This window comes from Streptomyces sp. NPDC037013, assembly GCF_055607265.1.
Window position 1 is genome coordinate 160,242 of sequence record NZ_JBVJRV010000001.1, and the last position, 56,342, is coordinate 216,583.

48 protein-coding genes and 2 pseudogenes (1 of these 50 only partly in view) are annotated in these 56,342 nt (G+C 72.5%); 20 read left to right on the forward strand and 30 right to left on the reverse strand.

Annotation, left to right across the window (positions count from 1 at the left end; translation table 11 throughout):
• Positions 1-151: 151 nt before the first annotated feature.
• The 18 genes and pseudogenes from ACZ7DY_RS00730 to ACZ7DY_RS00815 all read right to left on the reverse strand — a co-directional run bounded on the left by ACZ7DY_RS00730 (position 152) and on the right by ACZ7DY_RS00815 (position 19,796).
• Entirely contained in the window at positions 152-934 is a 783-nt protein-coding gene (locus tag ACZ7DY_RS00730; RefSeq protein ID WP_471128188.1) for an SDR family oxidoreductase, read from the reverse strand.
• A gap of 69 nt (positions 935-1,003) precedes the next feature.
• The gene (locus ACZ7DY_RS00735; RefSeq protein ID WP_471128191.1) at positions 1,004-2,344 is read right to left on the reverse strand and encodes a cytochrome P450; all 1,341 of its coding nucleotides are present in this window, start codon (positions 2,342-2,344) and stop codon (positions 1,004-1,006) included.
• 40 nt (positions 2,345-2,384) lie between these two features.
• Positions 2,385-3,239, reverse strand: a complete 855-nt coding sequence (locus ACZ7DY_RS00740; protein WP_471128194.1) for a class I SAM-dependent methyltransferase — start codon at positions 3,237-3,239, stop codon at positions 2,385-2,387.
• On the reverse strand, positions 3,233-4,087 hold the full coding sequence (locus ACZ7DY_RS00745) for an alpha/beta fold hydrolase (protein WP_471128197.1): 855 nt from the start codon (positions 4,085-4,087) through the stop codon (positions 3,233-3,235). Before ACZ7DY_RS00745 ends, ACZ7DY_RS00740 begins: the two co-directional genes overlap by 7 nt.
• A complete protein-coding gene (locus ACZ7DY_RS00750; RefSeq protein ID WP_471128200.1) occupies positions 4,084-4,752 on the reverse strand; it encodes a substrate-binding domain-containing protein in 669 nt (222 codons plus the stop codon). The genes ACZ7DY_RS00745 and ACZ7DY_RS00750 overlap by 4 nt, the downstream gene beginning before the upstream one ends.
• Positions 4,745-5,482 (reverse strand): DUF6182 family protein, encoded by a 738-nt coding sequence (locus tag ACZ7DY_RS00755; RefSeq protein ID WP_471128203.1) that lies wholly within the window; start codon positions 5,480-5,482, stop codon positions 4,745-4,747. Before ACZ7DY_RS00755 ends, ACZ7DY_RS00750 begins: the two co-directional genes overlap by 8 nt.
• Positions 5,479-6,636 (reverse strand): hypothetical protein, encoded by a 1,158-nt coding sequence (locus ACZ7DY_RS00760; RefSeq protein WP_471128206.1) that lies wholly within the window; start codon positions 6,634-6,636, stop codon positions 5,479-5,481. Before ACZ7DY_RS00760 ends, ACZ7DY_RS00755 begins: the two co-directional genes overlap by 4 nt.
• Positions 6,633-8,138: an FAD-dependent oxidoreductase gene (locus ACZ7DY_RS00765; RefSeq protein WP_471128209.1), complete on the reverse strand. Its 1,506-nt coding sequence runs from the start codon at positions 8,136-8,138 to the stop codon at positions 6,633-6,635. The genes ACZ7DY_RS00760 and ACZ7DY_RS00765 overlap by 4 nt, the downstream gene beginning before the upstream one ends.
• Before the next feature lies 1 nt (position 8,139).
• Entirely contained in the window at positions 8,140-8,997 is an 858-nt protein-coding gene (locus ACZ7DY_RS00770) for a class I SAM-dependent methyltransferase (protein WP_471128212.1), read from the reverse strand.
• A gap of 70 nt (positions 8,998-9,067) precedes the next feature.
• Positions 9,068-10,753, reverse strand: coding sequence for a GH3 auxin-responsive promoter family protein (locus tag ACZ7DY_RS00775; protein WP_471128215.1), 1,686 nt, complete (start codon positions 10,751-10,753; stop codon positions 9,068-9,070).
• Entirely contained in the window at positions 10,740-11,453 is a 714-nt protein-coding gene (locus tag ACZ7DY_RS00780) for a hypothetical protein (RefSeq protein ID WP_471128217.1), read from the reverse strand. Before ACZ7DY_RS00780 ends, ACZ7DY_RS00775 begins: the two co-directional genes overlap by 14 nt.
• Before the next feature lie 154 nt (positions 11,454-11,607).
• A complete protein-coding gene (locus tag ACZ7DY_RS00785; RefSeq protein ID WP_471128220.1) occupies positions 11,608-12,795 on the reverse strand; it encodes an acyltransferase family protein in 1,188 nt (395 codons plus the stop codon).
• Between the two features lie 170 nt (positions 12,796-12,965).
• Positions 12,966-14,171 (reverse strand): MFS transporter, encoded by a 1,206-nt coding sequence (locus ACZ7DY_RS00790; protein ID WP_471128223.1) that lies wholly within the window; start codon positions 14,169-14,171, stop codon positions 12,966-12,968.
• A 169-nt stretch (positions 14,172-14,340) separates the two neighbouring features.
• Positions 14,341-15,594: an FG-GAP repeat domain-containing protein gene (locus tag ACZ7DY_RS00795; RefSeq protein ID WP_471128226.1), complete on the reverse strand. Its 1,254-nt coding sequence runs from the start codon at positions 15,592-15,594 to the stop codon at positions 14,341-14,343.
• Between the two features lie 19 nt (positions 15,595-15,613).
• The gene (locus ACZ7DY_RS00800; RefSeq protein ID WP_471128229.1) at positions 15,614-16,378 is read right to left on the reverse strand and encodes a hypothetical protein; all 765 of its coding nucleotides are present in this window, start codon (positions 16,376-16,378) and stop codon (positions 15,614-15,616) included.
• A gap of 47 nt (positions 16,379-16,425) precedes the next feature.
• A complete protein-coding gene (gene wecB / locus ACZ7DY_RS00805) occupies positions 16,426-17,628 on the reverse strand; it encodes a non-hydrolyzing UDP-N-acetylglucosamine 2-epimerase (protein ID WP_471128232.1) in 1,203 nt (400 codons plus the stop codon).
• A 483-nt stretch (positions 17,629-18,111) separates the two neighbouring features.
• Positions 18,112-19,005: pseudogene (galU, locus tag ACZ7DY_RS00810) on the reverse strand (UTP--glucose-1-phosphate uridylyltransferase GalU); the annotation flags it as partial.
• Between the two features lie 152 nt (positions 19,006-19,157).
• A complete protein-coding gene (locus tag ACZ7DY_RS00815) occupies positions 19,158-19,796 on the reverse strand; it encodes a TetR family transcriptional regulator (protein ID WP_471128235.1) in 639 nt (212 codons plus the stop codon).
• 422 nt (positions 19,797-20,218) lie between these two features.
• On the opposite strand from ACZ7DY_RS00815, the gene ACZ7DY_RS00820 reads away from it, so the two are divergent.
• The 6 genes and pseudogenes from ACZ7DY_RS00820 (at position 20,219) to ACZ7DY_RS00845 (ending at position 27,364) form a co-directional block, all read left to right on the forward strand.
• Positions 20,219-21,412 carry an IS701 family transposase gene (locus ACZ7DY_RS00820; RefSeq protein ID WP_471128237.1) on the forward strand — a complete coding sequence of 398 codons (1,194 nt, stop codon included), beginning with the start codon at positions 20,219-20,221 and terminating at the stop codon, positions 21,410-21,412.
• Positions 21,413-21,466: 54 nt separating this feature from the next.
• Positions 21,467-22,840, forward strand: a pseudogene (locus ACZ7DY_RS00825) (phosphomannomutase/phosphoglucomutase); the annotation flags it as partial.
• 90 nt (positions 22,841-22,930) lie between these two features.
• The gene (locus ACZ7DY_RS00830; protein ID WP_471130149.1) at positions 22,931-23,860 is read left to right on the forward strand and encodes an FkbO/Hyg5 family chorismatase; all 930 of its coding nucleotides are present in this window, start codon (positions 22,931-22,933) and stop codon (positions 23,858-23,860) included.
• On the forward strand, positions 23,857-24,828 hold the full coding sequence (locus ACZ7DY_RS00835) for an LLM class flavin-dependent oxidoreductase (RefSeq protein ID WP_471128239.1): 972 nt from the start codon (positions 23,857-23,859) through the stop codon (positions 24,826-24,828). Before ACZ7DY_RS00830 ends, ACZ7DY_RS00835 begins: the two co-directional genes overlap by 4 nt.
• Positions 24,829-24,971: 143 nt before the next feature.
• Positions 24,972-26,081, forward strand: a complete 1,110-nt coding sequence (locus ACZ7DY_RS00840; protein ID WP_471128242.1) for an MFS transporter — start codon at positions 24,972-24,974, stop codon at positions 26,079-26,081.
• A gap of 62 nt (positions 26,082-26,143) precedes the next feature.
• The gene (locus tag ACZ7DY_RS00845; protein WP_471128244.1) at positions 26,144-27,364 is read left to right on the forward strand and encodes an MFS transporter; all 1,221 of its coding nucleotides are present in this window, start codon (positions 26,144-26,146) and stop codon (positions 27,362-27,364) included.
• A gap of 11 nt (positions 27,365-27,375) precedes the next feature.
• Here ACZ7DY_RS00845 and ACZ7DY_RS00850 read toward each other — a convergent pair whose 3' ends face one another.
• On the reverse strand, positions 27,376-29,160 hold the full coding sequence (locus tag ACZ7DY_RS00850; RefSeq protein WP_471128246.1) for a thiamine pyrophosphate-requiring protein: 1,785 nt from the start codon (positions 29,158-29,160) through the stop codon (positions 27,376-27,378).
• Between the two features lie 248 nt (positions 29,161-29,408).
• Between ACZ7DY_RS00850 and ACZ7DY_RS00855 the strand changes: the two genes are divergently transcribed.
• Positions 29,409-30,275, forward strand: coding sequence for an RNA polymerase sigma factor SigF (locus ACZ7DY_RS00855; protein ID WP_471128249.1), 867 nt, complete (start codon positions 29,409-29,411; stop codon positions 30,273-30,275).
• 34 nt (positions 30,276-30,309) lie between these two features.
• Here ACZ7DY_RS00855 and ACZ7DY_RS00860 read toward each other — a convergent pair whose 3' ends face one another.
• On the reverse strand, positions 30,310-31,443 hold the full coding sequence (locus ACZ7DY_RS00860; RefSeq protein WP_471128252.1) for a PAS domain-containing protein: 1,134 nt from the start codon (positions 31,441-31,443) through the stop codon (positions 30,310-30,312).
• Positions 31,444-31,600: 157 nt separating this feature from the next.
• Between ACZ7DY_RS00860 and ACZ7DY_RS00865 the strand changes: the two genes are divergently transcribed.
• The 3 genes from ACZ7DY_RS00865 (at position 31,601) to ACZ7DY_RS00875 (ending at position 34,785) form a co-directional block, all read left to right on the forward strand.
• A complete protein-coding gene (locus ACZ7DY_RS00865) occupies positions 31,601-32,224 on the forward strand; it encodes an ANTAR domain-containing response regulator (protein ID WP_471128254.1) in 624 nt (207 codons plus the stop codon).
• 270 nt (positions 32,225-32,494) lie between these two features.
• Positions 32,495-33,742, forward strand: a complete 1,248-nt coding sequence (locus ACZ7DY_RS00870; RefSeq protein ID WP_471128256.1) for an aminotransferase class I/II-fold pyridoxal phosphate-dependent enzyme — start codon at positions 32,495-32,497, stop codon at positions 33,740-33,742.
• Complete coding sequence (locus ACZ7DY_RS00875; protein WP_471128258.1) at positions 33,739-34,785, forward strand: MBL fold metallo-hydrolase; 1,047 nt, start codon at positions 33,739-33,741, stop codon at positions 34,783-34,785. The genes ACZ7DY_RS00870 and ACZ7DY_RS00875 overlap by 4 nt, the downstream gene beginning before the upstream one ends.
• 17 nt (positions 34,786-34,802) lie before the next feature.
• Here the strand turns inward: ACZ7DY_RS00875 and ACZ7DY_RS00880 are convergent, their stop codons facing one another.
• On the reverse strand, positions 34,803-35,420 hold the full coding sequence (locus ACZ7DY_RS00880; RefSeq protein WP_471128261.1) for a DedA family protein: 618 nt from the start codon (positions 35,418-35,420) through the stop codon (positions 34,803-34,805).
• A complete protein-coding gene (locus ACZ7DY_RS00885) occupies positions 35,417-36,193 on the reverse strand; it encodes an MBL fold metallo-hydrolase (RefSeq protein ID WP_471128263.1) in 777 nt (258 codons plus the stop codon). Before ACZ7DY_RS00885 ends, ACZ7DY_RS00880 begins: the two co-directional genes overlap by 4 nt.
• A 126-nt stretch (positions 36,194-36,319) precedes the next feature.
• Here ACZ7DY_RS00885 and ACZ7DY_RS00890 point away from each other — a divergent pair, with 126 nt between their 5' ends.
• A complete protein-coding gene (locus ACZ7DY_RS00890; protein ID WP_471128265.1) occupies positions 36,320-36,739 on the forward strand; it encodes a hypothetical protein in 420 nt (139 codons plus the stop codon).
• Between the two features lie 35 nt (positions 36,740-36,774).
• On the opposite strand, the gene ACZ7DY_RS00895 is transcribed toward ACZ7DY_RS00890, so the two are convergent.
• Positions 36,775-37,023 (reverse strand): hypothetical protein, encoded by a 249-nt coding sequence (locus ACZ7DY_RS00895; RefSeq protein WP_471128268.1) that lies wholly within the window; start codon positions 37,021-37,023, stop codon positions 36,775-36,777.
• 191 nt (positions 37,024-37,214) lie between these two features.
• Here ACZ7DY_RS00895 and ACZ7DY_RS00900 point away from each other — a divergent pair, with 191 nt between their 5' ends.
• Both ACZ7DY_RS00900 and ACZ7DY_RS00905 read left to right on the forward strand, forming a co-directional pair.
• Positions 37,215-39,359, forward strand: a complete 2,145-nt coding sequence (locus tag ACZ7DY_RS00900; RefSeq protein ID WP_471128270.1) for a phage holin family protein — start codon at positions 37,215-37,217, stop codon at positions 39,357-39,359.
• 84 nt (positions 39,360-39,443) lie between these two features.
• On the forward strand, positions 39,444-40,835 hold the full coding sequence (locus ACZ7DY_RS00905) for an amino acid permease (protein ID WP_471128272.1): 1,392 nt from the start codon (positions 39,444-39,446) through the stop codon (positions 40,833-40,835).
• A gap of 33 nt (positions 40,836-40,868) precedes the next feature.
• Here ACZ7DY_RS00905 and ACZ7DY_RS00910 read toward each other — a convergent pair whose 3' ends face one another.
• Positions 40,869-42,503 (reverse strand): DUF6345 domain-containing protein, encoded by a 1,635-nt coding sequence (locus ACZ7DY_RS00910; protein WP_471128274.1) that lies wholly within the window; start codon positions 42,501-42,503, stop codon positions 40,869-40,871.
• A gap of 302 nt (positions 42,504-42,805) precedes the next feature.
• Between ACZ7DY_RS00910 and ACZ7DY_RS00915 the strand changes: the two genes are divergently transcribed.
• Complete coding sequence (locus ACZ7DY_RS00915) at positions 42,806-43,033, forward strand: hypothetical protein (RefSeq protein ID WP_471128277.1); 228 nt, start codon at positions 42,806-42,808, stop codon at positions 43,031-43,033.
• 24 nt (positions 43,034-43,057) lie between these two features.
• Here the strand turns inward: ACZ7DY_RS00915 and ACZ7DY_RS00920 are convergent, their stop codons facing one another.
• Positions 43,058-43,333 (reverse strand): DUF4190 domain-containing protein, encoded by a 276-nt coding sequence (locus tag ACZ7DY_RS00920; RefSeq protein ID WP_471128280.1) that lies wholly within the window; start codon positions 43,331-43,333, stop codon positions 43,058-43,060.
• 170 nt (positions 43,334-43,503) lie between these two features.
• On the opposite strand from ACZ7DY_RS00920, the gene ACZ7DY_RS00925 reads away from it, so the two are divergent.
• Together ACZ7DY_RS00925 and dnaK are read left to right on the forward strand one after the other, a co-directional pair.
• Positions 43,504-43,929, forward strand: a complete 426-nt coding sequence (locus ACZ7DY_RS00925) for an OsmC family protein (protein WP_471128282.1) — start codon at positions 43,504-43,506, stop codon at positions 43,927-43,929.
• Between the two features lie 149 nt (positions 43,930-44,078).
• On the forward strand, positions 44,079-45,938 hold the full coding sequence (gene dnaK, locus ACZ7DY_RS00930; protein ID WP_471128284.1) for a molecular chaperone DnaK: 1,860 nt from the start codon (positions 44,079-44,081) through the stop codon (positions 45,936-45,938).
• A 21-nt stretch (positions 45,939-45,959) separates the two neighbouring features.
• On the opposite strand, the gene narI is transcribed toward dnaK, so the two are convergent.
• Genes narI through ACZ7DY_RS00950 form a run of 4 tightly spaced genes read right to left on the reverse strand, consistent with a single transcriptional unit; the run spans position 45,960 to position 52,601 of the window.
• Complete coding sequence (gene narI, locus ACZ7DY_RS00935) at positions 45,960-46,685, reverse strand: respiratory nitrate reductase subunit gamma (protein WP_471128287.1); 726 nt, start codon at positions 46,683-46,685, stop codon at positions 45,960-45,962.
• Complete coding sequence (gene narJ / locus ACZ7DY_RS00940) at positions 46,682-47,260, reverse strand: nitrate reductase molybdenum cofactor assembly chaperone (protein WP_471128290.1); 579 nt, start codon at positions 47,258-47,260, stop codon at positions 46,682-46,684. The genes narI and narJ overlap by 4 nt, the downstream gene beginning before the upstream one ends.
• The gene (gene narH / locus ACZ7DY_RS00945; protein ID WP_471128293.1) at positions 47,257-48,918 is read right to left on the reverse strand and encodes a nitrate reductase subunit beta; all 1,662 of its coding nucleotides are present in this window, start codon (positions 48,916-48,918) and stop codon (positions 47,257-47,259) included. The genes narJ and narH overlap by 4 nt, the downstream gene beginning before the upstream one ends.
• Positions 48,918-52,601, reverse strand: a complete 3,684-nt coding sequence (locus tag ACZ7DY_RS00950) for a nitrate reductase subunit alpha (RefSeq protein WP_471128295.1) — start codon at positions 52,599-52,601, stop codon at positions 48,918-48,920. The genes narH and ACZ7DY_RS00950 overlap by 1 nt, the downstream gene beginning before the upstream one ends.
• 224 nt (positions 52,602-52,825) lie before the next feature.
• On the opposite strand from ACZ7DY_RS00950, the gene ACZ7DY_RS00955 reads away from it, so the two are divergent.
• On the forward strand, positions 52,826-53,248 hold the full coding sequence (locus ACZ7DY_RS00955) for a hypothetical protein (protein ID WP_471128298.1): 423 nt from the start codon (positions 52,826-52,828) through the stop codon (positions 53,246-53,248).
• Between the two features lie 58 nt (positions 53,249-53,306).
• On the opposite strand, the gene ACZ7DY_RS00960 is transcribed toward ACZ7DY_RS00955, so the two are convergent.
• On the reverse strand, positions 53,307-54,158 hold the full coding sequence (locus tag ACZ7DY_RS00960; protein WP_471128300.1) for a helix-turn-helix domain-containing protein: 852 nt from the start codon (positions 54,156-54,158) through the stop codon (positions 53,307-53,309).
• A 141-nt stretch (positions 54,159-54,299) separates the two neighbouring features.
• Between ACZ7DY_RS00960 and ACZ7DY_RS00965 the strand changes: the two genes are divergently transcribed.
• From ACZ7DY_RS00965 to ACZ7DY_RS00975, 3 genes are all read left to right on the forward strand, one after another.
• Complete coding sequence (locus ACZ7DY_RS00965; RefSeq protein ID WP_471128303.1) at positions 54,300-54,605, forward strand: 4a-hydroxytetrahydrobiopterin dehydratase; 306 nt, start codon at positions 54,300-54,302, stop codon at positions 54,603-54,605.
• 7 nt (positions 54,606-54,612) lie between these two features.
• Positions 54,613-55,353 carry a class I SAM-dependent methyltransferase gene (locus tag ACZ7DY_RS00970; RefSeq protein ID WP_471128306.1) on the forward strand — a complete coding sequence of 247 codons (741 nt, stop codon included), beginning with the start codon at positions 54,613-54,615 and terminating at the stop codon, positions 55,351-55,353.
• Positions 55,354-55,506: 153 nt separating this feature from the next.
• Positions 55,507-56,342, forward strand: partial view of a class I SAM-dependent methyltransferase gene (locus ACZ7DY_RS00975; RefSeq protein ID WP_471128308.1) — the 5' portion only. 112 nt of this gene lie beyond the right edge of the window; 836 of the gene's 948 nt are visible here — the first part of the coding sequence; its start codon is at positions 55,507-55,509; the stop codon falls past the right edge of the window.

Consider the following 56,342-nt stretch of genomic DNA (forward strand, 5'->3'; position numbering starts at 1 on the left):
TCCGAGGGGGGGAGGACGAACCAGAAATCCACCCCCTCTTTTGTGGGGGGGGGTGTGGCGGTCTGTCCTGTTGTGCCCCTTTTGTCTTTTTCCTCCCCCCCCCCCTTCCCCCCCTCCCCCCCCCGCCGCCGGTTGTCGGTGTGTCAGCCGGTCACAGCGCCTTGATCGCACCGCCGTCGATCACATGGTCGACACCGGTGACGCTGCCCGCGACGTCGGAGAGCAGGAACACGATCAACGCCGCGACCTCGTCGGCCTCGATGATGCGGCCGGTGGTGAGGCCGAAGGTCTCCGGTATGCCCTGGACGAACGAGGCGAGCTCGTCGCCCGCCTCGGCCGCCACCTGCTGCCCGTAGCCGTCGGGCGCCTCCCAGATGGCGGTGCGGACCACGCCCGGCGAGACGGTGTTGATCCGCACGCCCAGCGGACCGAACTCCTCGGCCATGGCCTTCCCCGTCGCGGTGAGCGCCGCCTTCGCGGCGCTGTAGGCGACCGGGCTGCCACCGGGCTGCCGGGCGGAGACGGACGAGACGTTGACCACCGCGCCGCGGCGCTCGATCAGGCTGGGCAGCGCGGCCCGGCTGGCCCGCACGGTGCTGAGCAGGTTGATGTCCATGTTGCGCAGCCACTGCGCGTCGTCGGTCTCGAGGAAACCGGCGGCGCGCAGCTCGTCACCGGCCCCGACGTTGTTCACCAGCAGGTCGATGCCGCCCAGTTCCGCGAGGGCGGCGGCCATGAGCGAGGAGACGCCTTCGGCGGTGCTCAGGTCGGCCGAGACGGTGAACGCGCCGGTCTCCGTCAGCTCGGACGTGATGGTGCGGGCGGCGCCCACGACGCGGACGCCCTCCGCGACGAGCCTGCGGACGGTGGCGAGGCCGATGCCCCGGCCGGCGCCGGTGACGACGGCCGTCTTGGCGGTGAGGTTGAGGTCCATGGTGCTCCGGTTCTCGAACGGTGGGGAGGGTGGGGGTAGGTGGGGACGAGGGCGTTGGCCGGTGGGCCGTCAGGTGCGCGCCGTCACCACCAGGGGGAGGCTGCTCGGGTGCGGCAGGGAGCTGTTGGACTCCGTGATCCTTCGGGTGCCCGGTGCGATCGCCAGCCGCCAGCGGCCGACCAGGGTGGCCAGGGTCACCGTCATCGTGGTCTCGGCGAGGTGCTCCCCGACGCACCGGTGGGGCCCGGTGCCCCACGGGAAATAGGCGCCACGCGGCCGGTCCCGGCCGGCCGCCGGCTCACCGCGCTCCGGGTCGAAGAGCCGGGGGCGGTCGTACGCGGCCGGATCGCGGTGCATGGCACGCGGGCTGTAGCCGATCTCGGCGCCCGCGGGGACGAGGACCCCGCCGAGCTCCACGTCGTGCCGGGCCCGTCGGGTGAACAGCATCGGCGCGTGCAGCCGCAGCGTCTCGTCGACGACCTTGCGGGTGTACGAGAGGTCCTTGAGGTGGTCGTAGTCGAGCGGCCCGTCCGCCCGCACCGCCGAGACCTCCTCGTACATCCGCTGCTGCACCTCGGGGCGGACGGTCGTCTCGAACACCGCCCAGGTCAGTGAGGTGCCGGTGGTCTCAAGGGCGGCGAAGAGCAGCATGAGGAACTCGCTGCGGACCTCCTCGTCGGTGTAGGGCAGTCCGGTCAGCGGGTGGGTCGCCGTCAGCAGTGCGTCCAGGAGGTCGGGGGCGGCCGCGGGGTGGGCGCGGCGGTCCTGGATCAGTGCGTCCACCGTGGCGTGGAAGCGCCGCACGGCCGCGTCGAACCGGCGGTTGCCCGGCGTCGGCAGGGACATCAGGAAGCCGGGGAAGACCGTCATCGGGATCAGTCTGCGGGCGATCAGGAAGAGGGTCTGCCGGATGTCGCGCACGACGTCGTGCGGCAGGTCGGCGCTGAACAGGGCGCGCAGCACGACGGCCGCCACGAGGTCGGACAGGGCTTCGTCCGCGGCGACGGGCGTGCCGGGACGCCAGGAGAGGAAGAGCCGGTCGGCCTGTTCGGCGATGTCCCGGGTGTGGGAGCGGACGCCGCGCCGGCTGAAGGCGGGCGTGACGATCCGGCGCTGGTGGCTGTGGGGCGCCCCGTCGGACGCGATCATTGGATTGCCGAAGTGGCCGGCCAGGCCCTCGAAGAAACGGCCGCGTTCGAAGGCCCCGGTGTCCACCTGGATGCGGTGGACCAGGTCCGGGTGGTTGGCCAGGTACAGGTGGAAGGGGCCGAAGCCCACGCGGACCAGCGGGTCGGCGGTGCGGGCGGACTCGAAGAAGGAGAGCGGTCTGCGCAGCAGGGCGGGCGCGTGTCCGAGCAGGGGAACCCGGCCCGGCGCGGGCGGGCAGGGTGCGGTGGCGGTCGCCGGCATGGGTGGTCTCGGTTCCTCGTGGGGCGGTCGGGGAGGGGCGTCAGGGGCGTCCGGCGGGCACGGTGCCGACGGCGAGCGCGTTGCCCTCGCTGATGTATCCGTCGGGGGAGTCGAGCGGGTGGCCGGGCGCGGCGGGGTCGGTGAAGTGCCGCCACTCCTCGCTCAGGCCGAGCGCCAGAGCCTGCGCGGCGAGCTGGGCGCAGGCCGCGGTGTAGAAGTCCCGCGCGGCGGGGGACAGGGGCGTGTGGTGCTCGATCAGGACGGTCCGCTGGCGCACTTCGGTGAGACCGGCCCGCCTGAGGTGGCGGTACAGCTCGCGGGTGCGCAGAAGCTGACGGGCGTAGCCGGGCGATGCGGCCGCGGTACGGAAGAAGTCGCCGAACAGGTAGGGGTCGGCGGGCCGTGCGGTGATCAGGTGGGCGTCGAGCTCCTTGACGGCCACGGTGCCTCCCGGACGTACGACGCGGCGGAACTCTGCGAGTGCGGCGGCGAGTTCGTCGTCGTCGAGGTACTGCACGGTGTTGGCACACCACACGGTGTCGAACGAGTCGTCGGGGAAGGGCAGTTCGAGCAGGTTCGCGCGGTGCACCTCGACGGGGCAGGGCAGTCGCCACTCCGCGGCGCGGCCCGTGGCGAGCGTGACGTTCTCCTCGGCGAGGTCGACGGCGGTGACGCGGCCGCCCGCGCCCACCAGGGCGCCGAGGTGCGGCAGGAAGTCGCCCGGGCCGCACCCGGCGTCGAGCACGTGCTGTCCCGGTGTGATGCCCGCCCCGTGGAGGAGGTCGAGGTAGGGCTGCTCGCAGGCGCGGAAGTGGGTGTCGACGACCGAGTGGTGGGTGAAGCCGAGGCCCGTGGAGGTGGTGTAGCCCCAGTCCTTGTGGTCTTCGGTCAGCATGCGGGACCTCTGTCTCCGGCGTCGGCGCCGAGGGGTGCGGGGCGGTGGTTCTCCGTGCGGGCGGCCCGGCCGGGGCCGGGGGCCGCGGCGATGTCGTCGAGGAGCCGGGTCAGGGCCGCCGTGACCGGGCCGGGTGCTTCCAGGGGTTGCAGATGACCGGCCCCGGCCACCGTGACCAGTCGCGCGAGCGGCAGGGCGTCGGCCGTGTGCCGGGACTCGTCCGCGGTCACCAGCTCGTCCTCGGCCCCGGCGATCACCACGGCGGGCACCCGGGCGGCGCGCAGTACGCCGGTGGAGTCGGACCGCGCCGCGATGGCGCGCTGTGCCCAGGCGAGGGCGGCGGGGTCGGCCGCGCGGGCGTCGGCGAGGACACGGGCGAGGAGTCCGGGGTCGCGCTGCCGCGCCGTGGCGCCGAGCAGTGCGGGCGTGACGCGCTCGACCAGGGCCCGCCCGGCCTCCTCGTCCTGGACGGCATCGGCGAACAGGAGGCGCTGGGCGGCGGCTTCGGGAGTGTCGGCGGTGGCCCGCGCGGACATCAGGGCGAGCCCCGCGACCCGGTGGGGGTGGCGGCGCAGGAACGCCATCGCCACGTATCCACCCATGGACGATCCGGCCAGGGCGGCCCGTTCGATGCCGTGTTCGTCGAGGGTGCGGGCCAGGTCGTCGGCGACGGTGTCGAGACTGGGCGGCCCGTCGCCGAGCGGGGTGGCGCCGAAGCCGCGCTGGTCGGGGGTGAGGACCCGGTGGCCGAGCGCGCGCAACGCCTCCGCCTGGGCGTCCCACATCGTGGCGTGGAGCGACAGGGCGTGCAGGAGTACGACGGGTATGGGGGGCGTGGCAGTGGTCATCGGGACGCCGCCGCTTCCGCCGTGGTGATGAACGTCCTTACGTGTTCCGGGAGTTCACGGCCGCGGCGCCAGGCCACGGTGACCGGGGCGGGCGGCAGGTCGTGGACGGGCACCACCCGGATGCCCGGCGGCGCCACGTCGGCCAGCGAGAGGAGCGAGAGGTGGACCGCCTCGCCGCGGGCCACCAGGGCCATCATCTCGGGGATGGCGCTGACCAGGCGGTTGCGGCGGAGGGGGCGTCCCGCGGGGGTGCGCGGCGGTACGACCTCGTCCCACACGTACGCGGGGAAGGTGCCGGGCCGTGCGAAGGTGTCGTGGTCGGCGAGCTCCTCCACGGAGACCGACGCGCGGGCGGCGAACGGGTGCCCGGCGCCGACGACGACCGCGCGGGCGTCCTCGGTGAGGACGCGGCTGGTGACCAGGTCGGGTTCTCTGAGCCCGAACTTGACGATCATCAGGTCAAGTTCGTCCGCCCGGACGCCGCTGAACGGATCGGCGACGTCGTACTCGCCGAGCCGTACCGCGGCCTCGTCCCAGCCGGCGAGACCGATGATGTGGGACGCCACCGCGGGGGAGCCGTGATAGCCGAACCGGATGACCCCGGTACCGGCAGGGGCAGGGGCGACGGCAGGGGCACGTGTCGCGGTCGCGGTCGCTTCAGGCAAGGAGGGCCTCCTCGGTGAGCCCGGCGGCGGCCTTCAGCCGGCCGGGGAAATGGTGATCGGTGACCGCGCGCACGCGGGCCAGCGGTGCCTGGACCCAGGACAGGCACGGCACTTGACGGAGTGTCAACAGGTCGCCGGGGCCGATGAGTCCGTCCAGGACCGCCTCGACGAGCACGTGATTGACGTGGACGAGGGCCTCGGAGACGGTGCGGTCGGCGGTGGCCACGTAGAACTCGCGGTGCGTGCCGCGGCCGCCGGGGGGCCTGCCGGGGACCTGTACGACGGTGTCGGGGGCGTCCGGCAGCGGGGCCGGGCCTTCGAAGAGCTTCAGGAGCCGTCGCAGCCCGGCCGTCTCCGCCGCGGGCCCGGGGCCGGCCCACGCCGCCGACAGGTCGGGGGCCAGGTGCGCGAAGCCGAACCGGTCGCGCAGGTGGGCCGGGTTGCCCGCGAGGAACACGGTGCGGGTGAAGGAGGCGCGCCAGGAGTCGGCCCGCTCCGGCTCCACCCCCAGGGCGAACGCGCAGGTCTCGCGGACCCATGAGGCGAGGTCGAAGCCGCGGAGCACCACGACGGCCACGGCGCCCGCGTCCGTGTCCTCCGACGCGATGTCGCGCTGGGCCGCCAGGAGGCCGTCGTGGCTCTCCAGGTCGTGCCGCGCGCCGAGGCCGGGCCGTACCGCACGGATGCGGGCGGCCGTCCGCTCGCGCAGGTCCTGCTGGGTCAGGGTCATGGGAACACCGTCCTCAGGAGGTCCGACGCGGGCGCGGCACGGCGCTTGCCGAGCAGCCCGGAGACCAGCCGGTACGGGTCGACGTACTGGTGGTCCTTGCGATGGCGCGCGAGGCGCTCGCCGAGCGGATCCGGGGCGTCGGACCGGGCCGACGCGAGGAGTTGCCCGGCCCGCCTGACGCTCTGGTGCAGCAGGTCGGCGCGGAAGGACTGCTGCCTGCCCGGTCCGAGCATGGCGATGAAGTACAGCCGCATGCCCAGGCGGACGGCGGCCGGGTCGTGCCCGTCGCCCACCGCCCGCAGGAGCGCGCCCGCGTGCACGTCGTGCCAGCCGCCCTGCCGCGCGGAGCGGATCTCCCCGTCGATGGGCACCCGGCCCAGGCTGACCCGGCGCACGCTTGGCCCGAGCGCCGTGAGCACCCGTGCCAGCTGCTGGTAGTCGGGGTCGAGTTCGCTGTCGTAGACCAGGACGACCTCGTCGAAGTCCGCGGCCATGGGCAGGAGTTCGCGCAGGGCGCAGGCGAGGTAGTTGGCGCGGCCGTCGGCCGCCACCAGCTGGCGCAACGGCAGCCCGAAACGGGTGAGGTCCAGGTGGACGGGGCCGCCGACGGCACGCAGGTCCAGGCACATGCCGAGGCCGGCCAGGCGCTCCAGAGCGGCGTCGAGGGTGAGGCCGGGCGGCTGGTGGCGCAGCAGGCCCGGGTCGTGCAGGCCGAGCGCGGCGTAGTGCTCGCTCCACAGCCGCAGTACGCGGGTGCCCGCGGGGTGCACCCAGCCGTGCTCGACCGCCTCCGCGTAGGGGCGGAGGGCCCTGGCCGGGGCGCGGGGCGCCGCGCGGAAGGCGACGTACAGCTCGCCGATGCCCTCCTCGGTGAGGTCGGCGTAGTCGGCCTCACCGCGGGTGCGGTCGAGGAACTCCCAGAAGCCCAGGGTCTGTTCGGTGGGGTGGTACGTGGTGTGGCTGTAGCGGTAGGTGACGTCGGCCAGCGGCAGGGTCGCCCGGTACATCACGTCCGTCCACAGCAGCCCCTTGAGATGGCTGGGGGTCAGCGGCTTGGACGGGGTGACGGTGATCGGCGCCAGGAGGACGCGGCGGCGGTCCGGGAGCGGGGCCGCCGGGCGGGGTCTCGGCTGCTCCAGGGGGAGGGTCGTCATACGAGAGCCTCCTCGGCCGCAGCACCCTCGGCAGCAGCCCCTTTGGCCCCAGCACGCTCGGCCGCAGTCTCTTCGGCCGCCGTGACCGCGCGGACCAGCTCGTTCCTGCCGGGCCCTGCGGGGTCCACCCCGGCCGGTGGCCCCGCCCGCCGGACGCGGGCGACGAACTCCGCGTCGCCGAGCACCTGCGCGGGGGTGCTGAGCGACATGAGGATGCGTGTCAGCCCCCGCCAGACCATGCCGTCGCCGCGCGCCGCCGCCGCGATCTCGTCGAAGCCGGGCGGGCCGTCCGGCGAACGGGCCGGTACTGGTGCGGGCGTCCCGTCGGCCGCGGCCCGCCAGCGGGCGATGCGCAGCCGGTCCGACGCGGCGGACTGCTCGTACCAGGGGAGGAGCAGCTCCTCCGTCATCCGGGCCACGGCCTCGCGCTGCGCGACGTCGACATCCGGCCGCTCCTGGAGCAGGTCGGCGAGCCGGAAGGCGTGTTCGAGGGCGAGCGACATCCCGCGGCCGAACAACGGATTGGTGATGCAGGCCGCGTCGCCCACCGGGAAGAGCCCGGCGACCGGGAGCTGCCGGGTGCTCGCCGTGCCCCACAGGGTGTTGGGCGGAGCGGTGATCACGCGGACGGGCGAGATCGGCGAGCTGACGCCGCTCTCCAGCCAGGCGGCGAGCCCCGGGGTGGCACGGGCCGCCGCGGTGAACCCCGCCCTGCCGCGCAGGCCGTGCAGCGCGCGGTCGCCGGGCAGGGTGGCCAGGGCGATGGAGAAGGTGTCGTGGTCGCCCGGGTGCAGGACTCCGGCGTAATGGACGAAGATGTCGCCGACGGCGTTGCCGCGGTTGAGCGGGCCGGGGAAGGTGCCGGCCTTGAGCTGGTAGAAGCGGGTGTATCCGGTGAGTCCGGCGGGGCTCGTGCGGTCCGCTGCGAGCGGCAGGCCCGCGTCGCGCAGCCACGTGCGGGACAGCGCGCGCCGGCCCGTGGCGTCCACCACGATGTCGGCGGGGACACGGGTGCCGTCGCCGGTGACGACGGCACACACCCGGCGTGCCGTCCGGTCGAGTTCGATGCCGGAGACGGTGGTGTCGTGCCGAAGGGTGACGCCGGGTTGCCCGTCGGCAGCCCGGTGGAGCATCAGCTCCAGGCCGGCGCGGCGGATGCCGAGGGCGACCAGTTCGTCGTCGCCGGGCCGGCGCGCGGTGTCCGTCGCGCCCGCGGGCAGGGCGTCGGTGAGGTCGAGGGTGGGGGCGCCCGCGACCCGGGCCGCGGCGAGCACCTGCGGGAGCCGCTCGCGCAGGACGCGTACGCCGAGGGAGGTGAGGGTGTGCGAGTGCAGCCCCTGCGGCACGGTCGGGCGCTCCCACCAGGAGACGGCCTCGGCGATGGACCACTGGGGAGGTCTCGGGGCCCGTTCCAGGACCAGGACGCGGTAGCCGATGCCGGACAGGGCAAGGGCGGAGGCCAGTCCGGCTACGCTGCCGCCGACGATGACGGCCGACGGCATGTCAGCGCCGCCGTCCGTGGACGAAGAAGACCCGCCGCACGTCGTTCACCTCGCGCGGCGGCACCGGGTCGGGCCAGCGCCCGAAGTCCGCGCCGGGCTCCCCGGGCTGGGGGGCGCGCACGGTGAAGCCGTAGCGGTCGAAGAGGGCCTCCGGCTGGTCCGTGCCGAACAGCCAGGGGCAGCCCCAGCCGTCGAACACGTCCAGCAGGCCCCGCATCTGAGGGAGCGTCAGAGCAGCGGAGTTGACGATGTCGGCGGCGATCCGGCTGCCGGGCGCGGAGATCGCGGCGACCCGTTCGAGGATGCGGTGGGCGTCCGGCTCGGGTATGTAGTAGAGCAGCCCTTCGAGGAGCCAGGTGGAGGGGACGGCGGGGTCGTACCCCGCGGCCCGCAGATCGTCCTCCCACGAGGGGGAGGTGAGGTCGACGGCGACCTTGCGGTGGTCCGTGCGCGGCTCGACGTCGGGCAGCCGCTCCTCCTTGTACGCGAGGACCGCCGGGCGGTCGACCTCGAACCAGCGCACGCGGGCCGGCCAGTGAAGCCGGTAGGCGCGCGAGTCCATGCCGGCCGGCGCGAGCACGATCTGGGTGGTCTCCGGGTCGGCCGCCGCCTCCTGGAGGTAGTCGTCGAAGAACCGGGTGCGGATGGCGTTGTAGTCCGGGGTGCTCGGCAGGGTCCGTTCGAGGCCGGGCGGGAAGGTGGCCGCGCGGACCTCCGCGAGCAGTCCGGGACCGATGTCCCCGGCGAGCGCGGCGGCGTACGGGTCCTCGTACAGCCGGTCCGGGCGCTGGGTCTCGGCGGCGCGCAGGGCGGCGGTGAGCAGTGCGGTGCGCTCGACGGCGTCCAGTGATGCGGTCATGGCAGTCCTTGTTCTCTCGGGGGCTCGGGGTGCGCGGTGCTTCTTGTGGCGCGCAAGGCAGGCGTAGGGTTCAGTCGCGGGCCGGGCCCGTGAGCCGCGCCCACTGCCGCGGGTCCTGCCGGAAGAGCCGGTCCTTGACCTGCGTGGGGCGGATGCCGCTCGCGACCTGGTCCTGCCAGTCGCGCAGGAACGCATCGGGGTCCAGGAGGCGGAGCGACAGGGCGGCGAGCCGGCCGGTGGCACGCGCCGCGTCGTAGCCGGCCGACTCCCGGCGCAGCGCCCGGTCGAGCAGACCGGTGAAGCGGGCGGACTCGTCCTGACTCCACGGCGTCGTCGCGGCCACCGCGAACTCGTAGGCCGCGGGCGGCCGTTCGTCCGTCGTCACCCGGCATGCGGCGTTGCGCAGTTCGAGGCCGGTTGCGTCGAGAGCGCTCCGCAGAGCCCTGATGACCTGGGCGTCGCGCAGCCGCTCCCCGGCGTGGTCGGAGCGGTTGTTGCCGCGGCCCGTGTACTCCAGCCGGGGCACGCCCTCCTGGTGGTCGACGACCCGTACGACGTCGCCCACGGCGTAGCGGTAGAGCCCGCCGACGTGGCTGAACACGACGTGGTAGTCGCGGCCTGGCTCCAGCTCGTCGGGCCGCAGCGTCGCGGTGTCGGGGCGCAGGTCCTGGTCCGCGTCGGCGAACTCGTACACCGCGGCGGTCACGACGAGGCTGCCCGCCGTCCGGTGTCGGTCGAGGGCCACGCCCACCGGCCCCTCGGAGGCGGCGACGGGAGCGGGCAGCGCTGTCACGCCCGCCCCGAACTCCTCGCGCAGCCGGGGGAGATAGAGCGAGGCGAGCCCCGTCGTCCAGCAGAACAGCGCGCGCATGTGCGGCCAGATATGCGCAGGGCGCACGGTGCCGTACCGCCGCTCGATCCGTTCAAGCTCGGCCGCCCGCTCGGGGTTGGGGGAGCCGTACGGCACTCCGCCCAGGGTGCCGTCGCGCACCTCCTTGACGATGCGCGGCAGCCACTGGCGCAGCTGATGGGGGAGGGCTGCCACCATCGCGGGGTTGATGCCGATGACGCAGCGCACGTCGTTCTCCACCGCGAGGCGCAGCCGCAGGTACATCTTCTCCAGGTGCGCGTCGGCCGCGACCGGGACGGGGAGCGTCGCCCAGGGGGCACCGGTGCCGGGCTCCGCGGAGAGCGGCTCGCCGAACGCCGTGCCGAAGTCGACCTGGCTGGCGCCGACATGGGGCCGTCCGGACGCGGTGGTCGGCGGGGCCGGCAGCGGGTCGTGCTTGAGGTTGAGCACCGCGCCCGGGTGGCTCAGGACGTCCGGGAAGTGCTCGATCAGGGGCGCCCACGCGGCGTAGTAGAAGGGGAAGAAGGTGGTGCGCATGAAGCGCGGCGTCACCGGGATCTTCTTGTGCCCGCCGGTGCTGCCGCTGCTGGTGAAGAAGACGGCGGGCCGGTCGGCGGTGAGGACGCCGGGCTCACCCGCCGCGGCGCGCTCGATCCACGGCTCCAGATCCGCGTAGCTCTGGATGGGCACGGCCTTGCGGAAGTCGTCCAGGGTGCGGATGCGGTCGAAGCCGTGCCTTCTGCCGTACTCAGTACCGGAGTTGAAGTCGAGCAGGTCGTGCAGGACACGTTCCTGGTGACCCGCGGCGTCGGCGAAGGACTCCCGCAGCGCCTGCCGTTCGGCGAACACACGGGCGCGGTAACTGCGCAGCCGCTCGGGATCCGTCCATGACTCAGCCGAACTCATGGGTGAGCACCTCTCGTATCGCCGCCGCGGTGTCCTCCGGGCGGTCGTGTTCGCCGATCACGGTGACGGGCAGCGACTGGATCTCGTCCCGCATCGTCTTGGCGAGGTCGGTCTGGTAGCGGCGGAAGCCGTCCCACTCGGGGCGGGGGCCGTAGTACTCGAGGAGATTGAGGTCGAGTCCCCCGCGGCTGCGGCGCCAGGTGGTCTCGGGCGGTACGTCGAGGTAGATCACCCGGCGTGGCCGGGGGAAGGTGCGCCACCACGCGAACAGCGGGCCGTCCGGGGCTCCCGCGAGACGGCATTTGGCCAGGAGCTTGTAGTAGTAGGAGTCGACGAGGACGGGCCGCCCCGAGCCGTCGTCGCGCAGCAGCTGGTCACGCAGATGGACGACGGCGGTCTGCACCAGCGTGGCGAGGAACTCCGGGGACCAGGCGTCCGGGTGGGGCGCGACGTCCTTGACGACGTTCCTGCGCAGCCGGCCGATCAGGCCGTGCTCGGGGTCGAGGCGGCCGTCGTCGACGGAGAGCAGCCGCCACGGGGGCGCGGACCGGCCGAGGTGGTCCAGGGCGGTCGACTTGCCCGCGTGATCGGGGCCGAGCAGGACGCAGAAGGGCGGAGGCCCGTCGCCCGGCGGGATGTGGCGGTGCGGGATGTGGCCGTGCGGAAGGTGGGCATGCGGAGTGTGGGCATGCGGGGTCACGGTGATGTCGCTCCCTGGGCCGAGGTGGTTCGTGGTCGGGGGCGGTCGACGGGGAGGGAGGGGTGGGAGGGGTGCGGAGGCCGACGGTCTTGGCGCCGACCCCCGCTCGGCCCGCCTCAGCCGGGGGACGCTTGAGGCGGGCCGGTTCTTGGGCTCACCGGTCGGCGGGGGCCTTCTCCCGCTCGGCCTGCGGCGGGACCACGGGCAGGACCGGTACGTCGGCCGACCGCGGGCGCGGTGTGCCGGCGGGCCGGGACGAGCGTCCCCAGCGGGTCATGGCGGGCTGCTCCACCAGGGTGAAGAGCAGCCAGGCGAAGAACAGGCTGGCGACGGCGAACAGCACAGATATCCCGATGGCGCCCGGGGTCGACCAGGTCTGTTCGGCTCCGATGAGCCGGTGGCCGTAGTGCAGGACGAGGTCGTGGACCATGTAGAAGGCGAAGGAGACCTCGCCGAGCCAGATCATGACCCGCCCGCGGAACGGGGATTTGGCCCCGTCCACGTCGGCCTGGGCACCGGCGGCGATGACGAGCATGAGCGGTACGACGGTCACGGCGAGCATGCCGTAGATCGCCGGTACGTACATGACGGCGACGCAGGACGCCGCGAGCAGCGGAATGGCCGCGGAGAGCCGGACGGGGAGCCACTGGCCGGTGCTGACCAGGCGGGCAAGGAGGATGCCGAGGGTGAAGTCCAGCATCCGGACGGGCGGGAGGTTGTAGACGACGTAGAACTGCCGCAGCGGGATGTCCGCCCACGGGGCCAGCGGCCGCTCGGGGACGAAGAGCTGGACGCAGACCGGCACCAGCACGACGGCGACCAGGAATCCCGCCGTCCACGCCCAGAGGCGGTTGCGGGGGATGCGCAGGATGAGCCGGTGCAGGAGGGGGAAGGACAGGTAGAAGAGGGCTTCGCACGCCAGCGACCAGGCCGGCCGGTTGGTGCTGGAGAAGACGTTCGGGCTGGGGAACCACGACTGGATGAGCAGCGCGCCGGGCACGGTGTTGCCCCAGTTGAGCGCCTGTCCGCTCCACACCAGGAGCAGGGCGCCGATCACCAGGGTGACCAGGTGGTTCGGGTAGATCTTCATCAGCCGCCTGCGCCAGAAGGCGCGGACCGTGTCCTGCGGCCGCGCGGACCAGGTCAGGACGAAGCCGCTGAGGATGAAGAAGAAGCCGACGCCGACCCAGCCGAGGCGGTTGACGGTGTGGGTGAGGGTGTCGTTGACCCCGGGGTCGTCCCAGAGGTTCTCGATGGAGATATGGGCGAGGAAGACGAGCAAGGCCGCGATGAAGCGCATCCCCGTCAAAGAGGGCAGCCGTCTCTGCAAGTTGGACCCCACGGGTCGTCTCCAGTTCTCCTGCCGCCGGGCGGCGATACGCGATGGACGGGACGAGCAGAGGGAACGGGTTCTCCTCTGCTCCGTCTCCTTCTGTCAGGGGCCTGCCAGGGGGACTGTCAGGGGTCTTGTAGGGGTTCGGATCGGGGGCGGCAACTCGGGTGCCGTGGCGCCTAGTTGGACGCGGTGGCGGGGGTCGGTTCCGTGGTGGGGACGGCCGCCGGGGCAGGGGCCGGGTTGCGGCGGCCGAGGGCCGCGGCGAGGAACGCCAGGAGCAGGCCGCCGGTGGTGAGGAGGGCGCCGACGCCGTTCACCGAGGCGTATCCCATGCCGGCGCTGATGGCGAGGCCGCCGACCCACGCGCCGAGCGCCACACCGATGTTGAACGCGGCGATGTTGGCCGAGGAGACCAGGGCGTTGGCGCCGCCGGCCATCTTGATGATGTACATCTGCAGCGGGGAGAGGGTCGCGAAGCCGACGCCGCCGAGCAGCGCGAGGGTCGCGGCCGCCGCGGGCCGGTTGTGCGAGGTGAGCGTGAACAGGGCCAGCGTCGCCGCGAGTCCGGCGAGCACCACCAGGATGGTGGGCATCAGGGCGCGGTCGGCGGCCTTGCCGCCGAGCAGGTTGCCGACCACCAGGCCGATGCCGAAGAGGACGAGCAGCCAGCTGATGGCCCCGGAGCTGTAGCCGGCGACGTCCGTCATCAGCGGGGTGACGTAGGTGAACGAGGCGTGCAGGCCGCTGATGCCGATGGCCGTGATGCCGAAGGCCAGCCACACCTGCGGGCGCCGGAACGCGGCGAGCTGTCCGCGCAGTCCCTCCGCGGGGTCGGCCGGGGAGTGCGGCACCAGCAGGGCGATGCCGATGAAGCCGATGAGGCCGAGGGCCGCGACGACCCAGAAGGTGGACCGCCAGCCGAACTGCTGGCCGAGCAGAGTGCCCATGGGGACGCCGAGCACGTTGGCCAGGGTCAGGCCGGTGAACATCAGCGAGATGGCGCGGGCCCGCTTGGCCGGTTCGACCATGTCGGCGGCGACCACGGTGCTGACGCCGAAGAACGCGCCGTGCGCGAAGGCGGAGACGATGCGTCCGACCATCAGCAGTCCGTAGCTCTGCGCGACGGCGGAGAGCAGGCTGCCCGCGATGAACAGGGCCATCAGCGCCAGGAGGATGACCTTGCGGGGCATGCGCGCGGTGAGAGCGGTGAGCGCGGGGCCGCCCACGACGACGCCGAGCGCGTAACCGGACGTCAGCAGGCCGGCCGTCGAGATCGATACGTCCAGGTCGCCGGCCACCTCGTTCAGCAGGCCGTTGATGATGAATTCGGTGGTACCGATCCCGAACGAACTGATGGCCAGGGCCAACAGGGCGAGGGGCATGGACAACCTCCTGTCAGGTGTGTGCCGCCGGGTGCGGACAACGGAGTAATAATTGCACACGCCTCATACCCGCCAACGCACCTTACAGGACTGCGCATATTGCAGTCGTGTGCAATCGTGGATGGCGTGACGTGAGGTCGCCGCGAGGGGAGGGGGAGCGAGGGCTCCGTTACGGGATGTCGATCTCGTTGCGGTAGACCATGAGCTTGGCGTCCTTGGCCACGTAGTAGTTCTGGACCGAGTACGCGATGGTGGCGAAGTCGAGCCGGCCGTCGCCGTTGAAGTCGGCGGTGGCGATGCGGGCGACGGACTCGTCGGAGACCCGCCATTTGGTCCAGATGCCGTTCTTCAGGTCGACTGCCTTGTAGTACATGACCCCTTGCCACGGCCACGGGCCGCGCAGGGCGACCAGGAACTCGTCCTCGCCGTCTCCGTCGAAGTCGGCCGTGACGATCTGGTGGCCGGGGCCCTCGCCGTTCTCGTTGGGGTCGCCGTAGACGTCGAGCAGGACGCGGTTCCACTCGACCTCGTCGGCGGGACCGTCGGTGGCCTTCGTGTAGACGGCGACGGTGTTGCCGTGGAAGGGCTCGATGGCGGCGACGTACGCCATCGGATCGTCGCCCACGCGGCCGACGTTGAGGTCGCCGCTGCCCCGGAAGCCGGTCTGCTCGAACTGGGTGAGCTCACCGGTGCCGATGAGCTTGCGCACCCACTCCCGCCTGTCCGCGTCCCAGTACATCCACGTGACGCCCTCGTCGGAGGCGAGCAGCAGCGAGTCACGGTCCGAACCGGGGATGAGGCCCTGCTTCTTCTCCGCCCCGTGGATCATCCGGAAGTGGGTGTCGTCGATGACCGTCATCGGCCACTCCTCGGCGCTGTGCACGTCGTCGGGCTGCGTGAACAGCACGACGGGGAGCACCGCGTGGACGTCCTCCTTGGCCACGATCGGCAGGCCGATGATCTCGAGCCGCTCGTTCTGGGTGAAGTGGCCGACGCGCAGCCGGTGCATGCCGGTGGTGCGGCCTATGTAGTGGCGCTTCCAGCGCGACTCGTCCTTGTCCGGGCTGCCGGGGTTCTCCAGCCAGTCGATCTTGCCGCCGGCGTCGTTGGCGTCGTAGATGGTGCCGATGGGGCCGTACAGGTCGTAGCAGACGATGATGTCGGGGTGGCCGTTGCCGCTCACGTCCGCGTAGTCCGCGCCGACCGGCATCTTGATCCGGTCGGCGACCAGGCGCCGGGTCCACTCCTCGCCGTTCTGGTACCAGTAGATCTCGCCCAGGCTCAGGCCGTAGCCGAACAGGTCGGGCCTGCCGTCGCCGTCGATGTCCGGCGCCTCCAGCCAGTAGCCGTCGCGGAGTTGGTCGGCGACGATCTCGGGCGTGAACCTGGGGGCGCGGAACGGGGTCGCGTCAGTGGGGGACATGGTCTTTCTCCAGGACTTCTCAGCGGGTGATGGCGTGGTACTCGACGGCGAGCCAGACGCAGTCGGTGTCGGCGCGGTACTGGTGCCAGGGGTAGCGGAACGAACCGTCCGGCTCCTGGACGCAGAAGGGGTCGGGCGTGGTGTAACCGGGGCTCATCCGCAGGTCCTCGTAGAGCGTCCCGTGGTCCTGGGCGCGGAACTTCTGCATGCTGCCCAGGCCGTGGACCTGCGTGTGGACCTCGATGAAGTCGTGCCGGTCGTGAATGGCGCAGTCGGTGCCCGCCGGCGCGAACCAGAGGTTCACCTTGATCTGGAACTCCCGCTCGTGTTCCGGCAGTCGGCTCTGCCCGAGGACGTACGCGGGGTCGAAGCGGATCGTTCCGGCGTCGTCCTGCGGGCTGCGCCACAGGGGGGTCTCGCGCGGGAAGGAGCTCTGCTCGCCGCCCTCGGCGAGCAGGTCGCCGAGGAGCCGCCACCCCGGCTCGTCGACGATCGGCGCCACCGGCACGTCGTCGTCCGTGCGCAACAGGACGAGGGCGTCGGCCCGTTCGACGGTGGTGTCGCGCAGGATGGTGGACGACAGCGGCGGGATGCCCTTGCGGGGCTCCTCGGCGACGGGGACCGGCTCGACGCCCAGGTTGACGACGATCGCGGTGCCGCGCACGACGAAGTTCTCGGCGTCGCGCACCAGCGTGGCCGCGACGTGCCCGCCCGTGAAGGCGAGCGGGATCTCGGCGTTGCGGTCATCGGCCGCGGTGCGGACGAGGAGGGCTGGGTCGTTCACGGTCTGCTTCCCTTGCCGGTCGGTGTGGATGCTGCGGGACGCACCGCTCAGGCGGGTGCGGCGGTGGGGGTGGCGGTGCGGGCCAGCTCCACCGACAGGTCGTCGATGGGAACGGCCGGGGCGAAGGACTCGGCCGCGGGACCGTCACCGAAGTAGTGGGCGATGGCCTGGACCGTGCGCTCCGTCGCGCGCCCGTCGCCGTAGGGGTTGGTGGCGGTGGCCATGCGGCGGTACGTCTCGGGGCTGCGCAGCAGGTCGGTCGTGGCCGCGACGATGCCGTCCCGGTCGGTGCCGGCCAGCCGCGCGGTACCGGCCACCACGGCCTCGGAACGCTCCGTCACGTTCCCCAGGACCAGCGTCGGCTTGCCGAGCGCCGGACCTTCCTCCTGCGCGCCGCTGCTGTCCGACAGGACGATGTCCGCGCGCCGCATGAGCTTGCTGAAGCTCAGGTAGGGCAGCGGGTCGACCACGGTGATGTTCGGGTGGTCGCCGATCTTCGGGAGCAGGGCATTGCGCACCGCGGGGTTGCGGTGCAGCGGCACGACGACGCGGACGTCGGGCTCCTCCGCCACGTCGACGAAGGCGTCCGCGATCTCGGGCAGATGCGGCCAGGCCTCGCGCCGGTGCGCGGAGGCGACGACGATGCGGCGGGTGTCCGTGTCGAGGTCGTCGAGGGCGGGATCGCCGTAGGAGGAGGACTTCCCGCTCGCCCACTGGAGGGCGTCGATGACGGTGTTGCCCGTCACCACGATGTCGTCGTCGGCGATCCCCTCCCGCAGCAGGTTGGTGCGGTTGCCGGGGGTGGGGGCGAGGTGCAGCGCCGCGATCTGCGCCACGAGCCTGCGGTTGCCCTCCTCGGGGAACGGCGACCGCAGGTGCCCGCTGCGCAGTCCCGCCTCGACGTGGACGACCGGGATCTGGTGGTGGAAGCCGGAGAGCGCGGCGGCCAGGGTGGTCGCCGTATCGCCGTGGACGAGGACGGCCTGCGCCGACAGGTCCTTGAACACCTCGCCGAGGCCGTGCAAGGACCGGGAGGTGACCTGGGAGAGCGTCTGCTTCGGCGCCATGATCTCCAGGTCGATGTCGGGGCGGAGGTCGAAGGCGTCGAGGGTCTCGTCGAGCATCTGCCGGTGCTGGCCGGTCGAGATGACGATGGGGTGGAAGCGTGGGTCGTCCTGAAGCGCCCGGATCACCGGCGCGAACTTGATGGCCTCCGGCCGGGTGCCGAGAACAACTGCAACGGTCCGCATTTCTTTTTCATCCTCAGGCTCGTCAATGGGCAGGATCGGCCGGGGCGGTCGCGTGCGCTTCCTTGCGCACGGAACCGGGGCCGGGCCGAACAATGCCGCGCTCCAAGCCGGCGTAATGCGCCGGCGGGAGGGCTTCAATGGGCATCTGCTGCACGGTGGGGGATTCTGCGGCCCCCGAAAACCACGGCGATGTGAGGTCGTATCCGCTGGTGCGCGGGAAACATACCTGGCACGGGCAACGACATTACGCAATGGCTGCCCGGGAGCAATGGCCGAGCGGGAATCCCCGGACGTTATTGGCAAGTCGACCAGGTCGCCGTGCCCGGCCGCGTGACCGTCGCCACATCCCCGGCAGGTCCGCCGGGCGTCCTCACCGGTCGGCCGGTCAGGGGGCCGGCCAAGTCAGCCGGTCGGGGTCAGGGTCTTCGGAGCCGGGGTCGTCGCGGTCGGCGTCTTCGCCGCCGGCGCCGTCGGGGCCGTCGCCTCGTCGGCCACGAACGTCCGCAGCCACTCCAGGAATCCGGGCCCGAGGTCCTCGCGTTCGCACGCCAGCCGCACGGTGGCGCGCAGGAAGTCGGCGCGGTCCCCGGTGTCGTACCGGCGCCCGGAGAAGACCACGCCGTGCACCGGCCCGCCCTGCTCCGAGACGGCCAACTCCCGCAGCGCGTCCGTGAGCTGGATCTCGCCGCCGCGCCCCGGCTCGGTGCGCCGCAGCACGTCGAAGATCTCCGGGGCCAGGACATACCGGCCGATGACGGCGTAGTTGCTGGGGGCACTGCCGGGCTCCGGCTTCTCCACCAGGTCCGTGATCCGCACCGTGTCGCCCTCGGCGCCGGCCTGGACGGCCGCACATCCGTACAGGTGGATCTGGTCCGGGTCCACCTCCATCAGCGCCACCACGCTGCCGCCGTGCTCCGCGTGGACTTCCGCCATACGGGCGAGGAGCGGGTCCCGCTCGTCGATCAGATCGTCGCCGAGGAGGACCGCGAAGGGCTCCGCGCCGACGTGCGGAGCCGCGCACAGGACGGCGTGACCGAGCCCGCGCGGATCGCCCTGGCGCACGTAGTGGATGTCGGCGAGTCCGGTGGAGGCCGACACCTGGGAGAGCCGGTCCCTGTCGCCCTTGCGCCGCAGCACTTCTTCGAGTTCGTAGTTGCGGTCGAAATGGTCCTCGAGAGGGCGCTTGTTGCGTCCGGTCACCATGAGGATGTCGGAGATTCCCGCGGACACGGCTTCCTCGACCACGTATTGGATCGCGGGCTTGTCCACCACGGGAAGCATTTCCTTGGGGGTGGCCTTTGTCGCGGGAAGGAATCGGGTGCCAAGACCCGCGACGGGGATAACAGCCTTGGAGATGACAACAGATGTATCAGGCATGCGAAAAAGCTACGAGCTGCCGCGTGCGGCCCCCAAGCGGTTCTCCGTCCGGAGCGACGACTTCGGCACATCCGAGGGTCCAGAGATCACACTCTCGGATGTCGGCGTCCGTGGACCGGGACGGCCGGGGGCCCGCGCGCGGGGTCGGGGAGTCAGCCGATGAGCACCCCTCTGCCGCCCGCGCCTGGTTCCAGCCGGACCGGCGGGCGGGTGGCGATGCCGCGAAACATCGCCTCCCAGATCCGGGCGAATTCACCCGCGAGGTCCGCTCCGCCCTCCGCGGGCGTGGCCCCGCGGATGTGCGCCTCCGCGCCGGCGACGAGGAGTTGGGCGAGCGCCAGGACCGTGGCGCGGTCCCGGCGCCGGGGACACTCGCCCTCGCCCACCAGCGCGATCGCCCGCTCGACCGTGGGGAGCCAGCAGTCCGACCAGTCGCAACCGGAGTCCGGCCGTTCACGGGCGAGCCGGGCGGCGGCGCGCACGAGGGGGTCCCGGCTGAGCAGGGTCGCAAGCGCGAGGGTCACGGAGGCCACGACCTCCAGCTGGGACGCCTTCCGCTCGGCCGCCACCTGCTCCACGACCCTGCGCGTGATCTCCGCGCCCTGCACCTGCACCTCCTCGGCCAGCGCCTTCTTCGAGGAGAAGTGGAAGGTCAGGGCGCCCATGGACATGTCGGCCGCCTCGCTGATCCGGGCGAGGGACGTGCCCTCGTAACCGGCGCCGACGAAGACGGACGCCGCCGCCCTGACCAGGGTCTCCCGCGTACGCGCCGATCGTGCCTGTTTCGTCATGGTCTGCCTCCAGGATGCGCACACCCGTGCAGTCCTGAGCGGCTGTTGGGCGTGGAAGATGTACGGGAAACGGGCCGGCGTGCCATAGCGTTCCGCCGCATCGGCAGCGCCCGCAGGGCAGTTGCGCGCGGACGGCGCGGCTCATGCGGCTCGTTCGGCTCCGTGCCGCCCAGTATTCAGCCGTGGTGATGTACGGCACAACGCGGCCCCCTCGGGAGGCCGTCCGGGGGTGCGGCTCCGCGCGTCGCCCGCCCCTGTCGTTGACGCGATCGCGCCACCCGCCGGGCCGCGATCGGGCAGGTGCATGAATCCCGTACGGACTTGGCAAAGTCTCCGCCGGGCTCCGTTCACCGTCCAGAAAAAAAAGAACGTCTACTATTATTTTTGCCGCAGGACGGTCTGCAATGCCAAGGGGAGGCATCATGAAGGAACACCGCGCAGGTCTGGACGGCACACTCAGCTCCTTCGCGGAGGAGCTCTTCGCGCAACTGCCGCGTGCGGACCAGCGTCGATGGGCCCGCGCCTACCTCCAAGGACTCCTGGCCACGCCGGGCAAGAAGTCGGTGCGCCGCCTCGCGGCGTCGGTGTCCAGCTCGCCCACGGCCTCCCAGTCGCTGCAGCAGTTCGTCAACGCGAGCCCGTGGGACTGGGAGCCGACCCGCAGACAGCTGATGCGCGTGGCCGAGCGGCACGGCTGGGCGCGCGCGTGGGTCATCGAGACGGCCGTCCTGCCCAAGCGGGGCGACCACTCCTGCGGAGTGCACCGGCGGTTCGTCCCGTCGGTCGGCCGTACCGTCAACTGCCAGCTCGGCATAGGCGCCTTCCTCTCCTCGGAGAACGGGGACCTGCCCGTCGACTGGCGCCTCCTGCTCCCCGAGCAGTGGGGCGACGACACCCGGCTGTGCGAGCGCGCACGCGTTCCCGAGTCGGCCAGGAACCTGCCGCTGTGGGCCCACGCCCTCGGCCTGGTGGAGAACCTCGCCGCCCATACGTCGTTCCCCCCGGTGCCGGTCGTCACCGATGTGAGCGACTACCCGGACGGCATCTGCCTGCTCGACCAACTCTCCCGGCTCGGCCACGACTTCGTCGTCTCCGTACCCCTGGACCTGCCGGTCCTGCCCGCCGCGCGTCCCTCGGGAGCACGCCGCGACACCGGCGACGCGCAGGGCGCCCTCGACGTCCGGCGCTTCCTGCAGCGTCACGGCACCCGCCACCCGCACGCGGTCACCTTCACCACGCCGGGCCGCCGCCAGCAGCAGGTCCGCGTCGTGTCCGGACTGATGCGGCTGCCCGGCAGCCGGCACCTCTACCGGGCCTTCGCGGAGCGTCCCGCGGAGGGGGAGGGGCCGCTGCGCGTGTGGGTCACCGGCATGGTGGACCGGGGCATCGAGTGCCTGACGGCCCTCGCGCGGATGCACGGCGGCACGGTCTCGACGCTGCGCTCGCTCGAAGCGGACTACGGGCTACTCGACTTCGAGGGCCGTTCCTTCCCCGGCTGGCACCACCACATGACCCTGGTGTCGGCCGCGTACGCCTACAGCCGGCTGTTCTCCACTCCCGGTCAGGACCCTCAACTCGACGTCTACCGGCAGACGTCGGACCTCTTCCGCGTGTGACTCCGATTCCGCCGACTCACACTCTCCGACTGCCCGCCGCGGCACGTGACATGCATGACTGGAGCACAGGTGTCTGATCTTTCGCACATCGTGAAGGCCTACGACGTTCGCGGGGTGGTGCCGGACCAGTGGGACGAGTCGCTCGCGGAGTTGTTCGGGGCGGCCTTCGCACGGGTGACGGCGGCCAGCGCCATGGTGGTGGGGCACGACATGCGGCCCTCGTCGCCCGGCCTGTCGCGGGCGTTCGCGCGCGGCGCGGCCGCGTCCGGGGTGGACGTGACGGAGATCGGGCTGTGCTCGACGGACCAGCTCTACTACGCCTCGGGCGCGCTCGACCTGCCGGGGGCGATGTTCACGGCCTCGCACAACCCCGCGCGGTACAACGGCATCAAGATGTGCCGGGCGGGTGCGGCGCCGGTGGGGCAGGACACGGGTCTCGCGGAGATCCGGGCGCTGGTGGAGGGCTGGCAGAAGTCCGGGGCGCCCAGGAGCGCGGCGGTCCCCGGCACGCTCACCCGGCGCGACACGCTGACCGATTACGCGGCCCACCTGCGGAGTCTGGTGGATCTGACGACGATCCGCCGCCTGAAGGTGGTCGTGGACGCCGGCAACGGCATGGGCGGCCATACGGTGCCCACCGTCCTCGACGGGCTGCCCCTCGACGTCGTCCCCCTCTACTTCGAGCTGGACGGCACGTTCCCCCACCACGAGGCCAATCCGCTCGACCCGGCCAACATCGTGGACCTCCAGCGCCGGGTGCGCGAGGAGGGCGCCGACCTGGGCCTCGCCTTCGACGGGGACGCGGACCGCTGTTTCGTGGTGGACGAGAACGGCGCCCCCGTCCCGCCGTCGGCCATCACCGCGCTGGTCGCCTCGCGGGAGCTGGCCCGGCACGGCGGCAAGGGCGCGGTAATCCACAATCTGATCACCTCGTGGTCGGTGCCGGAGGTCGTGCGGGAGAACGGCGGCACACCGCTCCGTACCCGCGTGGGCCACTCGTTCATCAAGGCGGAGATGGCCCGCACCGGAGCCATCTTCGGCGGCGAGCACTCCGCGCACTACTACTTCAAGGACTTCTGGAACGCCGACACGGGCATGCTGGCCGCGCTGCACGTGCTGGCGGCGCTCGGGGAGCAGCCGGGCCCGCTGTCCGAGCTGGTGGCGCAGTACGACCGCTACGCGGGCTCCGGCGAGATCAACTCCACGGTGGCGGACCAGGCCGCGCGACTGGCCGCGATCAGGACGGCGTACCAGGACCAACCAGGCGTAACGCTGGACGAGTTGGACGGCCTCACGGTCACCGCGGCCGACTGGTGGTTCAACGTCCGCGCCTCCAACACCGAACCCCTGCTCCGGCTGAACGTGGAGGCGCGGGACGAGACGACCATGGCCAGGGTCCGCGACGAGGCCCTGGCCCTCATCCGCGGACCCCGGACCGAGGCCCCCGCCACGCCCTCCCTGCGCGCCGACATCACCCCCGTCGGGCGGATACCGGAGGCGGGGGAGGGGCGGCACATCCTGGCCACCGTGACCTTCGCCGACACCGCCGCGCTCACCCTGACCGAGCACGGCCACCCCGACCTCACCCTCCCCATGGCCGCCGGACAGGAGGACGCGTTCCGCGAGGTGTGGACCGTGGCGGGGCGGCCGCGGTGGGCGATCGAGGGCGACCTCGCCCACGCGTACGACGGCTCGCACCTGTTCATCGCCGGACTCCTGCCCGAACAGGACGTCTACACCCCGGCGGTCCGGGCCCTGTACGGCAAGGCGTTCGCCCTGGCCGACGAGGTGGGCTGCCCCCACCTCTTCCGCATGTGGAACTTCGTCGGCGACATCATCGGGACCAACTCCGAAGGCATGGAGGTCTACCAGGACTTCGTCCGGGGACGCGCCCAGGCCTTCGAGGCCCACCTGGGGAGCGGCACGGCGCACCTGCCCGCCGCGACCGGCATCGGCACCCGGGGCCGCGGCATCGCCTTCTTCCTCCTCGCCTCCCGGCACGAGGTGCCCCGGCACGTGGAGAACCCGAAACAGACGCCCGCCTACCACTATCCGCACCAGTACGGGCCAAAGCCGCCCAGTTTCGCCCGCGCCACCTGGCTCGGCGAGACCCTCTACGTCTCCGGCACCGCCGCCATCCTCGGCCACGAGACGGTGCACAAGGGCGACGTCGAGCGGCAGACGCGAGTGACCCTCGACAACATCGCCCACCTCATCTCCCGCGAGAACCTCGCCGCCCAAGGCATCGACGCGGGGCACGAGTTGAAAGAACTGCGACGCATCAAGGTGTACGTACGACATGACAGCGACATTCCGGCGGTACGCGCGACGTGTGAGGAAGCGTTTGGTGCTGGCACTGAGGTGAGATACCTCAACGTCGACGTCTGCCGCGACGACCTCCTCGTCGAGATCGAGGGCATCGTGCCGGGCCCGGAGTGGAGCCGGTGAGCGGCCTGAAGGTGGGCATCGTGCTGCCCGGACGCGAGTCCGTGGTGGACGAGGGCCCCTACCCCGGGAACATCGCCTCGATCGCGGCGCTGGCGGAAGAGTGCGGCTTCGACTCCGTGTGGGCCGGCGAATCACCGCTCGCCCGCTCCCGGCTCAACCCGCTGCTCGCCCTCACCGCGGCCGCCACCGCCACCGAGCGCGTCCAGCTCGGTACGGCCGTCCTGATGCCGCTGCGGCCCCCCGTCCACCTGGCGCACGAACTCGCCTGCCTGGACCGGATGTCCGGCGGCCGCCTCGTCGCCGGCATCGGCTCCGGCTTCAACTCACCCGCCACCGAAGCCGAGTTCGCCAACTACGGACTGGACTTCGCCACCCGCTTCGGACGCATGCGGGAGACCATCGAGATCTGCCGCGCCGTCTGGGCGGCCCGCGGTGAACCGGTCCGCTACGAGGGCGAGCATTACCGGCTCCGGGACGCCACCGTGCTCCCCGTGACGGAGCACCACGGCGGACCGCCGCTGTGGATCGCCCACTCAGGACCGAAGATGCTGCGGCGCGCCGGCCGCGAACTCGACGGCTGGATGCCCACGTCCACCACCCCCGAGAAGTACGGCGAGGGCTGGCGGCAGGTGGCGGCGGCGCGCGACGAGACCGGGCGGAGCGGCGACGCCGTCACCGGCGCCGTCTACCTCTCCGTCGCGGTGGACGACACGAAGCGGCGGGCGGAGCAGACCCTGTCGTCGTACTTCGGCGCGTACTACAACCTCCCGCTGGCCACCATGCGCACCACCCAGGGCATCTTCGGCGGCACCCGCGACGAGGTCGCCGACCAGCTGGCGCGATACGTCGAGAACGGGGCCCGCCACCTCATCCTCCGGCTGCCCACCGACGAGCTGACGGAGCCGAAGTACCGGTCCGCCGTCCACCGCACGGCCGAGGAGCTGCTGCCGCTCCTGCGCGCGCTGTGAGCGGCGCGGCGGGCCGGGTCGGCCTCACGACGGAACGGACACCGGACCAGGCAGGGGAAGAGGCGCCGGGAGGGGCCGGGGAACAGAACCGGAGGCCGGCGTGGGCCGTGTGGGCGGCGGCGTGGCCGATCACCGTCGTGTTCATGCTGTCCAACATCCCCACCCCGCTGCTCGGCCTGTGGCAGGAACGCATCGGCTTCTCCACCGGCATGACGACGGTCGTCTTCGCCGCCTACATCGCCGGACTGCTCGTCGCCCTGCCGTTCGCCGGCGTCCTCGCCGACCGGTTCGGACGCCGCACGGTCCTGGTGCCCGCCCTGGCCGCGGCGCTCGCCGCCTGTCTGCTGTTCATGACGGCGGAGCACGTCGCCGGCCTCCTCGTCGCGCGCGTCCTGACCGGCCTGGCCGTGGGAGCGGCCGTATCGGCGGGCACCGCGGCGGTCGTGGACGTGGCGGGGCCCGGCCGCCGGGGCACGGCGGCCCTGGCGGGCTCCGCCGCCATCGGGCTCGGGCTCGCCGTCGGACCACTCCTCGGCGGGACCGTATCGGAGTACTGGACGGCCCCCACCGTCACCGTCTTCGCCGTCGAGATCGTGCTGATCCTTTCGGCGTTCGCCGTCGTCCTCACCGTGCTTCCCCCGGCCGAGGGGCCGTCCGGGCGGCGGGGCTGGGTGCGCGTGCCGTCGGTGCCCCGGGAGAACCGGCGCAGCCTCACGACGAGCCTCATGGTGTACATGCCGGGGATGACGGGCACCTCGCTGCTCCTGGCCCTCGGCCCCGCCCTGCTCGGCACCCTGCTGCACACCGGCAACCGTGTGGTGACCGGCGGGATCGGATTCCTGATGTTCGGGACCTCGACCTGTGTGCAGTTCGCGGTCAGGTCGCTGCCGGCGCGCCGGGTCCTGGCCACGGCGGGGCTGCTGACCGCGGCCGGCATGCTGGGCGTGGCCGCCGCCGTCGGCGCACGGTCGCTGACGCTGCTTGCCGCCGCCGCGGCGCTCGCCGGCGCGGGGCAGGGGACGAGCCAGTTCGGCGGGTTCTCGCTGCTCAACTCCGCCGTCGCCAAGCACCGTCTCGCGGAGGCCAACGCGGCGCTGAGCGCGGGCGGTTACGCGTTCGCCGGCGTACTGCCCATCGCGACCGGCTATCTGAGCGACGCCACCGGGATCACCACCTCCGCCACCGTCTTCGCCGCGGTGACGGCGGTCGCGGCGCTGGCCGGTGCGCTGACGATCCGCCGTACACGCACCTGACGCCGGCACGCCACCACGAACCGAACCCGTTTCCCACCCATTGAAGAGTTGAAGAGGAAGTCATGCCGCTCGCACTACTGGCCCTGGCCGTCGGGGCCTTCGCCATCGGGACCAACGAGTTCCTGATCATGGGCCTGCTGCCCGACATCGCGACGGACATGTCCGTCTCCATCCCCACGGCCGGCCTGCTGATCTCCGGATACGCGCTCGGCGTCGCCGTGGGGGCACCCATCATCATCGCGTTCACGATGCGGGTGAACCAGAAGCACGTCCTGCTGGGACTCCTCGGACTCTTCATGCTCGGCAACGCGGTGGGGGCGGTCGCGCCGAACTACGGCCTCCTCATGACGGGCCGCATCATCTCGGCCCTGTGCCACGGCGCGTTCTTCGGCATCGGGTCGGTCGTCGCCGCCTCCCTGGTCGCCCCCACGAAGCAGGCGAGCGCCGTCGCGATGATGTTCAGCGGCCTGACCATCGCCAACGTCGTCGGCGTCCCGCTCGGCACCTGGCTCGGCCAGGTCGCCAGCTGGCGGGTCGCCTTCTGGGCGGTGACCGCGCTCGGCGTGATCGGCTTCCTCACCGTGGCGGCGCTGCTGCCGAGCAGGCCCGCCGACCCGGAGGCCTCGCTGCGCCAGGAACTCGCGGCCTTCCGGCGTCCCCAGGTCTGGCTCGCCCTCGCCATGACCACGCTCGGCTTCAGCGGCCTGTTCGCCTCGTACAGCTACGTCACCCCGATGATGACGGACGTCACCGGGTACGCGGCCGGCAGCGTCATGGGGCTCCTGGTGCTCTTCGGCTGCGGCTTCGTGGTCGGCAACTCGCTCGGCGGCAGGGCAGCCAACCGCAACGCGATGGCGACGATCCTGGTCCTCTTCACCGCGCTGACCGTCGTGCTCGCCACCTTCACCTTCACGGCTCACTCCAAGCCGCTCGCGGCCGTCTGGCTCTTCCTGCTGGGCGCCATCGTCTTCGGCACCGTGCCGCCGCTGCAGACCCGGGTGATGCAGGAGGCCCCGGGAGCGGGCACCCTGGCATCCGCCGCCAACATCGCGGGCTTCAACCTCGGCAACGCCATCGGCGCCTGGGCGGGCGGCCTGGCCATCAGCGGCGGCCTCGCGTACAACCACACGAACTGGGTCGGGGCGCTGCTCAGCGGCGGCGGCCTGGTCCTCGCGGTGATCACCGCGCTCAGCTCGGGCCGCGGGAAGCGGACGCCTGCCGAGGCGGCTCCGCCGGCCGCGGCCCCCGTCGCCGACCCGGTGGAGGCCGCTGGCAGGCCCTGAGGCGGCCCGCGTCATCCGGCGCCGTTCACCTCGTCCCCGCCGCCGTCCCCGTCCTCGTGCCCCACCCCCGGCAGGAATTCCTGCAGCTTCGCCTTGAGGCCCTGCCGCACCATCGAGGTCCGGTCCGCGTCCCCCTTCAGGATCGCGGACGCCGTGGACTCCAGGTGTTCCCACGTCGCGTGCGGCGGGACCGGCGGCACCGAGGGATCGGTGCGGAAATCGAGGACCACGGGGCCGGACGCGTCGAGCCCGGCCCGCCAGGCTTCCTCGACGTCCTCGGGCCGCTCCACGCGTATGCCGGTCAGGCCGATCGACCGGGCGAACTCCGTGTACGGCATGTCCGGCAGGCACTGGTCGAGGTCCCGGTCGTCCCATACGCCGACGACCAGGCGCGGGTCGTCCCAGCGGTGGCGGTGCCCGGCGACGGCGAGGAGCTCCGCCATGCCGTTCATCCGCATCGCGCCGTCGCCCACCAGCGCCAGCACGGGGCGGTCGGGGTGCGCGAACTTCGCCCCGAGCGCGTAGGGCACACCGCAACCCGTCACGGCGAGCGCCCCGGAGAGGGAGCCGCGCATGTCGCCGCGGAGCGTGAGGTGGCGCGCGTACCAGGCCGTCACCGGACCCGAGTCGACCGCGACGATCGCGTCGTCGGGGAGCAGCGGGTCCAGGGCGCGGGCCACGTACTCCGGGTTGACCGGGTCGGCCGAGAGCGCGGCCCGGTGCTCCAGCACGGCGTTCCAGCGCCTGACGTTGGCGCGGATCTCCTCGCGCCACTCGCGGCTCACCGCGCGGCGCTCCTCGTCGATCAGCGGGATCAGCTCGCGCAGCGTCGCCCGCGCGTCGCCGACCAGGTTCACCTCGTACGGGTGGCGCATGTCGGCCATCTCCGGGTCGACGCCGATCTGCACGCCGCGCGCCTTGCCGGACTCCGGCAGGGACTCCGGGCGGGAGAAGCCGGCCCCGACGGTCAGGAGCGTGTCGCAGTCGCGCATCAGCTCGTGGCTCGGCCGGGTGCCGAGCGGGCCGATCGCGCCGGTGACGTACGGCAGGTCGTCGCTCAGCACGTCCTTGCCGATGAGCGCCTTCGCGACGCCCGCGCCGAGCAGCTCCGCGATCTCCTCGACCTCGGCGCGGGCGCCCGCCGCGCCCTGCCCGACCAGGATCGCCGCCCGCTCACCGGCGTTGAGGACGTCTGCGGCCCGCCGCAGGGCGCTCGGCGAGGGCAACGTCGTCCAGGCGCCGCGCTCCGGCCGCAGGGGGGCCGTCGCGCCGTCGTGCCCGGCCGGGGAGAGGTCCATCTCCTGAACGTCGCCGGGGACGATCACGACGGTCGGGCAGCGGTGCGCGTACGCGGTGCGCGCCGCCCGGTCGATGACGTCCGGCAACTGCTCCGGCACCGTCACCGTCTCGACGAAGTCCCCCGCCACGTCCCTGAACAGCGCGGGCAGGTCGATCTCCTGGCGGCGCGGGCCGGCCGTCGCGCCGCGCGCGGTCTGCCCGACGAGGGCGAGGACCGGCACCTGGTCGAGTTGCGCGTCGTACAGGCCGGCCAGGAGCTGGACCGCGCCGCGCCCCGAAGCCGCGCAGACGCCGAGCCGCCTGCCGAACTTGGCGTATCCGACGGCCTCGAGAGCGGCCGTCCCGGCATGCCGCGCCCGTACGAGAAGCGGCCGGTCCCCGGCCCTGTCCCAGGCGGCGAGCAGACCTGTGATGCCGTCCCCCGGACAGCCGAAGACGTGCTCGACACCCCAGGCGCGCAGCCTCTCCAGGGTGTGGTCGGCGACCTTGACGCTCATGACGGAACCTTCCGGTCGGCTGACAGACGGCGGTCCCGTCCGCATGTCCGGTGGAACGGGCGGAAAACCCCGGTGTGTTTGCTGCCGGAAGCGGGGGGCAGGCGGAAGAACAGTGCTTCGGACCGGAGGCACGTCCGTGGGAGCGGCTGTGCCGCTCGGCCCCGGGTGTGCCCCGTTGCCCTTCGACATGCACGCACTCCCACGGTGACCGCCCACCCAAGGCACCGACAAGGGAGTTGCGACGCACCATGCGATCCCACACCAGCACAGCAGTAACCGCGCGGACGACCACCCCCGCGTCCCCGACGCGGTCGACCGGCACCGTGGTACCCGGGAGGACGAAGCGTCACCCGCACGACGACGCCCCGGACACCGCCGAGGCCTTCGAGCGCCTCGTCGAGATGGACCCGGGCCCGGAACGCGACGCCCTGCGCCAGGAGATCGTCCGGGCCTGGCTGCCGATGGCCGAGCGCCTCGCCGGCCGGTTCCGCAACCGCGGCGAGTCCCTCGACGACCTGCGCCAGGTCGCGGCCCTCGGCCTCGTCAAGGCCGTCGACCGCTACGACCCGCGCCGCGGCACCGCCTTCGAGAGCTACGCCGTGCCGACCGTGACCGGCGAGATCAAGCGGCACTTCCGCGACCACATGTGGACCCTGCACGTGCCGCGCCGCGTCCAGGACCTGCGCAACCGCGTGCGGTTCGCCCGCCAGGACCTCTCCCAGACGGTCTCCGGGCGCGCCCCCACCATCGCCGAGATCGCCGCCCACGCGCAGATGAGCGAGGAGGACGCGAAGGCCGGCCTGGAGGCGCTCGACAGTTTCACCGCGCTCTCCCTCGACGCCGAACTGCCGGGCAGCGAGGACGGATACTCGCTGAGCGACGCCCTGGGCGGCCCCGACACCGCGCTCGACGTCGTCGTCGACCGCGAGGCCGTCAAGCCCCGCATCGCGCAGCTGCCCGAGCGCGAGCGCACCATCCTCTACATGCGGTTCTTCGGTGACATGACGCAGAGCCGCATCGCCGACGAGATGGGCATCTCCCAGATGCACGTCTCCCGGCTGATCAGCCGCTGCTGCGACCGGCTGCGCGACCAGGTCATGCGGGATGCGGCCTGAGGGTCGGGCGGTCCGCGGTGCCCTCCCGCGCTCCTCAGCGGGGTGCGGTGCCGCGGCGCATGGCGAGCGCCATGTGCCGGGACAGCACGTCGACCGCGCGGGCCTCGGCCATCGAGAAGGCGAGCCGCGGGCCGCTGCGGAAGAGCGTGAGGACCCCTTCCACCGGGCCGTGCGCATGGGCGATCAGCGGCACGCACAGCAGGGAGGTGACCTCGGCGCGGACCAGGACGTGCGCGCCGGACGCGTCCCTGCCGAAGCCGTCCGGGTCCTCCGGGCGCACCTGCAGCGAGGCCGCCCCGCCGCGCGCCGCCTCCACGACGAGGGGGCAGCCGGCGGGGTCCTGGGCCAGGATGTCGGCGACCGGCGCGTCCGGCGGCCCGAGGACGGTGGTGCGTCTGAGCCGCGCCGCGCCCTCGTCGGCGATCACCCAGTCGGCGAACCGCTGGTGCAGGACCTCCGCCGCCTCCCGGAGCACGGCCTCGCGGTCCCCGGCGGGCGTGCCGAGCAGCGCCGTGGTCATGGCGTCCGCCAGGTCGACCTGGGCCGCGTGCCGGGTCGCCTCGCCGAGGTCGGGGGCGGGTCCTGGCGCGCTCGGCCGCCTTGGCGCGGCCCGCTCGCCGTCGGGCTGCAGGACGACGAGGACGGCGGTGCCCGGCTCGGTGCCCGGGCGCAGCGCGGTCAGTGTCGCCCGTACGGGGGTACCGGGGCTCTGCTGGAGGTGGACGTTGAGGCTGCGGTCTCCCTCGCCGCGGGCGACCGCCGCGGTCTGCGAGCGGAACGCGACGCGGTCGGCGTGGAGCAGGAACCCGGTCAGCGGCCGGCCCGTGGCGTACCCCGCGCGGACGCCGGTCAGCCCGGTCGCCGCGAAGTTCATCCGGCGCACCACGGTCTCCCTGTCGATCAGCGCGACCGGCAGCGGCAGCCGCTGGAACAGCGCCCGCAGCAGCCGCTGTTCGTCCCGGTCCGCCGTGGCGTTGTCCAACTGTCCGTTGACCGCGAGGCGTTCGTACGTCGGCCACAACTGGCCGGCGACGTGGTCGAGTTCGAAGAGTGCCGCGTCGAGCACGGTGCCCAGGTCACCGGGCGGGACGGAACGGGCTGATTTCAACTCCGCGATGCGGCGCAGAAAATCCGCGAGCTCTTCACCGAACTCCTCCATTTGAGACATGTGTCGAACCTAACCGCTGCGACAGTTTTCCGGGGGTCTTGCCGGGAAGCCGAAGAAGAGAGGAGGGAACCCCATGGCGCCCTTGCCGGACCCTGACCTGCTCCGTCCGGAATCGTCCCTGCCCGGCCGTAGGCTATCCGAACTCGCGGAACGGGCCGTGCGGTGCACGCCCGCCTGCTGCGGCGCGAGCGCCACGGTCTTCGGCCGCGGCGACGAACACCCCGCCGCGGTCACCCACCCCGACCTCGCCGGGCTCGTCTCGGTCCAGCTGCGGTCCGGCGACGGACCCATCCTGGCCGCGGAGGAGAGGGGGACTCCGGTCGACTCCGAGGACCTGCTGCGGGACGAGCGATGGCCCGCGTACCGCGCGCTGGCCCTCGACTCCGGCGTGCGCTCCTGCCTCACGCTCCCCTTCCAGCGCGGCGGTCTCACGGTCACCCTGACCCTCTTCAGCTTCCGTCCCGGCGCGTTCGACGAGGCCGGACACTGTCCCGCCCAGGCGCTCGGCGACCTCGCCACGTCGAGTTTCGTGCGCGACCGGCACTACCGCGCCGCACTGGCCGAGCTGGACCAGCTCGGCACGGCCCTGCGGACCCGGCCCGTCGTCGACCAGGCCTCCGGCATCGTCATGCACGTCCTCGGATGCGACGCGGAGATCGCCTTCGGCGTGCTGCGCCGCATCTCCCAGTCGACCAACCGCAAGCTGGCCGACGTCGCGGCCGCGCTCGTCGAGACGAAGGGCCGCGGCCTGGAGCGCGAGCTGGTCTCGCTGGCCCGCTGACCCCCCCGCTCACACGCCCGGACCCCCAGGCCCGGACCGGTCACCGCCGACCGGTCCGGGCCTTCCGCGCGCCCCCTGCCGCCCGCCGCGGGGAGAGCGGAGGGCTCACCCGGCCGGAGGCCAGGGCGGGCGCGAGGGGTGGGACCGCGTTGTGATGGGGGGCGTGCGGCGAACTCCTGGCCTCCTGGGCGCCTCCTGGTCGCCTCCTGGGTACGGACGCGCAGACGGGGCATGAGCTGGACAGAGTCACGCGAGTGCACGGAGGTACGGATGAGGCGGACGGAGACGGAGGGCCACGGCCCCGTCCGGTACGGGCCGCCCCCGCCCGAGCCGGGCCTGCCGGTCCTGCCCGAGGTCGCGGCCGTCGCCGCCGCGGCGGCGGGCCGCTCCCCGTGCGAGCCCCCGGGCGGCGGCCCCGCCCTCCTCGACGCCGCGAGCGGCTACTGGGCCCGGCGCGGCCTGCCCGTCGAACGGGACCGGATCGTGGCAGCCCCCGGCGCCCCGCCCCTGCTGCTCGCCCTCACCGCGGCCCTCGGTGGCGACGTCCTGCTGCCCCGCCCCTGCCCCGCCTGGTGGGCGCCCCAGGCACGGCTGCTCGGCAGCGGGGTCTACCACGTGCCGACGCCCGCCGAGTGCGGCGGCGTCCCCGACCCGTACGCCCTCCTGGAGACCGTCCGCCGGGTTCGCGACGAGGGCGGCAGCCCCAGGCTCCTCGTGCTCTCGGTGGCCGACGACCCCACCGCCACCGTGCCGCCCCCCGAAGTGCTGCACGAGACCGTGGAGGCGGCCGCCGGCGAGGGGCTGCACGTCGTCGGCGACGAGACCTGGCGCGACACCCTGCACCACCCCCACGACACCGTCCTCATCGGCCCGGCCGAGATGGACCACGAGCATGTGACCGTCCTGTGCGACCTCGCCGGCTCCCTGCTTCCGCCCGCGCTGCCCGCCGCCGTGGCCCGCTTCCCCGCCACCGGCGCCGGCGCCGATCTGCGCGCCCGCACCCTGGACGTCCTGACCGCGCTCGGCGCAACCCTCGCCGCACCGGCCGCCGCCGCTGCCTCCTATGCGTTGGGCGAACCGGACGAGATCACCGGGCGCCTCACCGCCGCCGTACGCCTGCACGCGCGCGTGGCCGCCGCCGTACACCGCGCGGTGCTCGCCGCGGGCGCCCTCGCCCGGCCCCCGCAGGCCGGCCGTCACCTCTACGCCGACCTCGGCCCGCTGCGGACCGCGCTGGCCGCGCGCGGCGTCGGCGACGCGCAGGACCTGGAGGACTTCCTCACCGAACGGCTCGGCATGCCGGCACCGGGCGGCCACCGCTTCGGCGACGACATCGACGCCCTGCGCGTACGGCTCTCCACGGGCCCGTTCCTCGGCGCGACCGGGGCGGAGCGCCTGGCGGCGCTCGCCGCGCCGGACCCCCTTGAACTGCCGCACGTCGAGCGGGCGCTGACCACGTTCGCGGCAGCCTTCGACGACCTCCGCGCAGCCGCCCAGCGAATGGAGCCGCCCCGATGACCCAGCAGGTACAGCCGCAGGAGCACCACCACCCCCGGCCGCCGCGCGGCCGGACGGCACCCGCCCCGGCGCCCGGCCCGCTCGCCCCGCCGCGGCCGCCCGGCGCCCCCCGGCCGTGGCCCACGTCGTTCGCCGACCGGCTGACCGCCCCGCTGCCCGGCCTGCGCGCCATGGCGAGATTCGCGCGCGAAGGCGCCCTGCGGCCGCGCGCCGAGGGCCTCGCGGACCTCCACCGGCTGCCGGTCGAACCCGGCCCGCTGCCGAGCGTCGACGCCCGTACCGTCGCCGTCACCTGGGCGGGGCACGCCAGTTGGGTCGTCCGCATCGGCGGCCTCACCGTCCTCACCGACCCCGTCTGGTCCCGGAAGATCCTCGGCACCCCGGCCCGCGTCACACCCGTCGGCGTCCCCTGGGATGCCCTGCCGCGCGTCGACGCCGTCGTCATCAGCCACAACCACTACGACCACCTCGACGCGCCGACCCTGAACCGGCTCCCCAGGGACACCCCCGTCTTCGTGCCCGCAGGCCTCGGCCGCTGGTTCACCCGCCGCCGCTTCGTCAACGTCACCGAGCTCGACTGGTGGGAGGCGGCCGAACTGCGCGGCCTGCGCCTCGACTTCGTGCCCGCCCACCACTGGTCCAAGCGCACCCTCCTCGACACCTGCCGCACCCTGTGGGGCGGCTGGGTCCTCACCGACGCGCAGGGGCAGCGCGTCTACTTCGCGGGCGACACCGGTTACGGCCACTGGTTCGAGCGGATCGGCGCCCGCTACCCGGGCATCGACCTCGCGCTCCTGCCGATCGGCGCGTACGAGCCGCGCTGGTGGCTCCGCGACGTCCACTGCGACCCGGAGGAGGCGGTCCGCGCCGCGCTGGACCTGGGCGCGCGCCGGATGGCCCCCATGCACTGGGGCACCTTCCTGCTCTCCGCCGAACCCGTCCTCGAACCGCTCACCCGGGTCCGCGCCGCCTGGGAACGGACCGGCCGGCCCCGCGACGAGCTGTGGGACCTGCCGGTGGGCGCGTCGCGGGTGCTGGCCTGACGGGAGACCGGCGGACGTCAGGCGGCGGCGCGCCGGACCTTGCGCCACACCGTGGGCGCCCCGCTGATCAGTACGGTCAGCGCGACCGCCACCGCGACGCCCTCCCACGGCTTCTTGAAGAGGGACCCGCCGAGTATGCCGATCAGCTGGTACGTCACCGCCCACGCCAGACAGGCGGGGACGTCCCCGCGGGCGAACTGGCGCAGCGGCATCTTCGCCATCAGACAGGCCAGCATCACCGGGATGCGCCCCGCGGGAACGAGCCGGGACAGCACCAGGACCATCACGCCGTGGTCCGCCAGCTTCTCCTGCGCCTGCGCGAGCCGCTCCTCCGGCGCCCGGTCACGGATCGCCGCCAGCCAGCGCGACCCGTTCTTCGACCGCATGCCGCGCCGCCCCAGCCAGTACAGGGCGACGTCGCCGAGGAACGCGGCGAACGCCGCGACGCCGAAGACGACGAGCAGCGAGAAGGGCGCCGTCTGATGGAAGGCGACCACCGCCGCCGAACTGACCAGCGCGCCCGTCGGCACCACCGGGACCAGCGCGCCGATCACGACGAGGACGAAGAGCGACGGATAGCCGAGCGCCTGCTGCGTGCTCTCCGGCGGCACCTGTGCCGCCGCGGCGGATATCACCGCGCCACCTCCGGTCGCACGCTCTGCCCGTGCGCGAGCCGGTGGACGGCGACCCCGGGAGCGAGCCGGGCCGCGTGGCGGACGAACTCGTGGCCGGGCGCGTGGAATTCATGGGGGCGCACGGCGTCCATGCCGATCGGCCAGTACGTGCCGTAGTGCACCGGCACCGCGCTGCGCGGCGCGATCCGGGCGAGCGCCTCGGCGGCCCGGCCCGCGTCCAGATGGCCCTGGCCCAGGTAGGGCCCCCACCCGCCCACGGGAAGCAGCGCCACGTCGACCTCGCCGACCTCGTCGGCCATCGTCTCGAAGAGGCCGGTGTCCCCGGCGAAGTAGGTGCGCGCCTCGCCCTCCACGACGTAGCCGAGCGCCGGCGACCGGTGCGGGCCCACGGGCAGCCGCCGTCCGTCGTGCAGCGCCGGCACCACGCGTACGACGACGTCGCCGACCGGGACCGTCTGGCCCGGCACGACCTCGGTGAAGCGGAGATGGGGCAGCCGGCGGGCCAGACCGGGCACCGCACGGGACGCCCCGCGCGGGACCAGCGCACGGGTGCCCGGCGTGAGCCGGGCGAGCGACGCCACGTGCAGATGGTCGGCGTGCAGGTGGGAGAGGAGCACGACGTCGGCGACGGCCGCGTCGGGTGGCGGCAGTGCGCCCCTGCGGCGCCGCAGATGCGCGAGGCGGCGGGCGAACAGGGGGTCGGTCAGTACGCGGACGCCCGAGTCCTCGACCGTACAAGTGGCATGACCCCACCATGTGACCTCGACGGGCACCCGGTTCCTCCTTCGTGCGACTGTCTCCGAGCCTACGGCCAGGAGTAGGGTCGGCGGCCTACGCCGAGGGAGCCGAGGGAGGGGAACGCCGTGGAAGAGGTCGAGAAAGAGGCCGGGAGGCACATCGTGGGACGAGCCGGGGGAGACGTCGTGCGCGCCGCGGCGATCGCCAGTCTGACGCCCCTGGAAGAGCTCGACGCCGACCCCTTCCTGGTCGACTCGCGCAGCCAGCACGCGATGTGCGCGCGCTGGGCCGAGGCGCAGGGGTACGTGATCACCCGGCAGCTCGTCGTGCGGGGGCTGCGCGCCGACCACGCGATGCTGTGGGACGACGTCGAGGCGGGGCTCGTGGATCTTTTCGTGGTGCCCTGCCGCAGGGTGCTGGAGCGGGCGCTGCGCTCCGCGGACGAGTTCACCGCGGAGTGCGAGCGCCGCGGGGTGCGGGTCGAGACGGCGGGGTTCGCCGAGCCCGCGTACGACTCACAGATGAAGGCGCGGGTCCACCGGCGGCTCTCCATGCCCACCGCGGGGTACGACGGCCGCTAGGGCGGGTCCGCGCCTCCACGTGCCGGTGGGGCCGGTCAGCCTCCCAGCAGACCCTTCGGCAGGATCGTGTTGAGCCCGCCCCCGTTGAGGAGGCCGCCGAGGACGTCGGTCAGCTGCGAGAGCAGACCGCTGAGCAGGTCCGTCTTCTGCCCGGGGGCCGGGGGCGGCTGCGGGGCCTCGTCGGCGTGGGCGGTCGTGATGCCCATGACGAGCAGTCCCGTGGTGATCACGACGGCGGTGGTGGCGCGGGTCGCCGCCTGCCGGAGCGAAGTGGTGGTTGGCATGGGGTCGTCCTCCATGGGGGCCGTTCGAATGGCGCTGCCGAGTCTTGTCGCCCCCGTCGTGGGCCGCGAGCGGGGTCACGCAATCAGGTGAGTGCGCCGTCGGCAGGGCATGATCGGGGGAGTCGGCGGCCGCCGCGGCGTGCTGTGTCAGGCTGGGGGCCGGTTCGGGGTGGAACGTGAAGGGGCGAGGCGTGGGGCAGGGTCGATGGCGCAGCGTGGGCCGCGCGCTGGGGCGCGTGGTCGCCGTATGGGCCGTCAGCACGCTCACCATGCTCGTGCTCGCCGGGATCCTCCCCGACTTCAAGCTCCAGTCGGACTCCGGTGACAGCGCCACCCGCATCGCGGTCACCGCGGCCCTCGGCGCCGGCGCCTTCGGCCTGCTGTCGGTGCTGGTCTGGCCGCTCCTCGTACGTGCCCTGCTGCTCGTGCCCGCCCTCGTCCTCGGCCTGCTCGCCTTCTTCCTCAACGGATCGCTGCTCCTGCTCGCCCTCAGCCTCATCCCGGAGGGCCGCGGCGAGGCTGGGGCCGAGACCGCCGTCGTCGTCGCCGCGGTGATGTCCGCCGTCGCCTCGGCCACCGGCGGCGCCCTCGCCGTCCGGGACGACGACGCCTACCGGCGCAGGCTGTACCGCCTCGCCGACCGCCGCAGACGCCGGGGAAGCATCCCCGGCGGCGGCCCCGGCCCCCTCACCCCCGGCACGGTCTTCATCCAGCTCGACGGGGTCGGGCACGACGTCCTCACCGCCGCCGTCACCAAGGGCGTCATGCCCACCGTCGCCCGCTGGCTCGGCGCGGACGGCACCCCGCCCTCGCACCGCCTGACACCCTGGCGCACCGACTGGTCGAGCCAGACCGGCGCCAGCCAGCTCGGCATCCTGCACGGCTCCAACCACGACGTCCCCGCCTTCCGCTGGTACGAGAAGGACACCGGCGAGGTCATGGTCAGCAACCGGCCCGCCTCCGCCGCGGAGCTGCAGCGCCGGGCCGTGCGCCGCACCGGTGACGGCGGGCTCCTGACCGTCGACGGCGCGAGCCGCGGCAACCTCTTCAGCGGCGGCGCCGAGCAGCTTGCCCTCGTGCTGTCGATCGCGGCCAGACGCGGCAAGGAGAACCGGTCACGGGCCGGGTACTTCGCCTACTTCTCCGACCCCGCCAACGCCGTCCGCACCGCCCTCTCCTTCGTCGCCGAGGTTTTCCGCGAGATCGGCGAGTCCACGCGCGCACGCCTGGAGCGGCGCCGTCCGCGGGTGAGCCGCGGCGGCCTCTACCCGTTCATCCGCGCCTTCGCGACCGTCGTCGAGCGGGACGTCGTGGTCGCCGCCGTCATCGGGGACATGCTCGCCGGGCGCAGCGCGGTCTACGCCGACCTCGTCGCCTACGACGAGGTGGCGCACCACTCCGGCCCGGCCGGCAAGGACGTGGAGAAGGTCCTGCGGCGCCTGGACCGCTCCCTCGCGCTGCTCGCCCAGGTCGCCGAGCACGCGCCGCGCGCCTACCGGATCGTGGTCCTCTCCGACCACGGACAGAGCCCCGGCGAGACGTTCCGCGCCCGCTACGGCCTCACCCTGGGCGATCTGGTCCGGGCCGGCTGCGGACTGCCCGTGCCGCGCAAGGCGCAGCACACCCACAGCGGCGCGGAGGCCCGCTCCGCCGTGCGGGCCGCGCTGCGCAGGCCCGTCGAGGAGGGCGCCGACCAGCACCGCCCGCCCCGGGGCGCCGAGCCGATCGTGCTCGCCTCCGGCAACCTCGGGCTCGTCTCGTTCCCCGACGTGCCGCACCGCATGACGCGCGAGGAGATCGACCGCCGCCATCCGGCACTGCTGCCCACCCTCGCCAACCATCCGGGGATCGGCTTCCTCCTCGTACGCAGTGCCAGGCGGGGCGCGTTGGTGCTCGGGGCGCGGGGCGCCGAGGTGTATCTGGACGAGGATCCGGAGGACCTCGGGCCGCTCACCGACTTCGGGCCGGGCGCCGCGGACGCCGTGCGGCGCACCGACACCTTCCCGCACGTCGCCGACATCATGGTCAACTCCTGGTACGACCCGCAGGACGGCGAGGTCCTCGCCTTCGAGGAGCAGATCGGTTCGCACGGCGGGCTCGGCGGGGCGCAGGCCCGCCCGTTCCTGCTGTCGCCGCTCGTGCTGGGCGATCCGTCGGCGGACGGGGCGGAGTTGGTCGGCGCCGAGCAGGTCCACCAGGTGCTGCGGAGCTGGCTGGGGGCGGACCGGGGGCCGGAGATCCCCGTGACCGTACCGGTGAACGATTCCTTGTTCGATACGCCCGCGGGCACAGCTTTTGCGGCTCCCGAGGCCGCCGCGCAGGACAAAACACACTGATTTGGAGCAGCGTCCGCCGTGCCCGACCATGGCTTCCGCCCGGCGGTCCCGGGCCCCATGGCACGACGAGAGGCGCACCACCCCATGCACGACACCGGAACCGTGGCAGAGTCGGCTCCGGCCTCCGACCAGGGAGAATCGGCGCAGCCCCCGAGCAGGCACGCCCGGCGGTTCAGCCTTCCGGTCGCCACCTGCCTCGTGATGGGGAACATCATCGGCGGCGGCATCTTCCTGCTGCCGGCCTCCGTCGCCCCGTTCGGCACCATCAGCCTCGTCGCGTTCGGCGTCCTGACCGCCGGGGCCATCGCCCTCGCGCTGGTCTTCGGCCGGCTCGCCGAGCGCGACCCGCGCACCGGCGGCCCGTACGTCTACGCCCGCGCGGCCTTCGGCGACTTCGCGGGGTTCCTCGCCGCCTGGTCGTACTGGATCACCACCTGGGTCTCGAACGCCGCGCTGGCCGTCGCCGCCGTCGGCTACCTCGACGTCCTGCTGCCCGTCGGCGACCACAAGTGGACCGCCTGCCTGGCCGCCCTGGTCCTGCAACTCCTGCCCGCGCTCGCCAACCTGGCGGGCACCCGGTACGTGGGCGCCGTCCAACTGGTCGCCACCGTCCTGAAGTTCCTGCCGCTGCTGCTCGTCGCCGTCGGCGGCCTCTTCTCCTTCGACAGCGCCAACCTCGGGCCCTTCCAGGCCAGTGACGACACCCCGATGGGCGCCGTATCGGCCGCCGCCGCGATCCTGCTCTTCTCCTACCTGGGCGTCGAATCGGCCGCCGTCAGCGCCGGTGAGGTGCGCGACCCGCGGCGCAACGTCGGACGCGCCACCATCCTCGGCACCCTCGGCGCCGCCCTCGTCTACCTGCTCGGCACGCTCGCCGTCTTCGGGACCGTCGCCCACGACAAGCTCGTGGCCTCTACCGCGCCCTTCTCCGACGCCGTCGACGCGATGTTCGGCGGCTCCTGGGGCGGCACCGCGGTCGCCGTCGCCGCGCTCGTCTCGATGGTCGGCGCCCTCAACGGCTGGACGCTGCTCAGCGCCCAGACGCCGTACGCGGCCGCCCACGACGGGCTCTTCCCGAGCGCCTTCGGCAGGAAGAAGCGCGGGGTGCCGACCGTCGGCGTCCTCGTCACCGTCGTCCTCGCCTCGCTGCTGACCGTCTACAACTACACGGCGGGCTCCGGCGGCGTCTTCGAGTCCCTGGTCCTGATCACCACGTTCACGGCGACCGTGCCGTATCTCCTCGCCACCGCCGCGCAGATCTACTTCCTCGTCTCCGGACAGCGCGAACGCGTCGTCCGCGGGCGGCTTGTGCGCGACGCGGTCCTCGCGGGGCTCGCGTTCGCGTTCTCCATGTGGCTGGTCGCGGGCTCCGGTTACGCTGCCGTCTACCAGGGCGTGCTGTTCCTCTTCGCGGGAGTCCTCGTCTACGCGTGGATGGCGGCCCGCAAGCAGCGGGCCGCCACCGTCAACGGCTGAGCCGGACCCCCGGTCCTTTTGCCGGGGCCACGCCTACCTCGCGAGCGGCGCCACGACCCAGCGGCGGGTCTTGAACATGCTGCCCCGCGTGCCGATCTCGATCAGCTTGCGGGCCGCCGGATAGGCCTCGTTGCCCTCCATCTCATAGCCGACCTCGAACGTGCCGGGCACGTCCACGACGTCGATCTGCCGCTCCGCAGCCGCGCCCTGCCCGCTCTCCTCACCGGCGGTGACCGCGGCGAGGTGGGCGAGCAGCGTGCGCTGCGCGGCGTCGAGCGCCCTGCGCGGGTCGCGCTCCAGCGGCGCCGCCGACGCGGTGCCGCCCTTGGGCTGTGGCGGCGACACCTCGGTGCTCGGCTCGCGGGTGACGCCGGTGGGCCTGCGGGTGGCGATCTGCGCCTGCACGGGCGTGCCGTCGTTGTCGAGGCCGACGCGGATGAGGCCGCGGCCCGGCGTGATGACGGGGACGCCGTCGAAGACCTGCCGGAACGTGACGTGGGTCTGGAGCGAGACCGGGCGTCCGACCTCGGAGCCGTCCTTCGTCCCGGAGTTCTGCATCAGGTCGTGCACGCTGTCGACGACCAGCTCGGCGCCCTCGGCGTACCGTTCGGCGAACCCGCGCGCCGTCTCGATCGCCCGCTCGGTGGGCAGCTGCTGGGTGTTGCGGTGGTTGGGCTCGGCGAGCCGCACCCAGCGGACGCCCTGCGGCGCGGTGGAGATGACGCGGTCGCCGGAGGCCGCGCTGAGCACGCCCATCCGCTCGATCTGCACGTCCTGCGTCGCCGCCGACGGGAAGTCGGCGAGCTCTGCGAGAGAGGCGAGTTCGGCGCTCGGGTCCCGGGGCGCCAGCTGGACGATCTGCTGCCGGCCGGGGAGCTGGGTGAGCAGCTCCCTGACGCCTTGGCGGGCGTAGTACCAGCGCCACGCGTACCAGGTGTCCGGCACGTGCTCGCGGTAGAAGTTCCGCTCGGTGTTGAGGCGGTTGGTGGCCTCGGCCTGGGTGGCGCCGACGGCGCAGACCGAGGGGGCCTGGCCGTGGTAGATGTCCCAGCTGGCATTGAGCCACGCGTCGCAGTACGTCTGCCCCGAGCGCCACTTCTCCCAGAACTTCTTGCCGTAGTCGCCGCTGTCGATGGAGACGGTCTCGAAGCCGAAGAGCATGCGGAAGCCGATGTTGGGCCCGCCCCAGGTGCGGATCGGCGAGTGGCCGCCGGTGACCTTGAGCGAGTCGCACGTCGACCAGAAGACGTAGTTCACCTTCTCGTTGCCGAGCGCCATCCGGTTGGAGACCGCGTCGCTGCGGCCGTCCCAGGCGGCACCGAGCGGCGCGAAGAAGACGCCGTTGCCGTCCATGCCGCCGTGGCCGGAGTGGTAGACGGCGACGACGGCGTCCATGCCGTACCTGTCCTGCCAGTTGTCGTACGTCTCCTCGTACGCCCACACCTGCGCGCCGCCGTCGGCGAACCAGAAGTTGCGGTCGTAGAACTGCTGGAGGTACCCCAGCCAGCCGGTGGCGTCCTCGTGCGTGTGGTAGAGCGTCGCCTGGTTGACGAACTTCTGGATGCTGAAGGCACCCCACCAGCCGAAGGTCGAGTCCCGGTCGCCGGCGGCGCCGGGCTTCTCCGGTTCGAGTGGCGACGGACCGCGGTCCGAGTAGTTGATGCGCATGGGCCTACCCCCTGAGACGATCTCCTCGCTGTCCTGCGCGAGGGGCCTCAAAGTGTCACCGCGGCCGCGCCTTGCCCAGTTGCCATTCCGGCCATAGGCCCCACGTCACGGGCCCGTTCCCGCACCCCAGGGGCCTCTGTGGCGCGCCGCCGCACACAACGTGTTCGGATCCGGCCGACGCGCACCTGCGGCCCCTGCTCGAACACCCCGCTGACCCGGCGCGGCCCGTTTCTCACCCCGAGGGGCTCCGCGCACCAGCCGCCGCCTTGCCCAAAAAATCGAACAGGTGCTCTAATCTGGGAATGGACCGCAACGCCTTCCCCACGGACCTCCTGGAGGCCCAGACAGCCTGGTATGTCACGTACGGGCAGCTCGCCACCGCGGCCGTCGACGGGACGGCCGCGCACCGGAGGCGGCTGCTCGGCCTCTCCCGGCTGATCGCCGCGCATCCCTACTGGCAGACGCCGGCCGGCACGCCCGCGGCGCGGGTCGCGCTCAAGGAGCTCGCGCGCGTGAAGGCGTTCTCGTGAGCCGCGCCGCGTCCCGGGGCCGGGTCAGCCGCCGATGTACCAGCTGAAGCCGCCGGACGCGGCGACGCTCAGCAGCACGATGAAGAGGATCACGTCCACGATGCCCAGGACCAGGGCCGCCTTCGCCATGCCCTCGCTGCCCCGGTGCTGGCGCAGGGCGACGGCGCCGAAGATGATCGCGAGCGGTCCGAGCACGACGCTGAAGAAGAACACGCCGACGATGCCGCAGACGAGTCCGGCCACCGCGAGGCCGTTCGTGCGGGAACCGGAAGTCGCTGACGGGTTGCCGTAGAACGACATGGTCATACTCCTCGGGGGTCGCGTTCCAGTCTTGCGTGACGCGATTCCGAGTGCCCCGGAACCAGTCGCGTACTCCGCGCCCGGCGCGGAGTGTGATCGGATGGTGGCCGCGGGACTTCCGACCACGGAACCGCGCCGATTCACGGAACCGCATTGAAGGGAACTGCATCGTGGCAACCACGCGCTCCGCGCACACGGTCTGGGAAGGCTCTCTGACGGAGGGCTCGGGCACCGTCACCTTCGACTCCTCCGGCATCGGGGAGCAGGCGGTGTCCTGGCCGTCGCGCGCCGAAGAGGCCAACGGCAAGACCAGCCCGGAGGAGCTGATCGCCGCCGCGCACTCCAGCTGCTTCTCGATGGCGCTGTCGCACGGCCTGACCGGCGCGGGCACCCCGCCCACCCGGCTCACCACCTCCGCCGACGTGACCTTCCAGCCCGGCACCGGCATCACCGGCATCCACCTCACCGTCGAGGGTGAGGTCCCGGGCCTCGACGAGGCCGCCTTCGTCTCGGCCGCCGAGGACGCCAAGGCCAACTGCCCGGTGAGCCAGGCGCTCTCGGGCACGACCATCACGCTTTCGGCCAAGCTGGCCTGAGCCAGCGCCCGTTGACGCTGCCGTCACCCCCTTCGGGGTGGCGGCATTGTCGTGTACGGCATTGACAAGAACCCGCTCAAGTTTTGTGATGGAGAACGGAGTAGACCTGGATACGGGGGACGTGAGCTCGCGGCGGAAGGGACTGGATCATGGCACGTGCGGTCGGGATCGATCTCGGGACGACGAACTCAGTGGTGGCCGTACTGGAGGGCGGTGAGCCCACCGTCGTCGCCAACGCGGAGGGGGCGCGCACCACCCCCTCGGTCGTCGCGTTCGCGAAGAACGGCGACGTCCTGGTGGGCGAGGTCGCCAAGCGGCAGGCGGTCACCAACGTGGAGCGCACCGCGCGCTCCGTCAAACGCCATATGGGCGACGGCGGTTGGCGCTTCCCGGAGGAGGGCTCCGTGGACGGCACCCGCCTCACCGCGCAGGAGCTGTCCGCGCGCGTCCTGCAGAAACTCAAGCGCGACGCCGAGTCCTACCTCGGCGAGGACGTCACCGACGCGGTGGTCACGGTCCCCGCGTACTTCGACGACACCCAGCGCCAGGCCACCAAGGAGGCCGGTGAGATCGCCGGGCTCAACGTCCTGCGCATCATCAACGAACCGACGGCGGCGGCCCTCGCGTACGGCCTCGACAAGGGCGAGGACGAGACGGTCCTCGTCTTCGACCTCGGCGGGGGCACCTTCGACGTCTCGCTCCTGGAGATGGGCGAGGGGGTCATCGAGGTGAAGGCCACCAACGGGGACACCCGGCTCGGCGGCGACGACTGGGACCAGCGGATCGTCGAGTACCTGGTGCGCCAGTTCAAGAATGGGCACGGTGTGGACCTCGGCAAGGACAAGATGGCGCTCCAGCGCCTGCGCGAAGCGGCCGAGAAGGCGAAGATCGAGCTCTCCTCGTCGAGCGAGACCGACATCAACCTGCCGTACATCACGGCGTCGGCGGAGGGCCCGCTGCACCTCGCCGAGAAAATGACGCGCGCTCAGTTCCAGGAGCTCACCGCTGACTTGCTCGACCGCTGCAAGGAACCCTTCCACCAAGCGGTGAAGGACGCGGGCGTCAAGCTCTCCGCCGTGGACCACGTGATCCTGGTGGGCGGCTCCACGCGGATGCCCGCGGTGACGGACCTGGTCAGGGAACTCACCGGCAAGGACCCGCACAAAGGAGTCAACCCCGACGAAGTCGTGGCGCTCGGCGCCGCCCTGCAGGCCGGGGTGATCCGCGGCGACGTCAAGGACGTCCTGCTGCTCGACGTGACGCCGCTCTCCCTCGGGATCGAGACCAAGGGCGGCATCATGACCAAGCTCATCGAGCGCAACACCACCATCCCCACCCGGCGTTCGGAGACCTTCTCCACCGCCGAGGACAACCAGCCATCGGTCGGCATCCAGGTCTTCCAGGGCGAACGGGAGATCGCCGCGTACAACAAGAAGCTCGGCGTCTTCGACCTGACCGGGCTGCCGCCCGCGCCGCGCGGCGTCCCCAAGATCGAGGTCACCTTCGACATCGACGCCAACGGCATCATGCACGTCTCGGCGAAGGACGAGGCCACCGGACGTGAGCAGCGCATGACCGTGACCGGCGGCTCCGCGCTGCCCAAGGACGACATCAACCGCATGGTGCGGGAGGCCGAGGAGCACGCGGAGGAGGACCGCAGGCGCCGGGAGGCGGCGGAGACCCGCAACCAGGCGGAGCAGCTCGTCTACCAGACGGAGCGGTTCCTGCGGGACAGCGGCGACAAGGTGCCCGCCGGGACGAAAGACGAAGTGGGTTCCGCAGCAGCCGAGTTGAAGGAACTCCTCAAGGACCGGCCCGACGACACGAAGGCCCTGCGCGCCGGCATCGAGAAGTTGGCCGCGGTGAGCCAGAAGATGGGCCAGGCCATGTACGCGGCCGCCGGTGAGGGCGCCCCGGAGCAGCCGCCCACGGAGGCCGGCGCCGAGGAGAGCGTGGTGGACGCCGAGATCGTGGACGAGGACGACCGGAACAAGGGCGGCACGCAGTAGACGGCGGGGGAGCGGCCGGGCTCACGAACCCGTCCGCTCCCAGCCCCGCCGCTCCGGCCGCGCCCCGACCCGCTTCGGGTCCCGGCTGCGGTAGACCACGTACGGCCTGAAGAGGTACTGCACCGGCGCGCTGAACATGTGGATCAGCCGGGTGAAGGGCAGCAGCGCGAAGAGCAGCATGCCGATGACGGCGTGGATCTGGAAGGTGAGCGGGACGCCCACCATGCGGTCCACGTCGGGCTGGAGGGTGAACAGGCTGCGGGACCACGGGGCGAGCGACTCGCGGTAGTTGTACCCCTCCTCCAGGCCGGAGTTGGTCAGCTTGGCCCACATGCCCATGACGATCGCCGCCAGCAGCACGACGTACATCACCTTGTCGTTGACGGTGGTCGCCCGGAATACCGGCGCGTTGGTGCGGCGGCGGTAGAGCAGCATCAGGATGCCGAGCACCGCGAGGGCGCCCGCCGCCGTGCCGCCCCACAGCGACAGCTTGTGGTACGTGCTCTCGTTCAGGCCGACGCCGTCCGTCCACGACTCCGGCACGAACAGGCCCATCAGATGGCCGACGAGCACGAAGAGGATGCCGTAGTGGAACATCGGCGACGCGATGTTCAGCAGCTTCGACTCGTAGACCTGGGAGGAACGGGTCGTCCAGCCGAACTTGTCGTAGCGGTAGCGCCAGACGATGCCGGCGACGAGCAGGACGAAGGCGACGTAGGGGAGCACGCCCCACAGCAGCGTTTTCATGACGGGCGCTCCCCGATGAGTGCGAAGGGTTGGAGGCCGACGTCCTCGCGCGGCGGCCCGGAGCGGGCCAGGGCCAGCGCCTCGGCGCGGTCCTTGGGCGAGGGGCCCGGCAGCGTCGCGCACACCGCCTCGACGACCGCCGCGTAGGGCGTGCCGACGTCGGTGAGCGCGATCCGCAGCAGTTCGAGACCGCTGCGGTGCTCGGTGAGGAGCACCGGCCCCGCCTGCGCGGAGAACTCCAGGACCGCGGGCAGGAAGTCAGGCAGCTCCTCGCCGGTGAATTCCAGGCCGTGTTCCCGGTAGACCTCCTTGAAGCGGACCAGGGCCATGCCGCGCCGCCGGGTGTCGCCCTCCCGCCACCAGCTCAGGTACAGGCTGTGGCGGTTCTTGAAGTCGAAGACCTGCACGTAGTGCGCGGCGAGTTCGCGGGGCCCGGTGGTCGCGGCGTACTCGAGGAAGCCGCCGAGCTCCGGGGGCGCGGCCGCGGTCAGCAGCGGCAACCGCTCGCGGAACTCGTCGTCGGGGTAGGCGAGGCAGAGCGCGGCGGCCTGGTAGAGCAGGGTGTGGCGGGTCACTTGTCGTCCTCTTCCCTGGCGGCGTGGGCCTTCTCGACCGCGCTGGGCTCCTCGTCGGCTGTCTGCCGGGCCCGCAGCGTGTGGAAGTTCTCGATGGTGACCAGCGGCAGCTGTCTGCGGCCGGAGTCCTGCCCGAACGGTCCGTCGTCGCCCATGCCGGGCCCGCCCTCGTAGTCGAGGCTGCAGGAGTCCGGGAGCGCCGATTCCTCCAGGCGCTGGGCGTCGGCGACGGCCGCGGTCGGGATGACGTACCGGTCCTCGTACTTGGCGATGGCCAGCAGCCGGTACATCTCCTCGATCTGGGGGCCCGACATCCCCACCGCGGCGGCGGCCGAACCGTCCGGCCGGTCACCGAGGTTGATGGCCCGCATGTGGGCCCGCATGGCCGCCAGCTTCTCCAGCGAGGCGCGCACCGGGCCAACGTCGCCCGCCGTGAAGATCTCCGCGAGGTATTCGAGGGGGATGCGCAGCGTGTCGATGGCGCCGAACAGATTGCCCAGGTCCTCCCCGTCGTGGCCGGTCTCGGTGAGCGCATCCACCACCGGGGAGAGCGGCGGGATGTACCAGACCATCGGCATGGTGCGGTACTCCGGGTGCAGGGGGAGCGCCACCTTGTACGTGCTGATCAGCGCGTGCACGGGGGAGCGGCGCGCCGCCTCGATCCAGTCGTGGGTGATCCCGGACCGCTCGGCGTCGCGGCGCACCTCCGGGTCGTCGGGGTCGAGAAAGACCCCCAACTGCGCCTCGTAGAGCCTGTGTTCGTCGGGCTCGGAGGCCGCCGCCGTCACCTTGTCCGGGTCGTACAGGATCACGCCGAGGTAGCGCAGCCGACCCACGCACGTCTCGGAGCAGACCGTCGGCAGGCCCACCTCGATTCGCGGGTAGCACATGGTGCACTTCTCGGCCTTGCCGGTGCGGTGGTTGAAGTAGACCTTCTTGTACGGGCAGCCCGTCACGCACTTGCGCCAGCCCCGGCAGTGGTCCTGGTCGACGAGGACGATGCCGTCCTCCGACCGCTTGTACATCGCGCCGGACGGGCAGGACGCCACGCACGCCGGGTTGAGGCAGTGCTCGCAGATCCGCGGCAGATAGAACATGAAGGTCTGCTCGAAGGCGAACTTCACCTTGTCGGCAGCCTGTTGGCGGGTCTTGGCGACCATGGGGTCCAGATGGCCGTGCTCGGTGGTGCCGCCGAGGTTGTCGTCCCAGTTCGACGACCACTCGATCTTCATGGGCTTGCCGGAGATCAGGGAGCGCGGCTCGGCCACCGGGTAGTCGTCGCCGAGCGGGGCGTCGGTGAGATTGCGGTACTCGTACGTCCAGGGCTCGTAGTAGTCCTTGATCTCCGGCAGCTTGGGGTTGGAGAAGATCTCCAGGAGCGACTTGATCCGGCCGCCGTTCTTCAGCTTGAGGTCGCCGCGCTTGTTCAGCTCCCAGCCGCCGCGCCACTTCTCCTGGTCCTCGTAGCGGCGCGGATAGCCCTGTCCCGGCCGGGTCTCGACGTTGTTGAACCAGACGTACTCCATGCCGTCGCGGTTGGTCCACGCCTGCTTGCAGGTGACCGAGCAGGTGTGGCACCCGATGCACTTGTCGAGGTTCATGACCATCGCGATCTGGGCCATGACGCGTCGTCCGCCGGTGGCTTCGCCTCGGGGCATCAGTACTGCACCTCCTGGCCGCGACGGCGGATGACCGTCACCTCGTCGCGCTGGTTGCCCGTCGGGCCGAGATAGTTGAACGCCCATGACAACTGCGCGTAACCGCCGATGAGATGGGACGGCTTGAGGATGAGGCGGGTCAGCGAGTTGTGGATGCCGCCGCGTCTGCCGGTGGCCTCCGCCTTGGGGACGTTCACGGTGCGTTCCTGCGCGTGGTGCATGAAGACCGTGCCGGCCGGCATGCGGTGCGAGACGATCGCGCGGGCCACCACCACGCCGTTGCGGTTGACGGCCTCGATCCAGTCGTTGTCCTTGACGCCGATCGCGTCCGCGTCCTGCGGTGCCATCCAGATGCACTGGCCGCCGCGGGAGAGCGAGAGCATGAAGAGGTTGTCCTGGTACTCGGAGTGGATCGACCACTTGTTGTGCGGGGTGAGGTAACGGACCGTCACCTCCTTCTCCCCGTCCGGGCCGAGCCGTGGCTCGCCGAAGAGCCGGTTCATGTCCAGCGGCGGCCGGTAGACGGGCATCGCCTCGCCCAGCTCGTGCATCCAGTCGTGGTCGAGGAAGAAGTGCTGGCGCCCGGTGAGCGTGTGCCAGGGCTTGAGGTGCTCGGTGTTGAGTGTGAACGCCGTGTACCTGCGCCCGCCGGACTCGCTGCCGCTCCACTCCGGCGAGGTGATCACCGGGACGGGCGCGGCCTGCGTGTCGGCGTACGTGATGCGCTTGCCCTCGTGCTCGGCGGCCAGGTGCGCCATCTCCTGGCCGGTGCGCGCCTCCAGGGTGTGGAAACCCTGCGTGGCCAGGCGGCCGTTGGTCGTGCCGGAGAGCGCGAGGATCGTGTTGGCGGCCTTCACCGCCGTGTCCAGGGCGGGGCGCCCGTCGGCCGGTCCGCCGCGCACGACGCCGTTGCGCTCGCGCAACTCGTCGACTTCATGGTCGGGATTGAACGAGATCCCCTTCACCGGCAGCCCGAGCTTCTCCACCAGCGGGCCGAGCGCGGCGAACTTCGCGCCGATCGCGGTGTAGTCGCGCTCCACGACCGTCAGGTTCGGCATCGTCCTGCCCGGCACCGGCTCGCACTCGCCCTTGCGCCAGTCCAGGACCACGCCGCCGGGCTGCGCGGTCTCGCCCGGGGTGTCGTGCTGGAGCGCGGTGGCGACGACGTCCTTGCGCACGCCCAGGTGGTCCACAGCCAGTTCGCTGAGCCGGTCGGCGATGGCGCGGAAGGTGTCGAAGTCGGTGCGGGCCTGCCAGGGCGGGTCGACGGCCGGCGTGAACGAGTGCACGTAGGGGTGCATGTCGGTGGTCGACAGGTCGTGCTTCTCGTACCAGGTGGCCGCGGGCAGCACCACGTCGGAGAGGAGCGTGGAGGACGTCTGGCGGAAGTCCAGCGAGACGAGCAGGTCGAGCTTGCCCTCGGGCGCCTGATCCCGCCAGGTCACCGTCGAGGGGCGCTCGCCGGGCACCGCCTCCTCGGCGCGCAGCGAGGAGTGCGTGCCGAGCAGGTGCTTGGTGAAGTACTCGGCGCCCTTCGCGGACGAGCCGAGGAGGTTGGCGCGCCACAGCGTCAGGACGCGCGGCCAATTCTCCGGCGCGTCCGGGTCCTCGCAGGCGAACTTGAGCGTGCCCGCCTTGAGTTCGTCGACGACGCCCGCCACCGGATCGCCGGGCATCTCGCCCAGATCGAGGGGGTTGCGGTCGAAGGTCGGGTACGAGGGCATCCAGCCGGAGCGCGTGGACAGGGCGAGGCAGTCGGCGCCCGTCATCCCCGCGAACCGGCCCTCGCCGAGCGGGGAGGAGAGCACGTCCGCGGCGAACCTGTCATAACGCCACTGGTCGGTGTTGAGGAACCAGTACGCGGCGCCGATCATCTGCCGCGGCGGCCTGCTCCAGTCGTTGGCGCTCGCGAGCGTCGCCCAGCCGGTCGCCGGGCGACACTTCTCCTGCCCGACGTAGTGTGCCCAGCCGCCGCCGTTGCGGCCCTGGCAGCCGGTGAGCTGGAGCAGCGCCAGGAAGGACCGGTAGATCGTCTCCGAGTGGAACCAGTGGTTGGTGCCCGCGCCCATGAGGATCATGCAGCGGCCGCGGGACTTCTCCGCCGTCGCCGCGAACTCCCGGGCGATCTTGACGCACTTGGCGGCGGGCACGGAGGTGTGGGCCTCCTGCCAGGCGGGCGTGCCGGGCTGCGTGCCGTCCTCGTACGAGGCGGGCCAGGCGCCCGGCAGACCCTCGCGCCCCACCCCGTACTGGGCGAGCAGCAGATCGAAGACCGTGGTGACCAGCGGCCCGTCCTGCCCGCCGAGCCGGGTGGCGGGCACGCCGCGCCGCACCACCTCGCCGCGGCCCTGGCCGTGCGTGCCGCCCTCCGTGTCGAAGCGGGGCAGCAGCACCTCGACGCCGGTCGCCACGTCCGAGCCGTACAGGGACAACTGCGGCGCGATGGCGCCGAGTTCAAGGTTCCACCTGCCCTTGCCGGAGTCGGTCCAGCGGAAGCCGAGCGAGCCGTTCGGGACGGCGGGGCGGCCGGTGTTCTCGTCGAGCACCGCCGTCTTCCAGTCGCCGCCCTCGCCCTCGTCGCCGAGATCGCTGGCGCGCAGGAACTTCGCCGGCACGTACGCGCCGTCCTTCTCGGTGAGCGTCACCAGGAAGGGCAGATCGGTGAACCTGCGGACGTAGTCCGTGAAGAACTCCGTCGTGCGGTCGACGAAGAACTCCTTGAGGATCACGTGCCCCATCGCGATGGCCAGCGCCCCGTCGGTGCCCGGGTGCGGATGCAGCCACTCGTCGGCGAACTTGGCGTTGTCGGCGTAGTCGGGCGCCACGACCACGACCTTCTGGCCGCGGTAACGCGCCTCGGCCATCCAGTGCGCGTCGGGCGTCCGCGTCACCGGCACATTGGAGCCCCACATCATCAGATACGCGGCGTCCCACCAGTCGCCCGACTCCGGCACGTCGGTCTGGTCGCCGAAGACCTGCGGCGAGGCGACCGGCAGGTCCGCGTACCAGTCGTAGAAGGAGAGCATCGGCGCGCCGATGAGGCTCATGAAGCGGGCGCCGGCCGCGTGCGAGACCATCGACATCGCGGGGATGGGGGAGAAGCCCGCGACCCGGTCGGGCCCGTACGTCTTGATGGTGTGGACGTGCGCGGCCGCGATGATCTCGACGGCCTCGTCCCAGGTCGCCCGCACCAACCCGCCCTTGCCGCGCGCCTGTTGGTACGTCCGGCGGCGCTCGGGGTCATTCTGGATGTCCGCCCAGGCCAGCACCGGGTCCTTCAGCCGCGCCTTCGCCTCCCGGTACATGTCGACGAGGACACCGCGCAGATACGGGTAGCGGACGCGGGTGGGGGAGTAGGTGTACCAGGAGAACGCGGCGCCCCGGGGACAGCCGCGCGGCTCGTACTCGGGACGGTCGGGGCCGACGCTCGGGTAGTCCGTCGCCTGCGTCTCCCACGTGATGATGCCGTCCTTGACGTACACCTTCCAACGGCAGGAGCCGGTGCAGTTCACGCCGTGCGTGGAGTGCACGACCTTGTCGTGGCTCCATCGGTCCCGGTAGAAGGCGTCCGCGTCCCGGCCGCCGGTCAGCCGCACGCTGTGCAGGTCGGGGGCGGTAGTGCCGCGCCGGAAGAACTTCCCCGCCCGCAGCAGGGCGGCGGCGGGCTCGGTCGTCTCAGTCACCGTGGAGCTCCCTAGGTCTGCCTCCCCCCGAACCTAGGCGCGCGCGGCACGGGGCACCTGTCGGCCGCCGCCGTACGGGTTGCCGGGGGAGCGGCCCGGCATTACCCCGCACGTAATCGACCCCGGCTCGGGCGCCCGGCAGAGTGAGGGCAACGGATCCGGTCCGGCGCACTCCGGACCGGATCCGGCTCCCGAACCCGTTCTCCGCCCGGAGGTAATCCGTCATGGCCACGTCCGCGTACCCGCTCGCCTCGCTCGCCCGCACCACCGACCCGACGACGATGCTGCGCCGCTTCCTCGGCCTCGACGCCGTCGTGACCGCCGGGAACGGCGTCGCGTACGCCGCCGCCTCCGGTCCCCTCGGCGACCTCCTCGGTGTCGGCTCCGGGCTGCTCCTCGGCGTCGGCGTGTTCCTCACCCTGTACGCCGCCGGCGTCGGCTACCTCGCCGCGCGCAAGAGCCCGCCGACGTTCGGGGTGCGCGCGGTCATCGAGATGAACGCCGCGTGGGCGGTGCTCAGCGTCGTCGCGCTCTTCGCCTGGCTCTCGCCCGGCACGGCCGGAGCGGTGTGGATCCCGCTCCAGGCCGTGGTCGTGGCCGGTTTCGCAGCGCTCCAGTACGGGGCGCTGCGGGCGGTCAGGGGCTGAATCCGCAACCGCGGGCGCTGTCCCCGGGGCGCGCCCGGCCGCCGGAAAGGTGCGCCCGCTAGGGCATGTGCGTCTGCAAGTACTTGACCGTCGCCGGGTCGGCCGGGAGCAGCGTCTCGATGGCCAGCTCGGCGACCGTCACGTCCATCGGGGTGTTGAACGTCGAGATCGACGAGATGAACGAAAGCACCTGCCCGTCGTGCTCGATCCGCAGTGGCAGCGCGAAGTAGGGCACGTCCGTCCCCGGCGCGAAGGCGTCCACCCCGGGATCCGCCACCGGATACGCCGCGACCTCCTCGTACACCTCCCGCAGCGCGTCCGAACGCTGCAGGGCGATCTGCCGCTCCATCTGGTGCAGCAGGTGCCCCCGCCACTCCCGCAGGTTGCGGATCCTCGGGGCGAGGCCCTCCGGGTGGAGCGTCAGCCGCATCGCGTTCAGGGGCGGCGCCAGGAGGTGGTCGGGGATCCCGTCGAGCATCATCGCGATGCCGCGGTTGGCCGCGATCACGTCGTACGTCGCGTCGACGACCAGGGCGGGATAGGGCTCGTAACCGGCCAGGAGCTGTTCAAGACCCTCGCGCAGGGTGCCCATGGACGGATCGTCGAGCGGGGTCTCCCGGAAGCGCGGCGCGTAACCGGCCGCCAGGAGAAGCGAGTTGCGCTCCCGCACCGGGACGTCGAGGTGGTCGGCGAGGCGCAGCAGGAACTCCTCGCTCGGCCGCGAACGGCCCGTCTCGACGAAGCTGATGTGCCGGGCGGACGAGTCGGCCCGCAGCGCCAGCTCCAGCTGGCTCACCTTGCGGCGCTCGCGCCAGCCGCGCAGGAGCGGGCCCACTCCGGCGGCGTTGTCGTTGCTGGTCCCCTTGGCCTTGCCTCTGATGTTCCCCTTGGCGGGCGCGGCGGTTGTCATACGTAGACGGTAATCGAAACAGTTTGTGGCAAGGTGAGCCGGAGACCGGCTCGTCACTAGAGAGCCGCCGTTGAACCCGTCACTGAACCCCGTCACCGGGCCCGGCCACCGGACCCCGTCGCTGGACAAGGAGTGTGCCCCATGGCCCCCGAACCGCTCTCGCAGAAGGAGATCGAGGACCGCCTCGCCGAACTGCCCGGCTGGTCCGTGGAGGACGGCAGGATCACCCGCTCCTACCGGCTCGGCTCGCACTTCGCGGCCACCGGCCTGGTCGTCCACATCGCCCAGACGCAGGAAGAGCTCGGCCACCACTCGGACCTGACGCTCGGCTACAACACCGTCACCCTGGCCGTGAACACGCACAGCGCGGGCGGCGCGCTCACCGCCCTCGACTTCGAACTCGCCCGCAGGGTCGAGGGGTTGGCCCCCGGCCACGGCGCGGAATGAGCGCCCTGTGCTGAACTACAGCAAGGAAGCCGAGCGGTACGACGCCTCACGCGGCGGTGAGCCCCGCGCCGAGGCGGCCGCCGACGCGGTCCTCGGCCTGCTCCCCGCCGACACCGGCACACTCCTCGACGTCGCCTGCGGCACCGCTCTCGTCACCCGGCGTCTCGCCGCCCGGCCGGGGCTGCGGGTGACGGGCGTGGACGTCGCGTACGGCATGGCCCGGCTCGCGGCGGAGCGGATACCGGGCGCCGTCGTCCTCGGCGACAGCCGCCGGCTCCCCTTCCCCGACGGCACCTTCGACGCCGTCAGCACCGTGTGGCTGCTGCATCTGCTCGCCGGGCCCGAGGACGCCTCGGCGGTCGTCGCCGAGTGCGCGCGGGTCCTGCGGACCGGCGGGGTGTACGTCACGACGGTGGACAAGGCCGCCTCGCACGACGTGGGCAGCGACATCGACACCGTCCTCGCGCCGCGCCCGGTGGGGCCCGCGGTCGACCGCGCCGAGGCCGTGGACGCGTACGCCGCCGAACACGGTCTCACCCCGGCGGGACGGGCACGGTTCCCCGGCCACGGGCAGGGCCGGTCGCCCCGCTCCACACTCGACGACCTGCGCCGCGGCTGGTTCACCCGGATTCCGCCCGACGGCCCGATGGCCGACCGGTTCGCGGCGGGACTCGCGGCGCTGCCCGACCAGGACGTGCCGCGCCCCGACCCGCACTTCAGTCTGCGCGCCTACCGCAGACGGCGCTGAGGAATCACCCCGTCCGCACGAACGGATTTTTTGCGGGACCGGCAAGACCGTTGGTCGGAGACCGGAAACCGGGAGCACTCTGGCCCTGTCGGCACGCGAGGACGCCCCGACACCCCAGGACAGCTCGACCGACCGGAAGGCGACGGAGGAACGATGGGCCATCAGCAGGGTCAGGTTCAAGGCCAGGACCAGGGCCAGGGGCAGGGAGACGAGCAGACCCGAGGCGCGGGCCACGGACACAGCCACGGACACGGTCACGGCCACGGCGGCGACATGGACTGGGCGGCCATGGGCGCCATGCTGGAGCGTTACGCCCGGGTCGCCGCGCCCCAGTACGGCGAGGTCGCCGACTGGCTGAAGCGCTGGGTCCCCGCGCCGGGCGTCGTCGCCGACGTCGGCTCCGGGCCGGGTGCCATCTCCTTCCTGCTCGCCGAGGCCTTCCCGGGAGCGCGGATCGTCGCGGCGGACCCCGAGGAAGCCCTCCTGGAGCGGGCCCGCGAACGCGCCGCGCACGAGGGCCTCGCCGACCGCTTCACCACGGCGCGCGCCGCCCTCCCGGACGACATCGACGCGGTGCCGGTGGCCGACCTGCTGTGGCTGTGCAAGTCCCTGCACCACGTGGGCGACCAGGGCGCGGCGCTGACCGCGCTGGCCGGCCACCTCGCTCCGGGCGGAGCCATCGCCCTGCTGGAGGGCGGCCTGAACCCCCGCTTCCTCCCGCGCGACATCGGCTTCGGCCGACCTGGACTCCTGGCCCGCCTCGACGCCGCCGACGAGGAGTGGTTCGCAGAGATGCGCGCGGGGCTCGACGGCGCGAAGGAGACCACGGAGGACTGGCCGGCCCTGCTCGCCGACGCGGGCCTGCGGTACGAGGCCACCCGTACCTTCCTCCTCGATCTGCCGGCACCGCTGACGGAGGACGCCCGCGCCCACGTGGTCACGGAGCTGACCCGCCGCCGCGAGATGCACGCCGACCGCCTGGCCCCCGA

What these genes read in the sequence shown, in the direction of transcription:
- ACZ7DY_RS00730 (WP_471128188.1), bottom strand. Translation starts at nt 934, where the DNA reads ATGGACCTCAACCTCACCGCCAAGACGGCCGTCGTCACCGGCGCCGGC.
- ACZ7DY_RS00735 (WP_471128191.1), bottom strand. Translation starts at nt 2,344, where the DNA reads ATGCCGGCGACCGCCACCGCACCCTGCCCGCCCGCGCCGGGCCGGGTT.
- ACZ7DY_RS00740 (WP_471128194.1), bottom strand. Translation starts at nt 3,239, where the DNA reads ATGCTGACCGAAGACCACAAGGACTGGGGCTACACCACCTCCACGGGC.
- ACZ7DY_RS00745 (WP_471128197.1), bottom strand. Translation starts at nt 4,087, where the DNA reads ATGACCACTGCCACGCCCCCCATACCCGTCGTACTCCTGCACGCCCTG.
- ACZ7DY_RS00755 (WP_471128203.1), bottom strand. Translation starts at nt 5,482, where the DNA reads ATGACCCTGACCCAGCAGGACCTGCGCGAGCGGACGGCCGCCCGCATC.
- ACZ7DY_RS00760 (WP_471128206.1), bottom strand. Translation starts at nt 6,636, where the DNA reads ATGACGACCCTCCCCCTGGAGCAGCCGAGACCCCGCCCGGCGGCCCCG.
- ACZ7DY_RS00765 (WP_471128209.1), bottom strand. Translation starts at nt 8,138, where the DNA reads ATGCCGTCGGCCGTCATCGTCGGCGGCAGCGTAGCCGGACTGGCCTCC.
- ACZ7DY_RS00770 (WP_471128212.1), bottom strand. Translation starts at nt 8,997, where the DNA reads ATGACCGCATCACTGGACGCCGTCGAGCGCACCGCACTGCTCACCGCC.
- ACZ7DY_RS00775 (WP_471128215.1), bottom strand. Translation starts at nt 10,753, where the DNA reads ATGAGTTCGGCTGAGTCATGGACGGATCCCGAGCGGCTGCGCAGTTAC.
- ACZ7DY_RS00790 (WP_471128223.1), bottom strand. Translation starts at nt 14,171, where the DNA reads ATGCCCCTCGCCCTGTTGGCCCTGGCCATCAGTTCGTTCGGGATCGGT.
- ACZ7DY_RS00795 (WP_471128226.1), bottom strand. Translation starts at nt 15,594, where the DNA reads ATGTCCCCCACTGACGCGACCCCGTTCCGCGCCCCCAGGTTCACGCCC.
- wecB (WP_471128232.1), bottom strand. Translation starts at nt 17,628, where the DNA reads ATGCGGACCGTTGCAGTTGTTCTCGGCACCCGGCCGGAGGCCATCAAG.
- ACZ7DY_RS00815 (WP_471128235.1), bottom strand. Translation starts at nt 19,796, where the DNA reads ATGACGAAACAGGCACGATCGGCGCGTACGCGGGAGACCCTGGTCAGG.
- ACZ7DY_RS00820 (WP_471128237.1), top strand. Translation starts at nt 20,219, where the DNA reads ATGAAGGAACACCGCGCAGGTCTGGACGGCACACTCAGCTCCTTCGCG.
- ACZ7DY_RS00840 (WP_471128242.1), top strand. Translation starts at nt 24,972, where the DNA reads ATGCTGTCCAACATCCCCACCCCGCTGCTCGGCCTGTGGCAGGAACGC.
- ACZ7DY_RS00845 (WP_471128244.1), top strand. Translation starts at nt 26,144, where the DNA reads ATGCCGCTCGCACTACTGGCCCTGGCCGTCGGGGCCTTCGCCATCGGG.
- ACZ7DY_RS00850 (WP_471128246.1), bottom strand. Translation starts at nt 29,160, where the DNA reads ATGAGCGTCAAGGTCGCCGACCACACCCTGGAGAGGCTGCGCGCCTGG.
- ACZ7DY_RS00855 (WP_471128249.1), top strand. Translation starts at nt 29,409, where the DNA reads ATGCGATCCCACACCAGCACAGCAGTAACCGCGCGGACGACCACCCCC.
- ACZ7DY_RS00860 (WP_471128252.1), bottom strand. Translation starts at nt 31,443, where the DNA reads ATGTCTCAAATGGAGGAGTTCGGTGAAGAGCTCGCGGATTTTCTGCGC.
- ACZ7DY_RS00870 (WP_471128256.1), top strand. Translation starts at nt 32,495, where the DNA reads ATGAGGCGGACGGAGACGGAGGGCCACGGCCCCGTCCGGTACGGGCCG.
- ACZ7DY_RS00875 (WP_471128258.1), top strand. Translation starts at nt 33,739, where the DNA reads ATGACCCAGCAGGTACAGCCGCAGGAGCACCACCACCCCCGGCCGCCG.
- ACZ7DY_RS00895 (WP_471128268.1), bottom strand. Translation starts at nt 37,023, where the DNA reads ATGCCAACCACCACTTCGCTCCGGCAGGCGGCGACCCGCGCCACCACC.
- ACZ7DY_RS00905 (WP_471128272.1), top strand. Translation starts at nt 39,444, where the DNA reads ATGCACGACACCGGAACCGTGGCAGAGTCGGCTCCGGCCTCCGACCAG.
- ACZ7DY_RS00910 (WP_471128274.1), bottom strand. Translation starts at nt 42,503, where the DNA reads ATGCGCATCAACTACTCGGACCGCGGTCCGTCGCCACTCGAACCGGAG.
- ACZ7DY_RS00915 (WP_471128277.1), top strand. Translation starts at nt 42,806, where the DNA reads ATGGACCGCAACGCCTTCCCCACGGACCTCCTGGAGGCCCAGACAGCC.
- ACZ7DY_RS00920 (WP_471128280.1), bottom strand. Translation starts at nt 43,333, where the DNA reads ATGTCGTTCTACGGCAACCCGTCAGCGACTTCCGGTTCCCGCACGAAC.
- dnaK (WP_471128284.1), top strand. Translation starts at nt 44,079, where the DNA reads ATGGCACGTGCGGTCGGGATCGATCTCGGGACGACGAACTCAGTGGTG.
- narI (WP_471128287.1), bottom strand. Translation starts at nt 46,685, where the DNA reads ATGAAAACGCTGCTGTGGGGCGTGCTCCCCTACGTCGCCTTCGTCCTG.
- narH (WP_471128293.1), bottom strand. Translation starts at nt 48,918, where the DNA reads ATGCCCCGAGGCGAAGCCACCGGCGGACGACGCGTCATGGCCCAGATC.
- ACZ7DY_RS00955 (WP_471128298.1), top strand. Translation starts at nt 52,826, where the DNA reads ATGGCCACGTCCGCGTACCCGCTCGCCTCGCTCGCCCGCACCACCGAC.
- ACZ7DY_RS00960 (WP_471128300.1), bottom strand. Translation starts at nt 54,158, where the DNA reads ATGACAACCGCCGCGCCCGCCAAGGGGAACATCAGAGGCAAGGCCAAG.
- ACZ7DY_RS00965 (WP_471128303.1), top strand. Translation starts at nt 54,300, where the DNA reads ATGGCCCCCGAACCGCTCTCGCAGAAGGAGATCGAGGACCGCCTCGCC.